Below are 55,044 nucleotides of genomic sequence, written 5' to 3'. Positions count from 1 at the left end.
ATAGGTGCCGCCGCCCTGCCGGCTGAGCAGCAACCCGCGCGCTACCAGTTTCTGGATGGCCTCGCGCAGCGAGGGTCGCGACACCCCGAACCGCTCGGCCAGCACCCGCTCGGCCGGGAGGCGCTCGCCAGGGCGCAGGGAGCCTTCGGCGATCAGCGCTTCCAGGTGCTTGACGATGTCGTCCGACAGACGACGTTGCTTGACTGGTTCGAACCCCATGAAAAACCTCGAAAAAGCCGTGGGCGGTGGCGGGCGTCCGCCAGGCAGGCGGTGCTGGCCGACGAAAGTCGCACATCAAGGGGTTTGACAGGCGCAAAGACCCCGCTTAACGTGCGTGAAGTCGCTCTTGTAAATTGGTCTTACCAATTTTTGCCACAGGCTGCGATCTTGTGCAACCCCGTCCTGCCGCCTCCCTACAAAAACAATCAAGGAGCACCCGATGGATACCTGGCAACAGCTCTACCTCCCCCTCGGCAGCCTGGGCCTTTCGGCCTTCGTCGCTGCCCTGCCTATCCTGTTCTTCTTCGTCGCCCTCGCCGGTCTGAGACTCAAGGGCCATGTGGCCGGCGCCATCACCCTGGCGATCGCCCTGCTCATCGCGCTGTTCGTCTATCGCATGCCGGTGGACAAGGCGCTGGCCTCGGCCGGCTATGGGTTCCTCTACGGCCTCTGGCCCATCGCCTGGATCATCGTCACGGCGGTGTTCCTCTACAAGCTGACGGTCAAGTGCGGCCAGTTCGACATCATCCGCAGCTCGGTGCTGTCGATCACCGACGATCAACGCCTGCAGGTACTGCTGATCGGCTTCTGCTTTGGCGCCTTCCTGGAGGGTGCGGCCGGCTTCGGCGCGCCGGTGGCCATCACCGCCGCTCTGCTGGTCGGCCTGGGCCACAATCCGCTGAAGGCGGCCGGGCTCTGCCTGATCGCCAACACCGCGCCGGTGGCCTTTGGCGCCCTGGGCATCCCGACCATCGTCGCCGGCCAGGTGACCGGCATCGACGCCTTCAAGATCGGGGCCATGACCGGTCGCCAGTTGCCCTTGCTGTCGCTGCTGGTGCCGCTGTGGCTGATGTTCATGATGGACGGCATGCGCGGCCTGCGGGAAACCTGGAAGCCGGCGCTGATCTGCGGTGGCACCTTCGCCGTGTTCCAGTACCTGACCTCCAACTTCATCGGTCCGGAGCTGCCCGACATCACCTCGTCGCTGGCCGCCATGATCGCCCTTACCGGCTACCTCAAGCTGCGCCAGCCGCAGCATGCCACCACGGGCGCCACTGCCGTGGTCAGTGGCGGCGGCGCCGCCATGCTAGGTGGCGGGGCAGGCTTCGGCAGCGGCGGCCGGCTGCCCCCGGAGCATTCCCTGGGTACCGTGATCAAGGCCTGGTCGCCGTTCCTGATCCTGACCGTGGTCGTCACCCTCTGGACCACCAAGGCCTTCAAGGCGCTGTTCACCACCGGCGGTGCCCTCTATGCCCTGGTGATCAACGTGCCGGTGCCCTACCTGGACAAGCTGGTGCTCAAGACGCTGCCGATCGTGGCCACCCCGACGCCCATGCCGGCAGTCTACAAGCTCGACCTGCTGTCGGCCTCGGGCACCGCCATCCTGATCTCCGCCCTGATCTCCATGGCCATCTTCCGCATCAAGCCGTCGACCGCCCTGGGCGTGTTCAAGGAAACCCTGGTGGAGTTGCGCAAGCCGATCCTGTCCATCGGACTGGTGCTGGCCTTCGCCTTCGTCGTCAACTACTCGGGCATGTCCACCACCCTGGCCCTGCTGCTGGCCGGTACCGGCGCGCTGTTCCCCTTCTTCTCGCCGCTGCTGGGCTGGCTGGGGGTGTTCCTGACCGGTTCGGATACCTCGTCCAACGCCCTGTTCGGCTCGCTGCAGGCGACGACCGCGCACCAGATCGGCGTTTCCGACACCCTGCTGGTGGCAGCCAACAGCTCCGGCGGCGTGACCGGCAAGATGATCTCGCCGCAATCCATCGCCGTGGCCTGCGCCGCCACCGGCATGGTGGGCAAGGAGTCGGACCTGTTCCGCTTCACCGTGCGCCACAGCATCGGCTTCGCCGTGCTGGTCGGGTTGATCACCCTGGCGCAGGCCTATGTGTTCACCGGCATGCTGGTGCACTGATCGCGCGGTTCCGGGCGGCGGCCCCGGTCGCCACCGGCTCTCTTTCAACCGGGCCAACCCGGAGTTAACCTATGAACGACCTCTTCCACAACGCCGCCCTCAACGCCACCCGCACCGCGCCGCCCCTGGCGCCGCCGCGGACTTATCCGCAGCAGAAGCCGACCCAGGTCTATCTCTTCGGCACCTGCGTGGTGGACCTCTTCTATCCGGAAGCCGGCATGGACAGCATCCGTCTGCTGGAGCGCGAAGGCATCCGCGTGCACTTTCCCCAGGCGCAGAGTTGCTGCGGCCAGCCCGCCTACACCTCGGGCTACACCGAGGAAGCCCGCGCCGTCGCCCGTACCCAGCTGGCACTGTTCGCCGAGCCCTGGCCGGTGGTGGTGCCCTCCGGCTCCTGCGCCGGCATGCTGCGCCATCACTATGCCGAGCTGTTCGCCGACGAACCCGAGACCCTGCGTCAGGTAAGGGACCTGGCCGAGCGCACCTACGAACTGGCGGAATTCCTGCTTCACGTCTGCCAGGTGGACTACCAGGATCGCGGCGCCCCGACCAAGGTGGCGCTGCACACCTCCTGCAGCGCCCGCCGCGAGATGCAGACCCACCTGCACGGCCGCGCCCTGCTCGGCCAGCTGCAGGCCGTGGAGCGCGTCGACCATGACCACGAGAGCGAATGCTGCGGTTTTGGCGGCACCTTCTCGGTACGGATGCCGGACATCTCCGGCGCCATGGTGGCGGACAAGACCCGTGCCCTGCAGGACAGCGGTGCGGCCCAGGTGCTCACCGCCGACTGCGGTTGCCTGATGAACATCAACGGCGCCCTGGAAAAGCAGCGCGCCGCCCTGCGTGGCGAACACCTGGCGAGCTTTCTCTGGCGCCGTATCGGAGGTGCAGCGTGAACGAGAGGCTGAAGATCCCCCTCACCGACGTCAGCGAGGCGCCCCCTTTCAAGACGCGGGCACGCCAGGCCCTGGGCGACGACCAGCTCAGACGCAACTTCCGCACGGCCATGGATTCGCTGATGACCAAGCGCCTGGCCAGCATGAGCGATGCCGACGAGCGCGAGCGCCTGCGCGAACTGGGCAATCGCACCCGCGCCCGGGCGCTGTCCAAGTTGCCGGAGCTGCTGGAACGACTGGAAGCCAACCTCACGCGCAACGGCGTCCAGGTGCACTGGGCCGAGACCACCGCCGAGGCCAACGCCATCGTCCAGCAGATCGCCGAGCGCCATGAAGCGCGGTTGCTGATCAAGGGCAAGTCCATGGTCAGCGAAGAGATGGACATGAACCATGTCCTCGGCGCCCAGGGCATCGACTGCCTGGAATCGGACATGGGTGAGTACATCATCCAGCTCGCCGGGGAGAAGCCGTCTCACATCATCATGCCGGCCATCCACCTCAACCGGCAGCAGGTGGGCACCCTCTTCCACGAGCACCTGGCCGAGCCCTATACCACCGACGTCGACGAACTCATCCAGACCGGCCGGCGGGTGCTGCGGCAGAAATTCTTCGAGGCCGACATCGGCATCTCCGGGGTCAACTTCGCGGTGGCCGAGACCGGCACCCTGCTGCTGGTGGAAAACGAGGGCAACGGGCGGATGTCCACCACGGTACCGCCGGTGCACATCGCCGTGACCGGCATCGAGAAAGTGGTGGAAAACCTGCGCGACGTGGTGCCACTACTGTCACTGCTGACCCGCTCGGCCCTGGGCCAGCCGATCACCACCTACGTCAACATGATCTCCGGTCCGCGCAAGGCCGAGGAACTGGACGGACCGCGGGAGGTGCACCTGGTGCTGCTGGACAATGGCCGCAGCCAGGCCTTCGCCGACAGCGAATTGCGCCAGACCCTCAACTGCATACGCTGCGGTGCCTGCATGAACCACTGCCCGGTCTACACCCGCATCGGCGGCCACGCCTATGGCGAGGTCTATCCCGGCCCCATCGGCGCCATCATCACCCCCCACCTGGTCGGCCTGGAGCGCGCACCCGATCATCCCAGCGCCTCCTCGCTGTGCGGTGCCTGCGGTGAAGTCTGTCCGGTCAAGATCCCCATTCCGGCGCTGTTGCGGCGCCTGCGCGAGGAAAACGTCAAGGCGCCCGATGCCAAGCCCCATCTGCTGCGCGGACAGGGCAGCAAGTTCTCCGCCCGTGAGCGCTGGACCTGGCATGCCTGGCAGCATCTCTACACCTCGCCGCTGCTCTATCGCGGCTTCAGCTACCTGGCCACCCGCTTCGGCCGCTTCACCCCGGGCCAACTCGGCCCCTGGACGGAGCACCACAGTGCGCCCAGGCCGGCAACGCGCTCGCTGCACGAACTGGCCCGCGACCACCTGGAGAAACGCCCATGAGCGCCCGCGACAACATCCTCGCCAAGCTGCGCGGCAGTCTGCAGGGTACCCGGCCGCTGGCGGACACCTTCGACGAAGCCCTGGTGACCGAACCCTGGCGCTATCCACCCGAAGAGCGCGTCGCTCGCCTGCGTACCCTGATGGAGACGGTGCATACCGAAACCCATCTGACCACCGCGGCGGACTGGCCGGCGCTGGTCGAGCGCGTCCTCGCCGAACGCGGTTTGGAGCTGTTGCTGATCGCTCCCGGCACGCCCCATGGCGCACGCCTGGTGGAGCGCTGGCAGGGCGACGGCTCACCGCGCTGGAAGGCCTATGATCGCCCCGTGGAAGAGTGGAAGGCCGAACTGTTCAACGACACTCCGGCCAGCCTCACCGGCACCCTCGGCGCCCTGGCCTCCACCGGCAGCCTGGTGCTGTGGCCGGATCGCCAGGAACCACGCCTGATGAGCCTGGTGCCCCCGCTGCACATCGCCCTGCTCAAGGCCAGCACCGTGGTGGACAACTTCTACGAGTTGCAGCAACAGCACCGCTGGCAGGACGGCATGCCGACCAACGCCCTGCTGATCTCCGGACCGTCCAAGACCGCCGACATCGAGCAGGTGCTGGCCTATGGCGCCCATGGGCCCAAGGATCTGGTGGTGCTGATCGTCGAGGACGAGTGAAGCATCCGGCCGGGGTGAGTCGGGATAGCCTGGCATTATCCTCGCGTGGAAAACGCTGCGCGGTTTTCCACCCTACGACGTCAGGCTAGGCGTAGGGTGGAAAACCGCGCAGCCTTGTCCACGAATTCGCCGATCTTCCGCGCGCAGCCGAGCCCGACAATCTCTGCCTCACTCCAGCTGCCCAACCCGCTGCAGATCCGGCCAGAACAACGCCGCCTGACCCAACCGCTGCCCGTCGACATCGACCAGATTCCACACCACCCCCGCATGGATCTCGAAGGCCTGACCTGCCTTGTCCACTCGCCAGCCTTCGTAGCCTGAGGCATAGCCCTTGCGCCCCACCGCTTCCATCAGGCGCTGTCGCTCGTCCCTGTCCTTGGGGGAGGCGCTGAACCTTGAAGGCATGCCAATGAATTCGTCGCGGGGATAGCCGAAACAGCTCAGCGCCTGCCTGTTGGCATAGCAGAACAGCGGATCGCTTTCGGTACCGTGCGCCAGCAGGGCATAGGGTGCCCGCTCATGCAGCCAGGCGGGAAGTTTGGGCTCAGGCAGTCCGGCGGGACGCGGCAGCGGCTCGCCGAGCCAGCGGCGGTAGGAGCCTTCCAGTAGCGGAAGCAGGCTGAGATCGGTGGCGGACAAAGCGGCAGCTCCTTGATGGTAGGCGCCATGCATTCAAGAGCAAGCCGGCGGGCTTGGGAAGCCCAGGGCCACCGCAGCAGGACGCGGCGGCAGCCAAGGGCGGCGCGATCTACTTCACCGCGGAGAGGTCGATGCGCACCACGCTTTCCGGCGCGGTGTTCATGTATTCCTTGTCGAAGGGCGTCTTCACCGTCGCGTACAGCGTCTGGCCATCCGGGCTCACCAGCAGGCTGTTGGGATTGGGCTTGAGGTCGTAGGCCTTCTTCTCGGCGTAGGTGGTGGCGTCGAGGATCAGCAGGCGGCCGGTCTCGCGCTGGGTGATGTACAGCTCGTTACGCTGGGTATTGAGCTTGATGGCCAGGGCGTCGCCCACCGGCAGGCGCTTGATCACCTTGCCGCTGCGGATATCGAAGACCAGCACGGTCTTGGCTTCGGAGTTGTCGGTGACGAACAGCTGGTGGTTGGCGCGATCCTCGGCCAGGTTCAGCAACAGGTACTTGCCACCATCGCCCGGGGTCCAGCGGTGCTCGATCTTGCGGGTGCGCGGATTGATCACCAGCACTTCGCCGCTGCCGTTGGCCGCATAGAGGCGCCCGGTGTCCTCGGAATACAGCAGGCCGGTCACCCACTTGCCGGCATTGGGAATGCGCGCCTTGAGGGTCAGGGTCTTGGCGTCCACCACCCAGATCACCCCCGGATCGCCGACGCCGCCGACGTACAGCATGCCGTCATGCAGGATGACCTGGCGCGGATTGACCGGATGGCCGTCCCGGCCCATCTCGTTGAATTTCAGCCGCTTCTCCACCTTGCCGGTGCGCAGGTCGATGCGGCTGAGGCCGCCGTCCAGGGAGTTGGTGACGAACAGCGTCTCGCCACTGGCATCGGTGGTCAGGGCGAAGTTCTTCAGATCGGTGTGGATCTGGCCGGTGATGGCCAGGGTGGCCGGATCCAGCTGATAGATCACCCCGCCGGTGACGCCCTTGGTCAACTGGGCGGTCGCCGCATAGACCGACTGCTTGGCCGGGCTGTAGGCCAGCTCGTAGACGCCGTAGCCCAGCTCGATGCGGTTGAGTTCGGCCGGCGCCTGGGGCACGGCAGGCTGCGCGGCGACGGGAGCCGGCGCGGGTGGCGGTGGCATCGGTGCCTCCGGGCGATTGGAACAGGCTGCGACTGCCAGGGACAGCAGCGCCATGGCGCCCAGCGTCGAGACCTTGTTGAAAGACACCGCCATTTGCTTCTCCTAGGGACGAGGTGCGAGGGATCGGAAGGACCCAGAATGATAAACGTTCGCACTATGCCCAAGGAGAACAGGTCAGACAAGACCGAAGCGTTTCAACCTCTTTCCTGCTGCGGGTCGCCATCCCCTGCCCCGCCGCTCTGGCCCAGGGCTTTCAGGCGACCCTGACGATCCAGGCGAAAGCGGGCGAAATCCTCGGCCAGGTGCAAGTCGCCGCCATAGTGGGCAGCGGCCTCCTCGCGTAACGCCTCGATGGACGGCGAACGCCCCGCCTCGGCCTGATAGCGCGGACTGAAATGAGTGAGCAACAAGGCCGGCAGTTCCTGCGCCTCGGCGAAACGAGCGATGCCAGCCGCGCTGCTGTGGCCCCAGCTCTGCCCGGTCTTGTCGATCTGCGCCTGGGCGTAGGTGGCTTCATGGACCAGCAGCTGAGCGTCCCGGCAGGCCTCCGTCAGCAAGGCGGGATCGTCATTGTCTCCCGCCACTACCAGCCGTCGCTCCCCATGGGCCGGCCGCAGGAAGTCGGCGCTGCGCAGCAGGCGGCCTTCGTGCAGCACATCCTCGCCCCCATGCAATCGCCCCCACAGCGGCCCGCGTGGCACCTGGGCCGCCGCCAGGGCCGCGGGATCCAATCGCTGCGGCCGGCGGGTCTCGCGGAAGCGAAAGGCGTGACTGGGCACCCGATGGGAAAGCGCGAAGGCGTCGATATCCCAAGCCCCGACGGAGACGCCAGTGAATTCTTCCAGTGCGTGGAAGCTTAGCTCGAAGGGCAGATGCAGGGCGGTCAGCGCCTGGGTGGCGGCGAGCCAGTCCCCTACCGCCTGAGGCGCGATCAGCACCAGCGGCTGGCTGCGTCCGGTCATGGCGGCGCTGGCCAGCAGCCCTGGCAGGCCATAGCAGTGGTCACCATGGACATGGGTGATGCAGATGGCGCGCAGATCCGCCGCCGACAGCGGGGTACGCAGCAGCTGGTGCTGGGTGGCCTCGCCGCAATCGACGAGAAACCAGCCCTTGCCCTGGTCCTCGATCAGGGCAAGGGCCGAGACGTTGCGCCGCCGGGTCGGCACCCCCGCCGAGGTGCCAAGAAACAAGAGGTCCATGGGGACTCCAGGCAAAAGGCCAGTCTAGCGCGGTCGACCCGCTGTCGCCGGGGCAACAGCGGCCAGGCAGTCCTGCTGCTGGCCAGGCAGCCCAGGCCCGGCGAACCCCGAGAAAGCGACCTTTCAGGCCCTGGCAGCGCTCTTGCAAAGCCTCTGGCGTCGACCTTCCAACCGCCGAGGATCACCATGAATCTGCCCGCTCGCCACCTGCCGCCCACCCCTTCGCACAGCCCCGACTACGAACAGCTGGCCGCTCGCTTTCGCCCGCTCTTTGCCCGGATCGCCGAAGGCGCCCTGGAGCGCGAACGCCATCGCAATCTGCCCTATGCACCCGTCGCCTGGCTCAAGGAGGCTGGCTTCGGCGCCGTGCGGGTGCCCGTGGAGTTCGGCGGCGCCGGCGCCAGCCTGCCGCAACTGGTCCGACTGCTGATCGAACTGGCGGCCGCCGACAGCAACCTGCCCCAGGCGCTACGCGGCCACTTCGCCTTCGTCGAGGATCGCCTCAACGCCCATGCCAGCACCTCCCAGCAGCTCTGGTTCGAGCGCTTCGTCGCCGGCGACCTGGTGGGTAACGCCTGGACCGAGATCGGCACCGTCAAGCTCGGCGAGGTCATCACCCGGGTCAGCCAGCAGGACGGCGAGTGGCGTCTCAACGGCACCAAGTACTACAGCACTGGTAGCCTGTTCGCCGACTGGATCGACGTCTACGCCCAGCGCGACGACACCGGCGGCGACGTCATCGCCGCCATCCGCACCGACCAGCCGGGGGTGCGCCAGTCCGACGACTGGGACGGCTTCGGCCAGCGCACCACCGCCAGTGGCACCTCGGTGTTCGAAGACGTGCGCGTGGCGCCCGAGAATCTCATCGACTTCGCCACCCGCTTCAAATACCAGACCGCCTTCTACCAGTTGGTGCTGCTGGCCGTGATCACCGGCAGCGGCCAGGCGGCCGTGCGCGAATTCGCTGCAGAAGTACGCGGGCGCACCCGGGTCTACAGCCATGGCAACGCCAGTGCGGCCAGTGCCGATCCCCAGGTGCAGCAGGTGGTGGGCAAGGCGTCCGCCTTCGTCTATGCCGCCGAAGCCGCGACCCTGGCAGCCGCCGTTTCGGCCCAGGTCGCCTTCGAGGCCCGCTATGCCGGGGATGCCGTCGCCGAGCACAACGCCAACGTGGCGGCGGAACTGGAATCGGCCCAGGCGCAATCGGCGGTCGCCGAGCTGGTGCTGCGGGCCACCAGTGACCTCTTCAATGCCCTCGGGGCCTCGGCGACCCGTGCCAGCAAGGGCCTGGATCGCCACTGGCGCAATGCCCGCACCGCCGCCTCGCACAATCCGCTGATCTACAAGGAACGCATCGTCGGCGCCTGGGAGATCGATGGCAGCGAGCCGCCCTTCGTCTGGCAGATCGGCGGCGGCAGCAAACAGGGCTGACAGCGGGTGACCGCCCAGATGCACAACGGCGCCCTGGGGTTGCCGTTGTGCTTTCAGGGGCTGGATCAGTTCGACAGCTGGCGGGCGAAACGCCCCACGGCGCCGACCACCCGCTGGGCGCCGTCCTGGATCTCCACGATCACCTGCCCGGCCTGCCCGGCCAGCTCCAGGCCCTGCTCGGCCTGGCGACGCCCGTTCTCGATCACCGTCACCGCTTCGCCGGCCAGTTGCTGGTTCTGCTGCACCACCCCGACGATCTCCTCGGTCGCCTTGCTGGTACGCGAGGCCAGTTGCCTGACCTCGTCGGCCACCACGGCGAAGCCGCGGCCCTGCTCGCCGGCCCGGGCCGCCTCGATGGCGGCGTTGAGCGCCAGCAGGTTGGTCTGTTCGGCGATGCCGCTGATGGTCTTGATGATGGTGCCGATCACCTGGGACTGGTTGTCCAGCGCCTCGATGCCCTTCACCGCCTCCTGCATCTGGATGGCCAGGGCCCGCATCACCTCCACCGTCTGCTGCGCCACCGCGGCACCCTTGCGGGCGGTGTCGTCGGTATGCCGGGAAGTTTCGAAGGCCACACTGGCCGCCTCGGACACCGCCTGTTCCTGCTGGACCTGATCGGTGATCACGGTGGCGAACTTGACCACCTTGTACAGGCGATCATGGGCGTCGATCACCGGGTTGTAGGAGGCCTCCAGCCAGACATCGCGGCCATGGGCATCCAGGCGCTTGAAGCGATCCACGACGAATTCGCCACGACGCAGGCGCGCCCAGAATTGCTGATAGGCCTCGGAGTTGGTCTCGGCCGGCTCGCAGAACAGCCGGTGGTGCTTGCCCTTGATCTGCGCCAGGGAATAGCCCATGGCCTGCAGGAATCTGTCGTTGGCGTCGAGCACCTCGCCGTCGAGGTTGAATTCGATGACCGCCGTGGAACGGCGCAGCGCCTTGAGCAGGCTTTCGTGCTCGCGCGAGGTTTCGATGGTTCTCGTCAGGTTGTTGCAGAACAGTCGGAAGCGCGTCACCTGGCCCTGGCTGTCGTGGAACGGGTGCAGGATGCCTCTCAGCCAGGCTTCCCGGCCGTCGCCGCGCAGGAGATGCAGGGCCCCGCTATAGGGCTCGCCGCGGCTCAGGCTCTGCTGCAGGCGACGGTTGTACTCCTGGTTCCGGACATGGGCCGGCACCAGATCCACGAGCGGACGACCCAGCAGATCCGCGGCACGCAGACCCATTTCCTGTTCGAAATTGGCGTTCACCGCGGTCACGCGACCCTGGCCGTCCAGCTCCAGGCCAATCATCTCAACGTCGAGCTCGGCCTTCAGGCGTTTGAAGGAATCGACCTGCTCGCGAAGACGCTGCAATTCTTGTTTTAGTCCTTTGTTGAACATGACATGCCCCTGAGCGGGAGATTGAGTTAAACCTGTATCGACCAGTACTAGTCAGGTCTTTAATCCCGGGTTAGACCCGGCGAGCTGATTTTCCAACCACCGGGAAAAAGCGCCGCGCCATTAACTAATAACAAAAAAATATTTCAAATCAGGGTTTGGCTCGCATTACGTTCTAACGCCTGCCAGCCTTCTCCACTGCACGAGTCCCCCATGCCCGATTCCCTGCTGGATCCCCTCACTCCCCTGCTGGAACGCTTCGCCGCCACCGCGGCGACGCGTGATAGGCAGGGCGGCACGCCCAAGACCGAGCGTGATGCCCTGCGCCAGAGCGGTCTCCTGGCCCTGAGCATTCCCGAGGAGCTAGGCGGCCTCGGCGCCTCCTGGGATCGGACGCTGGAGGCGGTGCGGCGGCTGGCCCGGGTCGACAGCTCCCTGGCCCATGTCTTCGGCTTCCACCATCTGCTGCTGGCCACCGCCCAGCTGTTCGGCCAGCCCACGCAATGGCGACCCTGGCTGGAGGGCACCGCGCACGATGCCCTGTTCTGGGGGAACGCGCTCAATCCCCTGGATCGCCGTACCCTCGCCCGCCGCCACGGTGATGCCTGGCAGGTGGATGGCCAGAAGAGCTTTTGCAGCGGTGCCCTGGACTCGGATCTGTTGCTGCTCTCGGCGCTGGAAAACGATGACAGCGGACGCCTGCTGATCGCCGTGGTGCCCACCGGCCGTGCCGGCATCCAGTTGTTCGACGACTGGGACAACAACGGCCAGCGCCAGACCGACAGCGGCAGCGCGCGCTTCGACGGCGTACGGGTCGAACAGCAGGAATGGCTGCTCGACCCCGGCCCGCTGAGCACGCCCTTCGCCTGCCTGCGGCCACTGCTGGCCCAGCTGGTCTTCGCCAACATCTTTCTCGGCCTGGCCGAGGGCGCCTTCGCCGAGGCCCGCCGCTACACCACCACCCAGGCGCGCCCCTGGTTCAAGTCACCGGCCGCCAGCGCCAACGAAGACCCCTACATCCTGCGCCACTACGGAGAGTTCTGGGTGGCCCTGGAGAGCAGCCGGCTGCTGGTGGAGCGCGCCAACGTCGCCTTCGCCCAGGCCTGGCAACAGGGCACGGCGCTTAGCGCAGCGGCACGGGGCGAACTGGCCATCGCCATCGCCACGGCCAAGGTCGTCACCAGTCGTCACGGCCTCGATCTCGCCAGCCGCCTGTTCGAGGTCGGCGGCGCCCGGGCCACCGCGGGTGCGCTGCGCCTGGATCGCTACTGGCGCAACCTGCGCACCCAGACCCTGCACGATCCGGTCGACTACAAGTTGCATGAGCTGGGCGACTGGGCCCTCAACGACACCCCGCCCGCCCCCAGCTTCTACTCTTGAGGAATCCGCGATGACCCTGCTGACCCTGACGCGCACGCCCGAGGTGCCCCGCTACCGCGCGACCGCCCAGGTGTTCGCCGATCCCAAATCGCGCGACCTGCTCGCCCACCTGGAAAAGATCGCGCCGAGCGACGCCAGTGTGCTGGTGATCGGCGAGACCGGTACCGGCAAGGAACTGATCGCCAGGCATATCCATGCGCTGAGCCACCGCCATGCCGGCCCCTTCGTAGCCGTCAATTGCGGCGCCTTTGCCGAGAGCCTGGTCGAGGCTGAGTTGTTCGGCCATGAGAAAGGCGCTTTTACCGGCGCCCTCGCCGCGCGCGCCGGCTGGTTCGAGGAGGCCAACGGCGGCATCTTGTTTCTCGACGAGATCGGCGATCTGCCGCTGTCGGTGCAGGTGAAGCTGCTGCGCGTCCTGCAGGAGCGCGAGGTGGTGCGGCTCGGCTCGCGCCGCAGCGTGCCGCTGAACGTGCGGATCATCGCCGCCACCAACGTCCCGCTGGAGCGGGCGGTGGCCGAAGGCTCCTTTCGCGAAGACCTCTGGTACCGCCTCAATGTGGTCAGCCTGCCGCTATTACCGCTGCGCCAGCGCCAGGGCGATATCCTGCCGCTGGCCCGGCACTTCCTCCACGCCTATGCCCAGGCGCCGGTCGCCCTGACACCGGCGGCGGAGCGACGCCTGCTGGAACATCCCTGGCCGGGCAATATCCGCGAACTGGAAAACACCCTGCAGCATGCTCTGCTGCTCAGGCCCCAGGGCCTGCTGGATGCGGGTGACCTGTCTTTCGTCCAGCGTCCCAGCCTGGTCCCGGGCGCGCCACGGCCAACCGAGTCGGCACCGGTCGACCGTCTGCTGACCGACGCCTTCGCCCAGCTGTTCGAAGAGCAGCCGGAGGCCCTGCACGAGCGTGTCGAAGATGCCCTGGTGCGCGCGGCCTACCGCTTCTGCCATCGTAACCAGGTCCACACCGCGCGCCTGCTGGGGCTGAGCCGTAACGTCACCCGTGCTCACCTGATCCGTATCGGCGAACTGGTGGTCAATCACCGTCGACCACTCGCGCCCCGGCCGGAACGCGAGGTGCGCTTCTCCATTTGAAGGGCGCTCTTCACGCCTGGGGTACCCGCCTGCCGAGGTGCCCCTTAAACTGGGGTTTTGCCCCCGCGAGGCCCCGCATGACCGCCCGTACCCTGCTGCACCGCCATCCCGCCCGGCGTGACGACATCGGTGACCTCCGGACCCGCCGCCCGCTGCCGGGCCCCGGCCTGCCGCATCTGGATCCCTTCCTGTTCCTCAATCACCACGGCCCCCAGGTCTATCCGCCGCACAATGCCGGCCTACCCTTCGGTCCTCATCCTCATCGCGGCTTCGAGACGGTGACCTTCATCCTTTCCGGTTCGCTGGCCCACCGCGACAGCGGCGGCCATGAAAGCGTCATCGAAGCCGGGGGCATCCAGTGGATGACCGCGGGCAGCGGCCTGGTGCATGCCGAGCTTTCGCCCGCCGCCTTCAAGCGCGACGGTGGCGACCTGGAGATCCTGCAGCTGTGGGTCAATCTCCCCGCACGCCTCAAGTTCACGCCACCGGCCTACCACGGCGTTTCCGCCGCGGACATGCCCCTGATCGAGGCGGATAGCGGCCGGGTACGCCTGCGCCTGGCATCAGGCAGCCATGAGGGCATCCAGGGCGCCGTGGCCACGCCGACGCCCATCACCCTGATGACCGTCGAGATCGCCCCCGGCGGCCGCGCCACCTTGCCCGCTCCCGCGGGTGCCACGGTGTTCTGCTATGGCGTACGCGGCACCCTGCAGATCGCTGGCCACGACGAAGCGCCGTGGCAGCTGTTCGAATTCGCCGATGACGGCGACCACATCGAGGTCGCCAGCCGCGGTGGCGCCGTGCTGCTCTATGGCCATGCGGTGCCCTTCGCCGAACCCATCGTCGCCCACGGCCCCTTCGTCATGAACAGTGCCGAGGAGATCCGTCAGGCGATCCGCGACTACCAGGCCGGTCTGTTCGGCGACGTGCCGGAGTGAGCCGGCCAGCCAGGCTAGAATTCGGCTTTTGCCTGGAGCATGGCGATGAGTGACGAATTGCGAATCGAGGATCAGGTCGTGGGCGACGGCAAGGCCGTGGTCAAGGGTGCGCTGATCACCACCCATTACGAAGGCTGGCTGGAGGACGGCACCCTGTTCGATTCCTCCCGCGCCAAGGGACGGGCCTTCCAGTGTGTCATCGGCACCGGCCGGGTGATCAAGGGCTGGGATCAGGGACTGATGGGCATGCGGGTGGGGGGCAAGCGGCGCCTGGAGGTACCGGCGGCCCTCGCCTATGGCGAACGCCAGGTTGGTGCGCTGATCAAGCCACATGCCAACCTGACCTTTGAAATCGAATTGCTGGAAGTCCTGACGCGGGACGATTGAGGGCTAGCCGACTTCAGTTCGGTGCCTTGGTATTCCGGCGCACCAGCTCGAGCTGGGCTTCGAGCACGCTTAGCCGGGCGAACTGCCGGGTGTAGATGACGAATTGCTCCTGAAAGCTCTGCCGGCTCCGGGCGAGGTCCTGTCGATGACTGCGGATCTGCTCTTCGAGAGTCTGCAGCCGCTCCTGGGTGGTTTGCGTCATGGCACCTACTCCTTGTGCTTGGGGTGTCAAATGGACTCTAACCGCGCCCTGACAAGTCGAGCTATAGCCGTTCGTCGTCCCTTAAACCACCGCCACAGAGCCGTTTCGCCTCGCGAATCTGTCATTGCTAGGCGTGAAAAGCGCGTCTTTCTTCACCGAGCGGTCAAGAAAAAAGGCGACGAACCTCGGGAGGTTCGCCGCCTTCAGGACAGGCGCAGCAAAAGCTAGCGCGGTCCTACTGCCGTGCAGCTGTTGCTGGCATCGACATACTTCTTCAGCGTCGGCCACTGCGGACGCTCTACGCCATTGACCGGCTCCACCGCCAGAGTGGAAGTCCCCCAGCCCGGACCTGCCGCCCAGTAGGTCAGCGGCATGCAGTTCTGCTGCAGATAGGCCAGCAGGTTGTCGGTGGCGGTCAGCCAGCGGCTGTCGCCTGCCGGTACGCCGAACTCGGCGATCATGCCCCGCTTGCCGTTGCGCTTGAGCCATTCGACGAAGGGCTTGACGCGATTGACCCCCACCTGCGGATCGAAGTTGTTCATGTTCTGCGCGGCATAGGTGCCACTGCCGTCCTCGTCGAGGTAGACGTTGGCCGCATAGATCAGGTTATTGGCCGGATCCTTCAAACTGAGCAAGGCGTTGCTCGCGCCCGGCCAGTTGGCCGCGCTACCCCAGGCATTGCCCTGGACGATCACCGGGTGGGTGCGGTCCATGGTACGCACCCCGTCGATGCCTGACTGCGCCGTCACCGGCCAGCTGCTATCGGCGCCATTGGGCTTGCCCATGATGTCATAGCCATAGAGTGCCGCATGGTTGCCCCACTGGTAGGCCAGGCGGTACATCAGATCCCAGTAGTTGAAATTGGTGACGGTACCTGTGCCGATCAGGGTGCCCTTGTAGCGGCCACCGTTGTCCAGCGCCAGGATCACCTTCATGTTGTACTTCCTGGCCAGCTCCAGCACCTGGGTGACCTGTTGGGTGTACGCCCCTTCCAGGCTACCGAAGAAGCGCGTCTGCAGACGTTCCCAGATTACCGGGAAGCGGATCAGTCGTACGCCCTTGGCGCTCCACTGCTGGAAGTTGGCCTCGCCCGGCATGATGTAATTGACGTTGAGTACCCCGGGCAGCGTCTGAGGTGCAAAGGCGGCACCCGAGAAGTTCAGCCCCACCAGATTGAGCTTGGCGCTGTTGGCGGGCGTACCGCTCGATCCCGTCGGCGTGGCCGTGGAACCGGCTGCCGGCGTGGTGGAACCGGAGGACCCCGAGCTGCCGGTACCGGTCGCAGGCTTCACCTCGACCACCGGTGCTGTCACCGCCGGAGTCCCACTGCCCGCGTTGCTGCCCGAGCTGGCGCTGCCGGTACTGCCCGTCGTGGTCCCGGGCACCGTCGCCGGCGTGCCGGAGGGGGTGGTACCGGTCTTCAGGGTCTTGGGATAGCCATAGGCATTGCCGTCGAGCTGCGGGCTCTCGATGAAGACGCTCATGTTGCTGCCGACGACCTGGGCATAGGTCACCTTGTAGCTCTTGCCATCGGCTGGCGTGAGCTGCGCGCCCACCTTGAAGGCACCCACGTTCGCGGCCGACGCCGGAATGGAGAAGCCGGCCGACTTGCGATAGACGCCGTGCAGCCAGTCTTCGTTGGTGAAATCGTTGATCGAGGTAGTCACCCCGGTCGTGGCCGAGCCGCCGGTATTGCCGGTGCCCGCAGGGGTACCGGTACCCGAGCTGCCACCGTTGCTCGAACCGCTATTGCCACTGCTGGAGCCACCGCTGCTGCCCGTGGAGCCGCTGGTGGCACCGGTACCGCTGGTCGGCGTGCTACTGGCGCCGCTGCCAATCGGGCCGATGGTGGTGCAGCTGCTGTCATCGATGTATTTCTTCAGGGTTGGCCACTGCGGCCGGTCGGCACCGTTGACGGGCTCCACCGACAGGAAGTAGTTGCCCCAGCCCGGACCTGCCGCCCAGTAGGTCGAAGGAATGCAGTTCTGCTTGAGATAGGCCAGCATCCGGTCCATCAGCGGCAGCCAGCGGGGATCGTTATCCGGCACGCCGAATTCGCCGATCATGCCCTTCTTGTTGTTCTTCTTCAGCCACTCGACGAAGGGGCGGACACGCTCTACGCCGTAGTCCTGGCTCAGCTTGCCGACATCGATGCCGGTGTAGTTGCCGCCGGCGCTTTCGTCGAAATAGGAATGCGCCTGGAAGATCAGGTTGTCGGACGGATCCTTGAGCGCCAGCAGGGAGTCGTTCCACTGCGGCCAGCGGGTCGCCTCCGACCAGCCATTGCCCTCGATCATGATGGGCTTGGTCTTGTCCACCGCGCGGACCCCGTTGATGCCGTACTGGGCGGCGATCGGCCACTGCGCCATGGAGTCGTGGGGCTCGTTCATGATGTCGTAGGCGTACAGCGATGGCTGACTGCTCCAGCGCTGGGCGATCCGGGTCATGATCTCCTGGTAGCGGTCATAGGGTACCGCCGCGCTGCCGATCACCGATCCGCGATAGAAGGTGTAGTTGTGCAGGTCGAGGATGATGCGCATGCCGTATTTCTGCGCATTGGCGAAGGTCTGGTCCACCAGCGCCGCATAGGTCGGGTCCAGCGGACCGCCCAGCACCGGTTGCAGGCGCTCCCAGATGATAGGGAAGCGGATCAGCTTGATCCCCTTGCCACTCCACTGCTTGAAGTAGGCTTCGACGGGAAAGATGTAGTGGGTACCGTTGACGCCCGGCAGTACCTGGCCAGCGAAACCGGCCCCGGACAGATTGAGACCGACCAGATTGACCTGCTCGGCCTTGGCACCGGTAGCCAGGGTCAGGGCGGCAACGAACGGCAGCACCCGGGCGGCCCTGCGGGAAAACTTCAGGAAGGATGGATTCATCATCACCAACTGCGCTAAATCGACAGCGCACTCCCTGAACACTGGCCGATATGAAGTGAGAGAAGCGTCGCGCAGTCATGGCTGACGCGACTTTGCCTCCAGGCATCTTGACCCATACAAGCCACATGCCAACTTCATGGCCAATGACTATGGCCATTACTTAGACATCATTTCGTTTAATGACAAGCAACTGATCAATAAGGAGTTTTTAAAACAACCGTTCATCGCCGCCGACAGATGAATCCTTTCACCTCACGGCGTGAGCACTTCAACCCCGGTCCTCCGTCAAATTTATTCCTTCAACTATCGGATAACCGCCCAAAAGTTCCCTAAGGTGCCAAAAAAAGTAAGTCATAAATTAATGAGAAACAAATCACATAATGATAGTCAAGGAACTGCCTATCTCTCGCTCGGGTCATCGCTATAACCCTTTCCGGAGCGCTCCATGACCTCCCTTACCCTTGCGACCTATAACGTCAATGGCATTCGTGCCCGGCTCCCCATCCTCCTGCAGTGGCTGGAGCGGGAGCAGCCCGACATCGTCTGCCTGCAGGAACTGAAGGCGAAGTCCGCCGACTTCCCGCAGGCGGAACTGGAAGCTGCAGGGTACGGTGCGCTGTGGGACGGTCAGCCTTCCTGGAACGGGGTCGCCATCCTGGCGCGTGACGACCAGCCACTGGAGATTCGCCGCGGCCTGCCGGGAATGGCCGACGATCCGCAACGCCGCTATCTGGAGGCCGCGGTGAAAGGCGTGGTGGTGGCCAGCCTCTATCTACCCAACGGCAATCCCTGGCCGGGCCCCAAGTTCGACTACAAGCTGACTTGGTTCGAGCGCTTCATCGATCATGCCCAGGGTCTGAGCGAAAGTGGCCATCCCGTGGTACTGGCGGGTGACTACAACGTGGTGCCAACCGATCGGGACATCTACGATCCCAAGTCCTGGCGCAAGGATGCCCTGCTGCAACCCGAGAGTCGTGCCTGTTTCGAACGCCTGCTGGGCCAGGGTTGGCTGGACGCCCTGCGGGCCTGCCATCCGGATGAGGCGATCTACACCTACTGGGATTACTTCCGTCAACGCTGGCAGCGCAATTCGGGTCTGCGCATCGACCATCTGCTGTTGAGTCCGATGCTGCAGGATTCCTTGCAGGACGCTGGGGTGCATCGCTGGGTACGCGACCTGGAAAAGACCAGCGACCACGCCCCCACCTGGATCCGCTTCACGGCGCCTCGCTGAGCGTTCAGGCGTCACGCAGCAAGTCGTTGGCATTGAGCAGTGCGAAGAGCACTTCCGGGCGCTGGTTGAGACCGCGACGCACGGCCGCCGGTATCGACTGATGCAGCTTGCGGCACAGTCCGGGTCGTGGCTGCAGCTCGATGAGCATGCCACGCGCGCTGCGCACCTCTCCCGGTCCCGCCCTGACGTCCAGACGAATGCCGAGCTGCTCCATCAGGCGCTGCTGTAGGCGTTGCAAATCAGCGACGCTGGCGACGTTTTCCAGTCGCTCCAGCAGCCGCTGCTCTTCCTGGCGATTGAGCAGTAGCGCCCGCGCGTCGGCCGCGGGATCCGCCAGCACGGCTTCACGCTCGCAGGTGCAGACGCCAGCGGGACAGGGCGCACGCAGGGAAGGCATCCGAATCCAACTCCTCTTCTTCAAGGCGACCGAGATGTTCCAGCCGCCTAATGTTGGCGATAGTGGCAGCTGTATCCAGTCTTTTGGCAGACCCTCGGACCAACGCCCGGATTCCTCGGCTTACCGCCGACAGACAACTTGATCATCTAAAAATAACCAAAAACTCTAAATGCATAGCGAAAGCTTATTTTTTGGCATAACCGTTCAAAGGATAGGATGGTGCTTTGACTGCCTATGACTTCACCATGCCCACACACTCGCCCGACCTCCTTATCGTTCCTGCGGATCAGCAAAGCGCCCTGACCATCCGCGCCAAGGCGCTGGCCTTCGCCGATCCGCGCTCCCGACAGTTGCTCGAACGACTGGATGAGCGGGCACCTCAGCCCAACCCCGTGGTGCTGGTGGGCGAATGGGGAACCGGACGTGAGCTACTGGCACGCCGGCTACACGAACGCAGCGGCAGGACCGGGCTGTTCAGCAGTCTGAATTGCGCCTCGCTCAGTCGCCGCCATGGGGCTGCCGAACTGTTCGGCTATGTTCCCCGAGCCTATGCCGGCACCTCTGGCAGTCGCGTGGGCTGGTTCGGTACCGCCCATGGAGGCAGCCTCTATCTCGACGAGATCGCCGACCTGCCTGGCGAGTTGCAGGAGGAGTTGGTGGAGGTGCTGCTGGATGGCAGCATCCTGCGCCTGGGCAGTAGCGTGCGCACGCCCGTGGACGTCCGCCTGATCGCCGGTTCCAGCGTGGACCTGGCACGGGTGGTCGAGGCTGGCAACTTCTCCGCGCGCCTCTGGGCGCTCCTCGCGCCGGGTCTGGTGCCCGTGCCGCCGCTACGCGAGCGCCCGGCCGACCTGCTGCCCCTGGCTCGGCATTTCCTCCAGCAGCATGCAGACCGCCTCGATCGCACCGCGCCCGAGTTGACCGCTCAGGACGAAACGGCGCTGCTCGCCTATCCCTGGCCGGGAAACGTCCGCGAACTTGAACAGGTTCTCCATACCGCCCTGCTGACTGCCTCGACGTCTGGGCTCCAGCTTGGCAAGCTGTTGCCTTCATCCTCCGCTACGCGCTGAACTCCGCCGACAGACGGCAGTCCTAGCCGCGTACGTCATTTTGCTCGAGTTCTACCATGACCTCCCTATCCAATCAGTCGATGCCCACTCCGCCATAGCCAGCGGCTGCCACCTTTCTCCGTGAAGGTGACCGGAACTCTCGATTTGTCGCCTCGCGCGGCAGGTTTTGGTTCGTGCAGGAAAAGCCCGTGGCTTTTCTGTAATCGACTACTTTGGATTACGCCTTCCGTGGAAGGCGTTCAGGCATGGTTTCATGAATATTGTGATCACTGGCCGTTCCGGCCAGGTTTCGCGCGCCTTGCAGCGCGAGTTCGGTAGCACCCATCACTTGACCGTCCTCGGACAAGCGGACCTGGACCTCGCCCAGACCGGGCAACTGCGGGCGGCTTTCGACCGACTGGAACCCGACCTCATTCTCAACGCCGCCGCCTATACCGCCGTGGATCGGGCTGAAGAGGACATCGAGCGCGCCGAGGCCATCAACGCCCGGGCGCCACAGATCCTGGCCGAGCTGGCGCGCGAACGGGATATTCCCTTCGTGCACTACTCATCCGATTACGTCTTCGACGGCAGCCGTCGCCAACCCTACACCGAGGCCTGCAGCCCGGCGCCCCTGAGCGTCTATGGCCGCTCCAAGCTGGCGGGCGAACAGGCGGTGCTGGCGGCCGGAGGTCGTGCGCTGGTGCTGCGCACCTCCTGGGTCTATTCCCACGACGGCCAGTGCTTCTTCAATACCATGCGCAAGCTGCTGGCCGAGCGCGATGAACTCCATGTAGTCGAGGATCAGCTCGGCGCCCCCACCTGGGCCCCCACCATCGCCACCGCTACCCGCCAGTTGGTCGAACGCCTGCTGGAGCAAGGCGATGTCGACGGCCTCTATCACCTGACCAATGCCGGCCAGACCTCCTGGTACGGCTTCGCCGCCGCCATCGCCGAGCGCCTGGCGCAACGCGGCGAGCTGCGCGCCCGTCTCTACCCCACTACCACCGAACACTACCCTACCCCGGCGACGCGACCGCTCTATTCCTGCCTGGACTGCCGCAAGGTCGAGGCGGTCCTGCCGACTGCCTTGCCGGACTGGCAGGCCGACTTCGACCGCTGCTGGGCGTTGTTCGAGCGCGACAGAAAGCTGAACTGAGCGTGCAGGACCCCGGCGAACGCTGTCCGCCGGGTCGCCCCAGGTCGAAGGTCAGGACGGGTCGCGGTCTCTCACTGGCGCTCCAGTTCGCCGCCCTGGTAGGTGGGCTCCGCCACGTCTTCGTTGGGCGCAGGATGGCCAGGCAGATTCGGTAGCGCCTTGGCTCTTTCCAGGTCGATGTCGGCGCCCTGGGCCACCCGGGTGCCGTAGTCCGGATCGCAATGCCAGAAGTGCCAGACCATCCGCAGCTGGATGTCCTCCGGACAGGCCTGCATATCCGCGACCAGATTGGCGATGAGATCGTCCCGCTCCCAGTCCTCGAAGCTGCGATAGCGCGCGCCGGTCTGCTGGTAGTCGGCGGCCGTCTTGCGGGATTGATAGCGTCCCAGATGCCCCTCGATCCACTGGCGATACTCGTGCTGCGGCCGTGGAGCTTCGCGCAGGCCGCCCTGGGAGCTGGGTTCGTAGTTCACGTGGGGATTGCTCCCGCTGCGATCCACCTGCAGCGCCATCTGGCCATCGCGCTGATTGGTCGCATAGGGGCATTTGGGGGCATTGATCGGCAACTGCAGATAGTTGGCGCCGACCCGATAGCGCTGGGTATCGGAATAGGACAGGGTCCGCCCCTGCAGCATCTTGTCGTCGGAAAAGTCGATGCCCTCCACCAGCACCCCCGTGCCGAAGGCCGCCTGCTCGGTTTCGGCGAAGACATTGGACGGATTGCGATCCAGCACCAGCCGGCCCACTGGCAGCAAGGGAAACTGGTCTTCAGGCCAGCGCTTGGTATCGTCCAGGGGATCGAAGGGCAATTCATCGTGTGCCTCATCGGTCATGATCTGCACGCACATCTCCCACTCGGGATGCTCGCCGCGCTCGATGGCATCGTAGAGATCGCGGCTGGCATGGCCCACGTCGTATTTCTGGATCTCGGCCGCCTGCTCGCTGGTGAGATTCTTGATGCCCTGCCTGGGCTCGAAGGAAAATTTGCACAGCACCGCCACGCCCTGGTCATTGACCAGCTTGTAGGTGTTCACACTGGAGCCCTGCATGTGTCGATAGTCCGCCGGGATGCCCCAGGGGCTCTTCACCCAGGTCACCATGTGCAGGGCTTCCGGGTGATGCTGGACGAAATCGTAGAAGCGCCAGGGCTCCTGGCGATTGGTGATGGGGTCGGGCTTGAACGCGTGGATCATGTCGGGAAACTTGATGGCGTCGCGAATGAAGAACACCTTCAGGTTGTTGCCCACCAGATCCCAGTTGCCGTCCTCGGTATAGAACTTGATCGCGAAGCCCCGTGGATCCCGCGCTGTCTCGGGAGATTCCTTGGCGCCGATGACGGTGGAAAATCTCAGGAAGACCGGCGTCTTCACCCCGGTAGTGGTCAGCACCTTGGCGCAGGTGTAACGGCTGGCGGGCGCGTCGCCGATGGTGCCATAGGCTTCGAACCAGCCATGGGCCGCGGTGCCCCGGGCATGCACCACGCGCTCGGGTACCCGTTCCCGATCGAAATGGGTGATCTTCTCGATGAACTGGTAGTTTTCCAGCGTGGCGGGTCCCCGCTCGCCCACGCTGCGCAGGCTCTGATTGTCCCGTACCGGATGACCCTGGCGGGTCGTGAGAGTGATCTTGTCGTCGCTCATGATGGTCTCCAGGCTAGTCACGTCGAACACAAAGATGACCGGGCCTAGCCGCGGCAGTTGTCCGCCATCAGACGAGCTGTCCTGAGACGAAACGGCGCCACCACCGTTTCCGCCGACCACCCAGGGCTCTAGCCGATACCTCCTGTCCGTTCAGCGGAAAAAATCGCTGATCGCGCTATCGACCCCATCCAGACTGCTCATCGTCAGTCGATAACCTTCACGGCGATACTCTCCAACAAGAACAGCAGCGGGAGCCCCCCATGCCAGAAGAATACGAAAGCGATCTCCGTCCCTATTCGAAATCGGCGCGGAAATCCGATTTCAATGAAATGGCCGCCGCCGTTGCCGCCGCCACCTCCGCCTGGGCCCTGGCCACCTTGGTCGCCGTCATCGCGGGCTATCACGGCAGTGGGCCGACCAATACCATCAACCTGTTGGTAATGGTCTCGGGTGGCCTGGGGTTCGTGGGACGACGCTGGCAACTGGGACGACGATAGCAATCCGGGACCTGCACAGGTCCCTGGCCCAGCGCTAACAATCTGTCTACTGATTCTCGCCAGGAGCGGAACTGGTTATCATCAGCGCCCTGAAATCATGGCAGGGATGCTCATGTCCTATCTGGTCTTGACCCGTCGTACCGACGAAATCATCAATCTATCCCTCAAGCCGGGAGCCGATGAAGAACGGCTGCTGGACCTGTTGTTCAATGGCGGAATCAATATCCACATTCTCAAGGTGCAGGGCGATCGCGTGCAGGTAGGCGTCCAGGCGCCTGCCGACATCAGCATCATGCGTCAGGAGCTGCTGCCCTTCTAGGTCGGCCGGTAACCGGCACGCGCTAACTGGACCAGGGCGAATTGCGATTGCGCACGTATTCGAAGCGCCCTTCCAGTCCCCGCCATTCCACACCCTGCCAAAGTTCGGGAGCCAGCGTCCCTTCGGCCTGCAGATCCGGACGATAATGGGCGAAGAACGGCTGGCCATCGCGCAGCACGATGACGTTGTGCCGCTCCTCGATCTGGGCGATGAGGTCCAGAACGGCTTCGGCCGAGCGTCCGCCACTCAGGCAATAGCAGCTGCCATATTGGTGAAGCATGCTTTCGAAGCGATAACGATAGAGGGTGCAGCGATCGGTTTCGAGATGAACGCTCTGTCCCTTGGCGTCCTGCAGGGCGTGATGAACGCAGCGGTCGCAATCCTCGAATTCCTGACGCGATTCCACCCACTCACCGAGAAACTGCTTCTTCCACCGCCACACCAGCAGCCCACGATCTTCAGGCCGTGAGTACACGCTGACCTTGTAGAACATCGCTCGACTCCTCTTATTGTTATGCGCCGAAGCCATCGTCCAACGGCCGCCGCCTACTGCTCGGCCATCGGAGATCGCACGCTCTATGGCGTACGTTTCCAGCATCGCTCCATTTGTCCGAGGCGTCCAGACATTCCCGGACGCTGTTCACTACCGCTCGACGGCGTGCGACTTCCATGGATATCGCTTGCGCGGGTTGCCGAATTAACCGCGGCTTCGTCCAAATTCGATACAAGATGCCAGCGGCCTTGCCCGACAGATAATTCGCGTCAGACCAGGGCAAACCATCGAGCCAGAGCCGAATACAAGACAGGTACAGCTTTTGCTACCGCTTATCAGACGATCCGATATCGCCTGCTTCCGGCTTCTGCAGCGGACTAGTATTCAGCCAACATCAGCGCCTGGATCGGCAGAAATGGCCGTCTCAACAAGGACTTGAAAGGCCCGGTCGGCGCCTGCCCGTCTTGCCCATGAGCAACGTGCGCAGACGACTTGAAGAGGCCTTGCCGCCCCGGCTGCGACCGAGACATAGCTATTTGAAGAAGCCCTTATCGACTCGAGGATCTTTTATGTCCGCCCTGGATAGCGGCTTCAATGAAGCGCTCCGCTATGCCATCAGCAACTGCCCTGCACGCACGACCGGGCAACTGGCAGCCATCGATTATGCCGAGAGGGTCATCCGTCAGGGGCCGGCCGCGCTCTCCCCGCTGGAGCGCAGGACCCTGACCCTTGAACTAGGCTTCTGGCTGGACCGTTACCAGCGCCTCCAGGAATTCTCTGGCCAACGCCTGGCAGATACGGACGCGAGCCCCTTGGTAGCCTCTGTTCCGGACAGGAACAAGGCTGGCTAGCCGAAATCCGGCCAATAAAAAACCCCGAGGTGCCTGGCACGCTCGGGGTTTTCGTATTTGGCGGAGAGATAGGGATTTGAACCCTAGGAGCCATTGCTGACTCAACGGATTTCGAATCCGTCCCGTTCGACCACTCCGGCATCTCTCCAACGCGGCGCATGATACCAGCCATGCGGGCAAAAGCGAACAAGCAATTGCAAAAAAAGCTCTGGTATCAGCGGCTTGCGTTTAGAACGGGACGCCCAGGCGCTGGGCGACCTCTTCGTAGGCCTCGATCACGCCGCCGAGACCCTGGCGGAAGCGATCCTTGTCCATCTTCTTGCGGGTTTCCTTGTCCCAGAGGCGGCTGCCGTCCGGGCTGAATTCGTCGCCCAGCACGACCTTGCCGTGGAACAGGCCGAACTCCAGCTTGAAGTCCACCAGCAGCAGGCCGGCGCCGTCGAACAGCTGCTTGAGGATATCGTTGATGCGGAAGGTCAGCGCCTTCATCTCGGCCAGTTGGTCGAGGGTAGCCCAGCCAAAGGCCTGGACGTGGCTTTCGTTGACCATCGGATCGTGCAGGGCATCGTTCTTCAGGAAGAGTTCGAAGGTCGGCGGCGTCAGCTCCAGGCCTTCTTCCACGCCCAGGCGGCGCACCAGGCTGCCGGCGGCGAAGTTGCGCACCACGCATTCCACCGGAATCATCTCGAGCTTCTTGACCAGGCATTCGTTGTCGCCCAGCAGTTGCTCGAACTGAGTGGGGATACCGGCGGCTTCGAGCTTCTGCATGACGAAGGCATTGAACTTGTTGTTCACCATGCCCTTGCGCTCGAGTTGCTCGATGCGCTCGCCATCGAAGGCAGAGGTGTCGTTGCGGAACAACAGGACCAGGCGATCGGGATCGTCGGTGGTGAATACCGACTTGGCCTTGCCACGGTAGAGTTCTGCGCGTTTTTCCATCTTGGACTCCGGTTCGAATGGCTTGCAGGCTGTGGACGAACGCAGGTGAGGCGACCGGTTCGGGACGAGTACAGCCGGGAAGCGCAGTTTACATAGGATCGTGGATCTTTTGGCCGTGCAGCAGCGCCCGGCCACGAAAGAAAACCTGGTCAGCGCCTCAGGCGATGGCCTGCCATTCCAGCCCCTGCTGCTGGTCGGCGATCTGCAGCCAGTCCGCGTCGCAGCCCAGTACATTGGTGAAGCAGGCGCGGGCGAGCCAGGGGTTGTTGTTCTTCTCGCTCAGGTGGGCGAGCACCAGGTGCTGCAGGCCCGGACAGGCCAGCTCCATCACCAGCTCGGCCGATTGCCGGTTGTTGAGATGCCCGCGCACCCCGCCGACCCGTGCCTTGAGGTGATAGGGATAGGGCCCTGCGGCGAGCATGTTGCTGTCGTGGTTGGCTTCGATCACCAGGGCATCCAGGCCACGATAATGCGCCAGCACGCCAGGGGTGGCCTCGCCGAGATCGGTGAGCACGCCCAGGCGCTTGCGGCCGTCGTCGAACACGAACTGGGTCGGCTCCAGGGCGTCGTGGGACACCTGCACCACCGTCACCTCCAGCGCACCCAGCACCAGCCGCTCGCCGTCCACCAGCAGCCCCTGCGCGGTTACCGGCTTGCGCAGCCCGTGCCCGGTACCGGCGCTGTAATAGACCGGAACGCCGTGCTTGCGCGCCAGGAGCTCGACGCCCTGCACGTGATCGGAATGTTCATGGGTGACCAAGACGGCGTCCAGCTGGGCAGGTACCACGCCCAGCCGGGCCAGGCGACGTTCGGCTTCCCGCAGGGAGAAGCCGCAGTCGATCAGCACATAGCTGTTATGGCTGTGCACCAGGGTCGAGTTGCCCCGACTGCCGCTGCCCAGGATTGCGAAGCGCATATTGCATGCTCGTCTGAAGCTTTTTCAGCACGCCTTCGGCGATGTCCTGGGGTGCTGCGGTGTTGATGGTCTTGTCCAGGGTGACCTGGACGGTATTGCCCACCGAGGTGAGGCGCACCTGGAAGCGCCGTGCCCGGGCATCTTCCTCTTCCTTGGTCTCGCCCTTGCCGAACAGGCGACCGAAGAAGCCCGGCTTGCGCTCTTCAGGCTTCTGCGCGCCTTCGGCGATGTTCACGTAGTACACGCCCAGGCTGCGATCCATGTCGTCGACGCGGATGTCGGCGCCTTCGATGGCGCGACCCACGCTGGACCAGGCGCGATTCAGATCGCTTTCCAGCACCAGCATGGGCACGCCGCTGCCGTCGACCTCGTAGGTGACGCGTTCGGGGGTATCGTAGCCACCGGCGGCCAGCAGCGAGACCGAGCCACTGCCCTGCTCGCTGCGGTCCAGGCCGGCCAGCACCTGATTCAGCAGGGCGTCATCGAGCGCCGAGCTGTTCTGGCTGCTGGACCAGGACGGCTCGCTGGAGCTGCCCTGGCTACGGGTCTGGGTCTGGATGAAGATCTCGCTGCTGCCCGACTGCACGCCCGGCTCGATGCGCAGGCGGGTGCGCAGCTCGTTGCCCGGTTGCAGGCGGCCGTTGGTACTCAGGCTGCGGGCCAGGGGCGTCGACAGCTCGGTGGGCGCCTGCCAGGCGGTGATGATCTCCCCGGTCTGCGGACGCTCTTCGGCAATGCGGAAGCCGTTGTCGGTCAGGTACTGACGGGCCACCGGCCAGACGGTGGCCGGGACCTTCTGGGCGGCCAGCCAGCGGGCATTGCCGCTGCGCTGCACGCTGAACTGTTCGTTGCCACTGCCCTGGACGGCCAGCGCCTGGGGTTTCGGCACTTCGAAGCCATAGGAGCGGTTCTGGGTATCGGCCACGTTGGCCGGGATCGGCAGCAGCGGATCCATCGGCTTGGCCTGGACATCCGTCGGCACCTGCATGGGGCCGGTCTCGCGGGATTCGAGATAGTCGTTGCCGCGATCACGGAAATAACCATGCTCGCCCCACACCCAGCTGCAGCCACTGGCGGTGGCCACGGCCAGACCCAGCGTCGTCAAACCCAGAACACGTTTCATCGACTGCTTCCTAATCACGCCAGCACTCCCGCCTGACGCAGGGCCTGACGTACCACTTCGTGGCAGCGCGAGCTGAGCCAGGTCAGCGGCAGGCGGATACCGGCGTCGATCATGCCCATTTCGTGCAGGGCCCACTTCACCGGGATCGGATTCGATTCGATGAACAGATTCTTGTGCAGCGGCATCAGCTGTTCGTTGAGCGCGCGTGCGGTGCCGGCATCGCCCCGCATGGCGGCGGCGCAGAGTTCGCTCATGGCGCGCGGCGCGACGTTGGCGGTCACCGAGATATTGCCCTTGCCGCCCAGCAGCATGAGTTCGGCGGCGGTGGCGTCATCGCCCGAGTAGACCAGGAAGTCCTTGCCGACGCGGGAGAGGATGTCGCGTGCGCGCGCCAGGTCGCCGGTGGCTTCCTTGATGCCGATGATGTTCGGCACCTTGGCCAGGCGCTCGACGGTCTCGGCCAGCATGTCGCAGGCGGTGCGGCCCGGCACGTTGTAGAGGATCTGCGGGATGGCGACGGTTTCGGCGATCATGCGGAAGTGCTGATAGAGCCCTTCCTGGGTCGGCTTGTTGTAGTAGGGCACGACCAGCAGGCAGGCGTCGGCGCCCGCGTCCTTGGCGGCGCGGGTCAGGTCGATGGCCTCACGGGTGGAATTGCCACCGGTGCCGGCGATCACCGGGATGCGCCCCTTGACCTGCTCGACCACATGACGGATCACGGCTACGTGCTCGTCGACGTCGACCGTGGCGGATTCACCCGAGGTGCCCACCGCGACGATGGCGTCGGTGCCTTCGGCGAGATGGAAGTCCACCAGCTTGGTCAGGTTGTCCCAGTCGATACGCCCCTGGGCGTCCATAGGGGTGACCAGCGCCACCATGCTCCCCGCAATCATGCAACCGCTCCTGCCGGAAAAAGAGAGCGGTAATGGTACTGACGCCTCTGCGCCAGCACAAGCAACGTGCCCCCAACGGGCATTCCCCCCGCGAGCGCTTTTCGCTACCCTTCCGCCTTTGCCAGTCTGTATCTCCCCCTGCCAGGAACCCTAATGTCCGCTACCCCCCCGATTCGCGAACAATTTCTCGTCATCAGTGCGCTGGGCGCCAATCCCATGGAGCTGACCAACGTGCTCTACCGCAGCTGCATGGACAACCGCTGCGCGGTGGTCAGCAGCCGGCTGAGCCGGCACGGGGAATACAGCGCGCTGATCCTGCAGGTCTCCGGCAACTGGGACGGCCTGGCGCGCCTCGAAGGCGGCCTCGCCGGTCTCGGCAAGCGCCACGGTTTCACCGTCGGCGTCACCCGCAGCGCCGCCCTGGAAAGTCGTCCCCAGGCCCTGCCGTACGTCGTCTATGTCAGCGCCGCCTATCGCCCGGACATCCTCAACGAACTCTGCCAGTTCTTCGCCGACCACAAGATCGAAGTGGAGAACCTGGTCTGCGACTCCTACCAGGCGCCCCAGACCGGCGGCACCATGCTCAACGCCACCATCACCGTGACCCTGCCCGCCGGCACCCAGATCAGCTGGCTGCGCGATCAGTTCCTGGATTTCGCCGACGCCCTCAATCTCGACGCCCTGATCGAGCCCTGGCGACCGCAGAGCAACTGACAGAACCCGCAAGGAGCTGCCCATGAGCGTGACCCTCGACCAACCGCTTCCGGACTTCCAGGCCCAGGCCACCAGCGGCCTCGAGGTCTCGCCCGCCAGCCTGCGCGGCCACCAGGCGGTGCTGTACTTCTATCCAAAGGACAACACCCCCGGCTGCACCACCCAGGGCCAGGGCTTTCGCGATCTGCACGAGCAGTTCCAGGCCGCCGACACCCTGATCCTGGGCGTCAGCCGTGACAGCCTGCGCACCCACGAGAATTTCCGCACCAAGCAGGGCTTTCCCTTCGAGCTGATCAGCGACAAGGACGAGACCCTCTGCCAGCTGTTCGATGTGATGCGGCAGAAGAAGCTGTATGGCAAGGACTACATCGGCGTGGATCGCAGCACCTTCCTCATCGACCGGGACGGTGTGGTACGCCAGATCTGGCGCGGCGTGAAGGTCCCCGGCCATGTCGCCGAGGTGCTGGCCGCCGCCCAGGCACTCAACCAGGCCTGATCAGGCCTTGCGCAGCCAGTAGCGGAAGGTCTCTCCGGCAACCTCTTCGCCCACCAGGGCATGTCCCGACAGCTTGGCGAAGGTGCGGAAGTCGCGTTGCGAGCCAGCATCGGTCGCCACCACGGCCAGTACCTCGCCCGAAGACAAGCGATTGAGTTCCAGCTTGGCCTTGAGCAGCGGCATGGGGCAGCTCAGGCCACTGGCGTCCAGCTGGGCGGTCACCGCACCGGTGTAGGGTTGGCTCAGATCGGCCATGGGATTCTCCATTGGGGGCTACGTCAGTGCCCGGGTTTGCTAGGCACCCAGACGGCGGGCCGCTAAAGTAGCCCTTTTGCGGCCACGAGTCTTGCCATGAACGTCCTGCGCCCCGTCCTGCTGTCCCTGGCGCTGCTCGCCATGCCCCATCTGGCGCAGGGGGCGAACGATCTGCCGTCGCTGGGCGATGCCAGCTCTTCGATCGTCTCGCCCGAGCAGGAGTTTCAGATGGGCCGCGCCTGGCTGAGCATGCTGCGCGGCCAGGTCCCCAGTCTCAACGATCCCCAGCTCAAGCAATTCGTCGAGCAGTCGGTCTATCGCCTGGCGGAAACCAGCGATCTGCAGGATCACCGCCTGGCCTTCATCCTGATCAAGGATCCGGAGATCAACGCCTTCGCCGCGCCCGGCGGCGTCATCGGCGTGAATGGCGGCCTCTTTCTCAAGGCGGAAAACGAATCCGAATACGCGGCGGTCATGGCCCACGAACTGGGTCACCTGATCCAGCGCCACTTCGCCCGCGGCGTGGAAAACCAGCAACGCATGCAACTGCCGCTGATGGCGGCGCTGCTCGCCGGCATCGTGGCCGCTGCCGCAGGCGGAGGCGATGCCGGGATCGCCGCGATCGCCTCGACCCAGGCGGCGGCCATCCAGAGCCAGTTGCGCTTCTCCCGCCTCAACGAGCAGGAGGCCGACCGCGTCGGCATCGTCAACCTGGAGCGCGCCGGCTACGATCCGCGGGCCATGCCGGAAATGTTCGGCCGCCTCGCCCGTCAGTACCGCTACGACCGCACCCCGCCGGAATTCCTGCTCACCCACCCGGTGACCGAGAGCCGCATCGCCGACACCCAGGCCCGCGCCGAGCGGCTGCCCAAGGGCGGCGTCGAGGACAGCATGCGCTTCCAGCTGATGAAGGTGCGCACCCAGATGTACTTCGAGGAGACCGCCGGCCTGCTGGTGAAGCGCTATCGGGCCCAGTTGCAGGAGGCGCCGGACAACGATCCGGTGCGCTATGGCCTGGCCATGGGATTGACCAAGCAGGGCCAGCTCAACGAGGCGCGCGACACCCTGGCGCCGCTACTGCGCAAGGCGCCGGACGACATCAGCTACAACCTCGCACAGGTCGATCTGGACATCACCGCCAACCGCCTGCCCGACGCCCAGAAACGCGTGCGGCGGCTGCTGGACCTCTATCCGGACGATCTGGCCGTGAGCCTCGCCCAGGTGGACATGCTCGGCCGCACCAAGCAAGCCAAGGCCGCCAGCCAGTTGCTCGACAAACTGATCAAGCAGCGGCCGATCGATCCGGACCTGTGGAATCAGGCGGCGGACGTTCGCGGCCAGGCCGGTGATCTGGTCGGGGTGCACCAGGCACGGGCCGAGTACTTCGCCCTGACCGGTGACTACAACCAGGCGATCCAGCAACTGGGCTTCGCCAAGCAGCGCGCCGCCAGCAACTATCAGCTGGCCGCGCGGATCGATGCTCGCCAGCAGGAGATGATCGCCCAGCGCAAGCTGAGCGAAGAGATCCTGCGCTAGGCGTTTCCCTTGGCCTGCAGCTGCAGGGCCTGGGTGAAGTCGAGCATGCGCTTGAGCGGCTTGACCGCCCGGGGGATGAGCGCCGGATCGACCAGCACCTCGCCGGAGCCGTCGAGCAGGCAGTTGAGGGTGCGCTCCAGGGTGTTCATCGCCATCCACGGGCAGTGGGCGCAGCTGCGGCAGGCGGCGCCGTTGCCGGCGGTGGGCGCTTCGATAAAGACCTTGTCCGGGCAGGCCTGCTGCATCTTGTAGAAGATGCCGCGATCAGTGGCGACGATGAACTGGCGATTGGGCAGCGTCTGGGCCGCCCTGATCATCTGGCTGGTGGAACCGACATGGTCGGCCAGTTCGATCACCGCCTCGGGCGACTCTGGATGCACCAGGATGGCCGCCTCCGGGTAGAGCCGCTTGAGGTCTTCCAGCTGGCTCGCCTTGAATTCCTCGTGGACGATGCAGGAGCCCTCCCACAGCAGCATGTCGGCGCCGGTCTCGCGCTGGATATAGCGACCCAGGTGGCGATCGGGGGCCCAGAGGATGGTCTCGTCGTTGTCCATCAGGTGCTCCACGATGTCCAGCGCGCAGCCGGAGGTGACCACCCAGTCCGCGCGGGCCTTCACCGCGGCCGAGGTGTTGGCGTAGACCACCACGGTGCGCTCGGGATGCTGGTCGCAGAAGGCGGAGAATTCGTCCACCGGGCAACCCAGGTCCAGGGAGCAGGTGGCCTCCAGGGTTGGCATCAGCACGCGCTTTTCCGGGTTGAGGATCTTGGCCGTCTCGCCCATGAACTTCACGCCAGCCACCACCACGGTGGACGCCGGGTGGCGATTACCGAAGCGGGCCATCTCCAGGGAGTCGGCGACGCAACCGCCGGTCTCCTCGGCCAGGGCCTGGATCAGCGGATCGGTGTAGTAATGGGCGAGGAGCACCGCGTTCTGCGTCTTGAGCTCGCGGGCGATGGCGGTCTTGTAGGCCGCGATCTCGTCCGGCCCGAGCGCCTTGGGCTGCTTGGCGGCCAGATGGGCCTGGACCAGGAGACGTTCGGAAATCTGCACCATGGCGGGTACCTGAAAACGGGGGTCGTCAAGGCCGCGCATCATAGCAGCATCCTCGGCGACTCCCTATGGGCGCCAGCGGCAGCCCCCGCGATGAGTGGCCATCTGCCGCTAATGTCTGGCAACACTTGGCTTTTCACTTCTGCGGCGGCCATGGGTCCGAGACAGGAACGCCCGGTGAGCGTCTCGCCTGGGCCCTCTGCTGGAGACCTATCGTGCCGCCCCGTTCGACCTCGCGTTCCCGGTCCCCCGATCAGGCTCTCGCCACCCTGCTGGATAAGCTACGCGCCCTGCAGGGTGCCCTGGAGCAGGCTGCCGCGGAGCCACGGCTGGATCGGCAGGCGCTCAATCCCGCCTACCGGGCCAGTGCCCAGAATCTGCTCGCCTATCTGGCGCTGCGCGCCGGCGATCTGCATGACCTGCAGTTGCAACTCTCCGCCCTGGGGCTGTCGTCCCTGGGGCGCTCCGAAGCCGCGGTGCTACCGACCGTGGCGACCCTCATCAACACCCTGGAACGCCTGCTCGGCGGCAGCCCGGCGGCGCGGCCGACGACCAAGGCGGTCAATCCCCTGGCAGATCACGCGCGAGCACTGTTCGGCACGCCCGCCTCCGCGCGGGAGGTACGCATCATGGTCACCTTGCCCAGCGAAGCCGCAGACGATTATGCGCTGGTACGCGACCTGCTGGCAGGACATATGGATTGCGCGCGCATCAACTGCGCCCACGACGAACCGGCCAGCTGGACGCGCATGATCGAACACGTGCGGCGGGCCAGCGCGGAGCTGGACCAGCCCTGCAAGGTATTCATGGACCTGCCGGGGCCCAAGCTGCGCACCGGGCCTATCGCCACGGGCGCGGCGGTAAAGAAGGTGAAGCCTGAGCGCGACGCCCAGGGCCGCGTCCAGCAGCCGGCGCGGATCTGGCTGACCGGCCGCCGCCGGCCGCGACCGGCACCCTCCCCGGCGGCTGCCAGCGTCCAGGTGGGCGAACGCTGGCTAGCTGGCCTGCAGGCGGGCGAGCGGATCCAGCTAAGGGACACGCGCCAGGCGCAGCGTCGCTGGACGGTCGTCGAGGTCGGAGATCGCGGCTGCTGGGCGGAGGCAACCAAGACCACCTACCTCACGCCCGGCCTGCGCCTGAGCGTCGAGCGCGATGGACGCGGGAGGCACAGCCGCATCGGCGACTTCGCCCCGCAGCCAGGCGCCCTGCGGCTGGCCGAGGACGATCTGCTGATCCTGACCGCCGACCAGACGCCCGGTCGGCCCGCCAGCCAGGACAGCGGCGGGCACCTGCTGACACCCGCCACCCTGGGCTGCACCCTGCCCCAGGTGTTCACCGACGTCCGTAGCGGCGAGCCGGTCTGGTTCGACGACGGCAAGATCGGCGGGCTGATCGAGCACGCCGATCAGGACGCGCTGGAGGTCCGCATCACCCAGGCGCCGGGCGGCGCCAAGCTCAAGGGGGACAAGGGCATCAACTTTCCCCAGAGCACCCTGCGGCTGGCAGCGCTGGGCGAACAGGACCTCACGGCCCTGGCCTTTGCCGCCGAGCATGCGGACGGCATCGAGATGTCCTTCGTCAATAGCGCGGATGATGTCCGCGCGCTGCTCGCGGAACTGGAGCGCCTGCGGGCCGAGCACCTGGGTGTGGTGCTGAAGATAGAAACGCGTCGGGGCTTCGACAACCTTCCCGCCCTGCTGCTGGCGGGCATGCAGCGCGGCGGATTCGGCGTGATGATCGCCCGCGGCGATCTGGCGGTGGAAGGCGGCTTCGAGCGTCTGGCGGCGCTGCAGGAAGACATCCTCTGCCTGTGCGAGGCGGCCCACGTGCCGGTGATCTGGGCGACCCAGGTGCTGGAGAATCTGGCCAAGAAGGGTTCGCCTTCGCGCGCCGAGATCACCGATGCCGCCACCGGGGTCCGCGCCGAGTGCGTGATGCTCAACAAGGGCCCGCACATCCTCAAGGCGGTCGCCACCCTGGATGAATTGCTGGTGCGGATGCAGGGCTACAACAGCAAGAAGCGCCAGCTGCTGCGCAAGCTGGAACTCGCCTCGCCCTGGGCGGACTGATCCGCCTGGGGCTGACCAGGCCTAGAGCACCTGCAGGCGACCCGCTTCCAGACGCACCCGAGCGCCATAGGGCCAGGCCTGGTTGTCCGGCCCATGGCCGCTGGGCAGGCCGCGATAGAGGGCGATGCCGCGCGGCGCCAGCCATTCGGCGAAGATCTCTTCCAGCGGCTGCTCGACGTTACGCGGCGGGCAGTCGGTGAAGGTGCCCAGGCAGACCGCGCCGATGCGGTGCTCGGTGAGGTTGCCGAGCAACTGGCAGAGGCTGCGCTCCAGTCGATAGTAGGGTTCGCCGACGTCTTCCAGCATGAGGATGGCGCCGTCGTGGGGGCGCAGGGCGGCGGCGGTCCCGACCACGCTGGCCAGGGTGGTCAGGTTACCGCCGATCAGTTCGCCGGCGGGCACCTGGACCGGACCGGCCAGGCGCTCCAGCTGCCAGGCCGGACGGCCGCCGGCGCACAGCTCCAGGACCGATTCCAGCGAGCGGGTCCGGGCCGCCTGGGTGGCCGGATCCTCGTCACGGCGGCCCCAGTCAAGGGCGCCAGGACCGTGGATAGCCGTGAGGCCGCGGCGGTGAAAGGCCTCCAGCAGCACCGTCAGGTCGGAATAGCCGATCAGGGGCCGGCCCTTGCTGCTGGACAGCCGCGACCAGTCCAGCCAGGGCAGCAACTGGGCGGAGCCGTAACCGCCGCGCAGGCACCAGACCGCATCCACGTCCGCCTGGCTGAAGGCCCAGTGCAGATCCGCGGCGCGCTCCTCGGCGGTACCGGCGAGATAGCGATGGCGCTTGAGCGCCTGCTCGCCCAGGACCGCTTCGATGCCGGCGGCCTGCAGCTGCCCGATCGCCGCCGTGACCAGCTCTTCCTTGACCGCACCCGCCGGACTGACCAGCGCCACACGCCGCACGGGATTCATTCCAGCACCTCCACCGGCATGCCGGCTTCGATGACGCCGCGCCCCAGGGGGATGACGTTCATGCCGAACAGCATGCGATTGTCCTGGAAGCGATATTCGCGCAAGGCAGTGAGCGGCTGCCGATCCGGGTCCTTTTCGCCGGTCACCGGATCCTGGGTGATGACGATGCAGCGCGAGCAGGGACAGGCGACGGCGAAGTCCACCGTGCCGATGCGCAGGCGCTTCCAGCCGTCTTCGGCGTATGCGGGCGTACCCTCCACCACCAGATTCGGTCGGAAGCGCAGCATTTCCAGCGGCTTGCCTACCCGTGCCACCAGATCGGCCAGGGAAGCCTCGCTGGTCAGCAGCAAGGGGAAGCCGTCGGCGAAATGCACCTTCTGCCCCGGCTCGGCGAAATCGGTGCTGATCTGGCGGGCATGGCGTTCGGCGATGTGCACCAGGCGGCAGCGGCGACCGAGGAAGTCGCTCAGCCAGGCATCGGCTTCGGCGGCCACCGGCGCCTGCAGGGTGTCGCGCCAGATGGTCACGCCCAGTTGCTCGCCGCCGGCATCCGGCACCGCCACCTCGAGCGGCGGCCGTCCCGGCGCGCTCAGGCGCAGGCGATCGGCGGCCAGCCAGCGCGCCTCGATGTGATTCATCTGCGCCAGCTGGCGCAGGGTCAGGAAGCGGCCGGTGTCGGCATCCACCACCATCCAGCGGCGATCACCCACCAGGCCCAGGGCATCCACCTCGGCCTGGGCGAGTGATTCCACGGCCGTCGACTTGACGGGATAACGATAGAGGGCACTGAGGTGCGACATGGGCGCGGCTTCCTGGCGGCGGACAAAGGCCGCCAGTGTAAGGGAGGCGCCGGAGCGGCGAAACCGCGAGGATCAGCCCTCGGCCAGCGCCAGGCGCCGGCGAACTTCCTCGACCAGCTGATCGGGCTGGAACTTGGAGAGGAAGGCGTTGCAGCCGACCTTCTTCACCATGGCTTCGTTGAAGCTGCCCGACAGCGAGGTGTGCAGCACCACATAGAGGTCGGCGAGGCGCGGATCCTGGCGGATCTCGGTGGTCAGGCGATAGCCGTCCATTTCCGGCATCTCGGCATCGGTCAGCACCATCAGCAGCTTCTCGGTCAGCACCACGCCTTCGTCGGCCCAGGCCTTGAGCTTGCGCAGGGCCTGCAGGCCGTCGGTGGCCACGTGGAATTTCAGATCCAGCTGCACCAGGGTGTCGCGCAACTGGCCGATGGCGGTGCTGGAGTCGTCCACCAGCAGCACCTCGCGACCGCGGGCCTTGGCCAGCAGCGGATCGGCCAGGCGCTCCTGGGAGACCTTGACGTTGTAGGGGGCGATCTCGGCCAGCACCTTTTCCACGTCGATCACTTCCACCAGGCGATCTTCGATACGCGTGATGGCGGTCAGGTAGTGCTGGCGTCCGGCGCCGCCGGGCGGGGCCTGGATGCTGTCCCAGTTGAGGTTGATGATGCGATCGACGCTACCGACCAGGAAGGCCTGCACCGAGCGGTTGTATTCGGTGACGATGATGGTGCTGTTCTCGTCGGGCGTGATGGGTCGCATGCCGATGGCGGCAGCCAGGTCGATCACCGGCAGGGTCTGGCCACGCAGGTGGACCACGCCGCAGATCATCGGATGGCGCTTGGGCATCTGGGTCAGGCGGGGCAGCTTGAGGACTTCCTGCACCTTGAACACGTTGATGGCGAACATCTGTCGGCTGGACAACTGGAACATGAGAATTTCCAGACGATTCTCGCCAACCAGCTGGGTGCGTTGATCGACGGTGTCGAGAATGCCGGCCATGGAAAGTCCACTCCAAAGATAAGTCAGGTCACAGGCTATCGGCGGCAGCGGTCGATTCTTGAGGCCTGGAAACAACGAAGCCGCCCAACAGGCGGCTTCGCTCGAACCCCGGTGGATCAGGCGCGTGGCAGGGTCACGCCACGCTGGCCCTGGTACTTGCCACCGCGATCCTTGTAGGAGACCTCGCAGGCCTCGTCGGACTGCAGGAACAGCATCTGGGCCACGCCCTCGTTGGCGTAGATCTTGGCCGGCAGGGTCGTGGTGTTGGAGAACTCCAGGGTCACGTGGCCTTCCCACTCGGGCTCCAGCGGGGTGACGTTGACGATGATGCCGCAGCGGGCATAGGTGCTCTTGCCCAGGCAGATGGTCAGGACGTCGCGCGGGATGCGGAAGTATTCCACGGTGCGGGCCAGCGCGAAGGAGTTCGGCGGAATGATGCAGACGTCGCTGACCACGTCGACGAAGCTCTTGTCATCGAAGTTCTTCGGGTCCACCACCGCGGAATGGATGTTGGTGAACACCTTGAATTCGTTGGCGCAGCGCACGTCGTAGCCGTAGCTGGACACCCCGTAGGAGATCACCCGGCTGTCGTCCGCGCCGCGCATCTGGCGCTCGACGAAGGGCTCGATCATGCCGTGCTCCTGGGCCATGCGGCGAATCCACTTGTCCGATTTGATGCTCATGGCAGGTCTAGCTCCGGGGCGAAAAAATTGACCGCGCATTCTAGTGGATAGACGCGCCGTCTCAAAGGCGAACGGACGAAATCAGTCGTCGCTGACGGTGATCGTGGGCATGCCGCCGCCGGCCTGACCGCCCTGGGCGATGCGGGCCCCGACCTTGCGCGCCAGTTCCTGGTAGATCAGCGCGATCTGGCTGTCGGGATCGGCGATGGCCGTGGGCCGCCCGGCGTCGGCCTGCTCGCGGATGGCCATGGCCAGCGGCAGCGAGGCCAAGAGATCCACGCCGTACTGCTCGGCCAGCCGGCTGCCGCCGCCTTCGCCGAACAGGTGCTCGGCATGGCCGCAGTTGGAGCAGATGTGCACCGCCATGTTCTCCACCACCCCGAGCACCGGGATGTTGACCTTCTGGAACATCTCCACGCCCTTCTTGGCATCCAGCAGGGCCAGGTCCTGGGGCGTGGTGACGATCACCGCCCCGGCCACCGGCACCTTCTGCGCCAGGGTCAGCTGGATGTCGCCGGTGCCCGGGGGCATGTCGATCACCAGGTAGTCGAGGTCATTCCAGGCAGTTTGCGTAATCAACTGAATCAGGGCGCCCGAGACCATGGGACCACGCCAAGCCACCGGGGTCTTGTCATTGGTGAGGAAGGCCATGGACATGACCTCCACGCCATGGGCCTGCAGCGGGATGAACCACTTCTCGTCGCGCACCTCGGGACGAGTGCCCTCGGCGAAACCGAACATGATGCCCTGGCTGGGACCATAGATGTCGGCGTCCAGCACACCGACCCGCGCGCCTTCGCGGGCCAGGGCCAGGGCCAGGTTGGCGGCGGTTGTGGACTTGCCCACTCCGCCCTTGCCCGAGGCCACGGCGATGATGTTCTTGACGTTGCCCATGGCCTCCAGCTGCGGCTGGGCCGCATGAGGCGCGATGGTGCAGTCGATCTGGATCTCGGCGGTCTCGACCCCGGGCACGTTCTCCAACGCGGTCTTGAGCACCTGGGCCAGGCCACCCTTGAACAGTCCGGCGGCATAGCCCAGCTCGAAGCGGGCGCGCACCCGGCCACCGTCCAGCGCGAGATCGCGCAGGGCGCCGGCGCTGAGCAGGTCCTGTTCGAGATAGGGATCGTGATACTGGCGCAGCGCGGCCTCGATGGCCTCGCGAGTCGGAGCGGTCATGCAGACTCCCGGAAACAGCGGATAGGAAAGAGAAGCTGCAGCCTATGCTACCCACTGTCCTTGCTAAAGCCTATCCACGCGGCGCTACACTCCCGGCTTTCCCCTCGCCCGTGGAGCCCTGCGTGAACGCCTCTTCCCTGCACATCAGTTCCACCTTCGACAGCGGCGCCGTCGAGGTGCTGTCCCTGGCCGACCACGCCGACATCCGCCTGCGCATCCGGCCGGACACCGCCTCGCCCTTCACCCAGTGGTTCCATTTCCGCCTCGAAGGCGCCCGTGGCCTGCCCTGCCAGCTGAGCTTCGACAATGCCGGCGAGTGCGCCTACCCCGAAGGTTGGCGCGACTATGGCGTGGTCGCCAGCTATTGCGGCCAGCAGTGGTTTCGCATCCCCAGCCGCTATGACGGCAAGACCCTGAGCTGGACCGTCACCCCGGAACACGACAGCCTGTTCTTCGCCTACTTCGAGCCCTATCCGGAGAGTCGCCACCTGGCCTTCATGGGCGAAGCGCAGCGACATCCCGCCGTCCGTCTGGAAACCGTCGGCCGCTCGCTGCTCGGGCGTTCGCTGGACCTGCTGCGCATCGGCACGCCGGGCGCCGGCAAGAAGAACATCTGGATCATCGCCCGCCAGCACCCCGGCGAGCCCATGGCCGAGTGGTTCGTCGAAGGCCTGGTGCGCCGGCTGCTGGGCCTTGGCGAACACCAGGGCGATCCGGTGGGCGGCAAGCTGCTGGAGCACGCGGTACTGCACGTCGTACCGAACATGAACCCCGACGGCTCGGCCCTGGGCAATCTGCGCACCAACGCCGCCGGCGCCAACCTCAACCGGGAATGGCTGGAGCCGGACGAAGGACGCAGTCCCGAGGTGCTGGCGGTACGCCGCGCCATCGCCGCGAGCGGCTGCGACCTCTTCCTCGACATCCACGGCGACGAGGCCCTGCCCTACGTCTTCGTCGACGGCTGCAATGGCCTGCCCACCTTCGGCGAGCGCGAGGAAGCCGAGCAGCTGGCCTTCCTGCAGCGCTTCCAGCGCGCCAGTCCGGATTTCCAGACCCAGTACGGCTATCCGCGCGGTCATTTCGGCAGCGAGACCCTGAAGCTCGCCACCAAGTACGTCGGTCACACCCATGGCTGCCTGGCCCTGACCCTGGAGCTGCCGTTCAAGGACAACGCCAACGATCCCCGTCCGGACGTCGGCTGGAACGGCGCCCGCAGCGCCGCCCTAGGCGCGGCCATGGTCAGTGCCCTGCACTGGCAGCTGGCGGATATCTGAATCCGGACAGGCCCCCGCCCATCCCCACGGATGAAACCGACCGGCCATTTCGCTATGATGGTCGGTCACCTTATCAGCGTCGCGATCCAGCCAAGACCATGACCGAGCCCCGCAAGATTCTCGTCACCAGCGCCCTGCCCTATGCCAACGGTTCCATCCACCTCGGCCACATGGTCGAGTACATCCAGACCGACATCTGGGCCCGCTTCCAGCGGCTGCGCGGCAACCAGTGCATCTATGTCTGCGCCGACGACGCCCACGGCTCGGCCATCATGCTGCGCGCCGAGCGCGAAGGTATCACCCCCGAACAACTGATCGACAACGTCAAGCGCGAGCACAGCGCCGACTTCGCCGACTTCGGCGTCGCCTTCGACAACTTCCACTCCACCCATGCGGAAGAGAATCGCGAGCTGTCGCGCGCCATCTACCTGAAGCTGCGCGGAAACGGCCACATCGCCACCCGTCCGGTCACCCAGTACTTCGACCCGGACAAGCAGATGTTCCTGGCCGACCGCTTCATCAAGGGCACCTGTCCCAAGTGCGGCAGCGCCGACCAGTATGGCGACAACTGCGAGAAGTGCGGCGCCACCTATGCGCCCACCGAGCTGAAGGATCCCAAGTCGGCCATCTCCGGCGCAACCCCGGTGCTGCGCGAATCCGAGCACTTCTTCTTCAAGCTTCCCGACTTCGCCGAGATGCTCAAGGGCTGGACCCGCAGTGGCGCCCTGCAGGAATCGGTCGCCAACAAGATCGCCGAGTGGCTGGATGCCGGCCTGCAGGAATGGGACATCTCGCGGGATGCGCCCTACTTCGGCTTCGAGATCCCCGATGCGCCCGGCAAGTACTTCTATGTCTGGCTGGACGCGCCCATCGGCTACATGGCCAGCTTCAAGAATCTCTGCGACCGCCGCGACGACCTGGATTTCGACGCCTTCTGGAACAAGGACAGCACCGCTGAGCTGTACCACTTCATCGGCAAGGACATCGTCAACTTCCATGCGCTGTTCTGGCCGGCGATGCTCGAGGGCGCCGGCTATCGCAAGCCGACCGCGCTGAACGTCCACGGCTTCCTCACCGTCGATGGCCAGAAGATGTCCAAGTCCCGCGGCACCTTCATCAAGGCACGCACCTACCTGGATCACCTGAATCCCGAGTACCTGCGCTACTACTTCGCCGCCAAGCTCTCGCGCCATGTCGAGGACATCGACCTGAACCTCGAGGACTTCGTGCAGAAGGTCAACTCCGATCTGGTGGGCAAGGTGGTCAACATCGCCAGCCGCTGCGCCGGTTTCATCCACAAGGGCAATGCCGGCCTGCTGGTGGACTCCCAGGCCGCGCCCGAGCTGGAAGCCGCCTTCCGCGCCGCCGCGCCGAGCATCGCCGAGGCCTACGAGACCCGCGACTTTGGCCGCGCCATGCGCGAGATCATGGCCCTGGCCGACCGCGCCAACGCCTGGATCGCGGAGCAGGCGCCCTGGAGCCTGGCCAAGCAGGACGGCAAGGCCGACGACGTCCAGGCCATCTGCGCCCAGGGCATCGAGCTGTTCCGCCAGCTGGCGATCCTGCTCAAGCCGGTACTGCCCAACCTGGTCGCTGCCGCCGAGCGCTTCCTCAATGTCGCGCCCCTGAAATGGGCCGACCTCGACACGCGCCTGGCCAACCATCAGCTCAACGCCTTCCAGCCGCTGCTCACCCGCATCGAACCCGCCAAGGTGCAGACCATGATCGACGCTTCCAAGGAAGACCTGGCCGCCCAGGCCACAGCCCAGCCCGCCGGCAATGGCGAATTGACCAAGGCCCCGCTGGCCGAGACCATCGACTTCGATACCTTTTCCAAGGTCGATCTGCGCATCGCCCTGATCGAGAAAGCCGAATTCGTCGAAGGCGCCGACAAGCTGCTGCGCCTGACCCTGGACATCGGCGATGCCAAGCGCAACGTCTTCTCCGGCATCAAGAGCGCCTACCCCGAGCCGAGCCAGCTCGAAGGCCGCCTGACCCTGTACGTCGCCAACCTGGCGCCGCGCAAGATGAAGTTCGGCGTCTCCGAAGGCATGGTCCTGGCCGCCGGCACTGGCGGCAGCGAGATCCACCTGCTCAGCCCCGACAGCGGCGCCAAGCCCGGCCAGCGGGTGATGTGACAGCGACGGCGCCCCAGGGCGCCGTTCTTCTCCCAGCCTCGACCCTGATCATGAACGCTCACGTCACCCTCATCACCGCCATCGACGCCCTGCTGCCCCAGACCCAGTGCGGCAAGTGCGGCCACCCCGGTTGCCAGCCCTATGCGGTGGGCATCGCCGCGGGCGAGGCGCACAACAAGTGTCCGCCGGGCGGCACCGTGACCATCGTCGAACTGTCCGCGCTGCTCCAGCGGCCCACGCTGCCGCTGGATTCGCCCTATCCGGTGACGCCCAGCCAGCGCGCGGTGATCCGCGAAGCCGAGTGCATCGGCTGCACCAAGTGCATCCAGGCCTGCCCCACCGATGCCATCCTGGGCGCGGCCAAGCTGATGCACACGGTCATCGAAAGCGAATGCAGCGGTTGCGAGCTGTGCCTGGCGCCCTGTCCGGTGGACTGCATCGATCTGCTGCCGGTCCCGGCGCCGGTCGATCGCCAGGCGGAACGTCAGCGTGCGCAGTACTACCGGCGCCGCTTCGACGCCCGCCAGGCGCGCCTGCAGCGCGACCGCGAGCGGCTGGAGGCCGAGCGTCAGCGCCGTCAGCCGCTCCCGGCAGCCACTACGGCGGCAGCGCCGCCGGCCACCGCGGAATCTGCGCTCAAACCCTTGAAGATCGCCGCCGCCATGGCCCGGGTTGCCCTGCAGAAGGCCGAACGGCAACTGGTCCAGTACGGTACGCCAGCCCTGGAGGCCCAGGTGCGGCAACTGCGCGAGGCCACCGAGCAAGCGCAGACGGCGCTGGACAGGGCGCAGCAGGGGCCCGCCAGCGTCAGTACGTCGACCCAGGCGACGCAGCTGGCCGCCGGCCCCGCCGCCCTCAAACAGGCGCGGATCACTGCCACCCTGGCACGCGCCCAGCTGACCAAGGCCGAGCGGGCCTTTGGTACCGAGCCCACCCCCGCGCAGAGCGCCCAGCTGGAAACCCTGCGCAGCGCCGCCCAGCAGGCGGCTCACCGCCTCGCGGCCCTGGAAGAGCGAACCAATCCATGAACGCCGCCAAACGGCTGGAAATCTTTCGCCGCCTGCACGAGGACAATCCCGATCCCAAGACGGAACTGGCGTACGCCTCGCCGTTCGAGCTGCTGATCGCGGTGATCCTCTCGGCCCAGGCCACCGACGTCAGCGTCAACAAGGCCACCGCCCGCCTCTATCCGGTGGCCAACACGCCCCAGGCCATCCTGGACCTGGGCGTGGCGGGGCTGTCGGAGTACATCAAGACCATCGGGCTCTACAACAGCAAGGCCAAGAACGTCATCGAGACCTGTCGCCTGTTGCTGGAGCGCCATGGCGGCGCGGTGCCCCAGACCCGTGAGGAACTGGAGGCCCTGCCCGGCGTGGGGCGCAAGACCGCCAACGTGGTGCTCAACACCGCCTTCCGTCAGCTCGCCATGGCGGTGGACACCCACATCTTCCGGGTCAGCAACAGAACCAACTTGGCACCAGGCAAGAACGTGGTGGAAGTCGAGCTCAAGCTGCTCAAGGTGGTGCCAAAGGATTTCCTGCTGGATGCCCACCACTGGCTGATCCTGCACGGCCGCTATGTCTGCCAGGCGCGCAAGCCCCGCTGCGGCAGCTGCCGCATCGAGGATCTCTGCGAATACAAGGCAAAAACCTCTGACGATTGAAAAAGGGCGCATAAAAGCCCTTTCGCGATTGAAAAAATCTTTTTTACCGGCCCCTGCTTTGTCGCTATAAGGTGCGCGAAAAGGTCCGCAGCCCCGTCGATGACTGGCGTGTGACCCTGTCCAGCCTTGCAGGAGTTACCCATGGCCGAAGACAAAAGCGACATCGATGTAGACGAAGATTTCGAGACCGATGGCGAGACGCCCGAAACCGTCGAGCCCATCGTCATCAGCAAGACCAATCTGACCAAGCGGCGACTGATCGACGACATGCTCGAAGAGCGTCGCCTGAAGCGGCAGATCTCCGAGTACGACTTTGATCTGTAGACCATGAAAAACCCCAGCCGAGGCTGGGGTTTCGCATTGCAGGGCGACCCTTACAGCAGGGTGCGGCCCTTGCCGGCGGCGATGCGCATGCGCAGGGCGTTGAGCTTGATGAAGCCCGCCGCGTCGGCCTGGTTGTAGGCGCCGCCGTCTTCTTCAAAGGTGGCGATGTTGGCATCGAACAGCGACTCGTCGGACTTACGGCCGACGACGATGACGTTGCCCTTGTACAGCTTCAGGCGTACCACGCCGTTCACGCTGGCCTGGGAGGCGTCGATCATCTTCTGCAGCATCAGCCGCTCGGGGCTCCACCAGTAGCCGGTGTAGATCAGGCTGGCGTATTTGGGCATCAGCTCGTCCTTGAGGTGAGCCACCTCGCGGTCGAGGGTGATGGACTCGATGGCGCGGTGGGCCTTGAGCATGATGGTGCCACCGGGCGTCTCGTAGCAGCCACGGGACTTCATGCCGACGTAGCGGTTCTCGACGATGTCCAGGCGACCGATGCCGTTCTCGCCGCCGATGCGGTTCAGTTCGGCCAGCACGGTGGCCGGGCTCAGCTCCTGGCCGTCGATCGCAACGATGTCACCGTTGCGATAGGTCAGCTCCAGGTAGGTCGGGGTGTCCGGCGCGGCTTCCGGGGACTTGGTCCAGCGCCACATGTCTTCTTCGTGCTCGGTCCAGGTGTCTTCCAGCACGCCGCCCTCGTAGGAGATGTGCAGCAGGTTGGCGTCCATGGAGTACGGCGACTTCTTCTTGCCGTGGCGCTCGATCGGGATCTGGTGCTTTTCGGCGTAGTCCATCAGCTTCTCGCGGGACAGCAGGTCCCACTCGCGCCAGGGCGCGATCACCTTGACGCCCGGCTTGAGCGCATAGGCGCCCAACTCGAAACGCACCTGGTCGTTGCCCTTGCCGGTGGCACCATGGGAGATGGCATCGGCGCCGGTCTCGTTGGCGATCTCGATCAGGCGCTTGGCGATGAGCGGACGGGCGATGGAGGTGCCCAGCAGGTACTCGCCTTCGTAGACGGTGTTGGCACGGAACATCGGGTAGACGAAGTCGCGGACGAATTCTTCGCGCAGGTCGTCGATGTAGATTTCCTTGACGCCCATGGCCTTGGCCTTGGCGCGCGCTGGTTCGACTTCCTCGCCCTGGCCGAGGTCAGCGGTGAAGGTCACCACTTCGCAGTTATAGGTATCCTGCAGCCACTTGAGGATCACCGAGGTGTCCAGGCCGCCGGAATACGCCAGGACTACCTTCTTCACATCCGCCATGCCGTTCGCTCCCGTGTGTTGCGTTGAGTCGGAAAGCGGCAATTCTACTGGTCGCCTCGCTGCTTTTACAGGGGCGCGACGCACTCTGACGCCTGGGCGACATGCGGTCGGGGCGGATCAGCCCTTGGGCTTGGCCGGCGGTGCCGGGGTGGGCGCCGGCGGTTCGGCCGGATTGGCCGCGGTGCTGGTGGTTGGCGCAGGCGCTGGTTCGCTGCTTGCCGGCACCCGCGAGAACACCAGGGTCACCCGGCGATTGAGCGCGCGATTGGCCTTGCTGCTGTTGGACGCCACGGGATACTGCTCGCCAAAGAAGCGCAGTTCGATCTGCTCCGCGGCGAAGCCCTTGCTCTTGAGGTATTCCATCACGGCGATGGCGCGCAACCGCGACTCCTGGCGGTTGTCCAGACGCGTGCCCTGGTTGTCGCTGTAGCCGGAGACGATGACGTGATTGACCGTCGGATCGGCCTTCAGGTACTCGTCGATGAGATCGAGCTTGGCCTTGGCGATGTCGTCCAGGGTATCGCCACCGCCCGGGAAGCCGACCTGGGAATGGCGGATCTGCTCGAAGTTGACCGCCAGCAACTTCTGGGTGCAGGCCTGGAACTGCTGATAGGCCGGCTCGAAGCGCACGGGCAGCAGCCGTACCTCAACCCGATCATCCAGGGTACCCGGCCGACTGACCTGCGGCATGCGCCCTTCCATCAACCCCGCCAGCAGGCGCTGAGCCTGCTGCGCGCTGGTCATCAGGGCCTGCTCGCCCTCGACGACCTTGACCGAGCCGAGGCTGATATCGCCCAGCCCCGGCTTCCAGGGCACCGCCGCCGCCTTCAGGCTGGCACTGCCTGCGGGCAACCACTGGCCATTGGGCCGCAATTCGAACACCGTGGACTCGCCCGCGCGGCGCAGGAAGCCGCCACTGCCGAAGCGCGGAATGGGCTGCAGCAGGCGACAGGCGAAGATGTCGCCCTCGACCTTCCATTCCACGCTCTCGAGCCGACTCTGGAAGGTCATCCCCCAGGCCGGCACGGCAAGCAGCAGAAAGGAAAGGAAGAGGTAACGCGGGCGCACGTCGGACTCCGGAAAGAAAAAGTACCTGGGCTTCTTATCGGTCGAAGGCGCGGAAAACTTGAGCGCGGTCCCGCCGCACGGGTGCCGGCCACCCCCTTTTCCGGTAGCATTTCCCCACTTTCCCGCATCCTGGAATCCCGCATGACCGACCGGATCACCCTTGCCCGTCCCGATGACTGGCACATTCACCTGCGCGACGGCGCCGCCCTGCAGCAGACCGTCGCCGACGCTGCTCGGGAATTCGGTCGCGCCATCGTCATGCCCAACCTGGTGCCACCGGTGCGCAATACCGAGCAGGCGGCCGCCTACCGCGAGCGTATCCTGGCCGCGCGCCCGACCGGCAGCCGCTTCGAACCGCTGATGGTGCTCTATCTCACCGATCGCACCAGCCCGGAAGAGGTACGCAGCGCCAAGGCCAGCGGCTTCGTGCACGCCGCCAAGCTCTATCCGGCCGGCGCCACCACCAATTCCGATTCCGGCGTGACCTCGCTGGACAACCTCTTTCCCACCCTGGAAGCCATGGCCGAGATCGGCCTGCCGCTGTTGGTGCACGGCGAGGTCACCCATGCCGAGGTGGATGTCTTCGACCGCGAGAAGCAATTCATCGACGAGCACCTGGTGCGTATCGTCCAGCGCTTCCCGACGCTGAAGGTGGTGTTCGAGCACATCACCACCGGCGACGCGGCGGCGTTCGTGCGCGAGGCCCCGGCCAACGTCGGTGCCACCATCACCGTCCACCACCTGCTGTACAACCGTAACCACATGCTGGTGGGCGGGATCCGGCCACACTTCTATTGCCTGCCGATCCTCAAGCGCAACACCCACCAGAGCGCCCTGCTGGACGCCGCCACCAGCGGCGATCCCAAGTTCTTCCTCGGCACCGATTCGGCACCCCATGCCCGCCACGCCAAGGAGGCGGCCTGCGGCTGCGCCGGCTGCTACACCGCCTACGGCGCCCTGGAGCTCTATGCCGAGGCCTTCGAGAGCCGCAATGCCCTCGACCGCCTGGAAGGCTTCGCCAGCCATTTCGGCGCCGATTTCTACGGTCTGCCGCGCAATACCGAGACCGTCACCCTGGTTCGCGAGGACTGGCAGGCCCCCGCCTCCCTGCCCTTCGGTGACCACGAGGTGATTCCGCTGCGCGCCGGCGAAACGCTGCGCTGGCGTCTGGAGGTGGGCGCATGAGCATGGACGAGACCTTCAGCGACGAACTGGACGCCAGCCAGCCGATGTCCGACTCGCGCATCCCCATGGCGCGCCGCTTCCGCGGCTACCTGCCGGTGGTGGTGGATGTCGAGACCGGTGGCTTCAACGCCGCCACCGACGCCCTGCTGGAAATCGCCGCCACCACGGTGGCCATGGACGAGGACGGGGTGCTCTATCCGGACCACACCTACTTCTTCCGCGTCGAACCCTTCGCCGGTGCCAATATCGAGCCGGCAGCGCTGGAGTTCACCGGCATCAAGCTCGACCATCCGCTACGCATGGCGGTGGGCGAAGAGCACGCGCTCGGCGAGATCTTCAAGGGCGTGCGCAAGTCGCTCAAGGCTAACGGCTGCAAGAGAGCCATCCTGGTCGGCCACAACAGCAGCTTCGACCTGGGCTTTCTCAATGCCGCGGTGCTGCGCTGCGGCCTGAAGCGCAATCCCTTCCACCCCTTCTCCAGCTTCGATACCGCCACCCTCGCCGGCCTGGCCTATGGCCAGACGGTGCTGGCCAAGGCCTGCCAGGCCGCCGGCATCGAATTCGATAACCGTGAAGCCCACTCGGCCCGCTACGACACCGAGAAAACCGCCGAGCTGTTCTGCGGCATCGTCAATCGCTGGCGGGAAATGGGCGGCTGGGTCGATCTCGACTGACCGTCCGTCGCCCACCCTGCCGTTAATGAGATTTTGCCGCCTACAACTTTGACAATCATTCTCATTGTCATTAGCTTTGGCGGCACTTCCACTCAGACAGCAGGCGATCCATGTACGTGTGTCTTTGCCGTGGCGTGACCGACAAGCAGATTCGTGAAGCCATCTACGACGGCTGCTGCAGTTATCGGGAAGTTCGGGAAAGCACCGGTTGCGCCACCCAGTGCGGCAAGTGCGCCTGCCTCGCCAAACAGGTGGTAAAGGAAACCCTCGGTGAGCTGCACGGCGCCCAGCAGCTCGCCTATGCGCTGGACGTCCCGCGCGCCTGAGCGATGCCCCTGCAAAAAAAGCCGGACCTTGGGTCCGGCTTTTTTATTGTCTAATCAAACGCTTACGGAATGGATGGAAAAGCTTTCGATTACCGTTCGATTTTCGTCGATTTTTCAACAACTTAAGCTTTTGACAAAGGGCCCTCCCACGCTCAGACTGCCGGCAATCCCACCCCATTCGCAGGTCCGGCCATGAAAGGCGATATCACCGTCATCCAGCATTTGAACAAGATCCTCGGCAACGAACTGGTGGCCATCAACCAGTATTTCCTGCACTCGCGGATGTACAACGACTGGGGTATCCGCAAGCTGGGTCATCACGAGTACAAGGAATCCATCGACGAGATGAAGCACGCCGATCGCCTGATCGAGCGCATCCTGTTCCTGGAAGGCCTGCCCAACCTGCAGGACCTGGGCAAGCTGATGATCGGCGAGAACACCCAGGAGATGATCCAGTGCGACCTGCGCCTGGAAATCAGCGCCGTGGCCGACCTGCGTGAAGCCATCACCTACTGCGAGAGCGTGCGGGACTACGTGAGTCGCGACATGCTCAAGAGCATCCTCGAATCCGAGGAAGAGCATATCGACTGGCTGGAGACACAGCTGAGCCTGATCGCCAGCGTCGGGATCGAGAACTACATCCAGTCGCAGATGCACGACGACGATTGATCAGGCAGCCGCCCATGAAAAAGCCCGCAGCGTGCGGGCTTTTTCATGGGCCAGGGACTCAGGCGTCCTTGGCTTCCACGGCTTGCTTGATCAGGGTCTGCAACTCGCCCTTCTCATAGAGCTCGGCCAGGATGTCGCTGCCGCCGACCAGCTCACCGCCGACCCACAGCTGGGGGAAGGTCGGCCAGTTGGCGTACTTGGGCAGGTTGGCGCGGATCTCCGGATTCTGCAGGATGTCGACATAGGCGAATTTTTCGCCACAGGCCATCAGCACCTGAGCGGCGCGGGAAGAGAAGCCGCACTGAGGCGCGTTCGGCGAACCCTTCATGTAGAGCAGCACAGGATTGTTGGCGATCTGGTCTTTGATGGTATCGATGATTTCCACGATGCACCTCGCTAATACGGTGGGACGATTGTACCGGAAAGGCCGGCGGAACGCCGGGATTTCCGCGACGTCCAGCCCATGACAGGCGCGGCTCGACCTGCAAATCGACCACGCTCCGGCACCACCGTTCGCCACCGTGACCACGATCCGGAGCGCCGCCGAGCAAACTTTGCAGGCGCGGCCGTGGTCAGGTTAAGGGTAGGCGCCGCTCGGTGCGCCTGATCCAAGACCCCAGGAGAACTCCATGAGCCTGTTCAGCACCATCCTATCCAAGCTCGGCATCGGTGAAGCCCACGCGGACACCCCCGCCGCCGCGCCCACTACCGGTGCCACCGAGACCACCACGCCCGCCGGTAGCAACGCCCCCGCAGGCGCTGGCAGTCACCTGAGCCAGGTGGACGTCGCTGCCAAGTTGGACGGTCTGGCCGCCCAGAAAGGCGAGCAGCTCAACTGGAAGACCTCCATCGTCGACCTGCTCAAGCTCCTCGACCTGGACAGCAGCCTGACCGCACGCCAGGAACTGGCCAAGGAATTGAACTGCCCGGCCGACAAGCTGGGCGACTCCGCCCAGATGAACATGTGGCTGCACAAGGCCGTCCTGCAGAAGCTGGCCGACAACGGCGGCAACGTTCCCGCCGACCTGCTGTAAGGCTACCGCCCGCCGATCCGTCTCAGGCCAGCCGCTCTGCATGAAGGGCCTGGCCTGCGATGGTGGTAAAATGCGACATGAACTTATACCATTTCGCCTTTGGTCTTTCCGCCGTTCGAAACGGCATGCTCTCAGGTTCGCCGCGCCCTCCATGGACGGCCGTTACCGGGACGGGACGCTAGGGTAACGAAATGACGGTTCGCCACTTTCTCTCTTTCATGGACTGTTCCCCTGAGGAACTCCGGCAACTCATCGCACGCGGCATCGAACTCAAGGCCCTGCGCAACCGGGGTGTGCTGCACGAACCCCTGCGCAATCGCGTCCTGGGCATGATCTTCGAAAAGGCCTCGACCCGTACCCGCCTTTCCTTCGAGGCCGGCATGATCCAGCTCGGTGGCCAGGCGATCTTCCTCTCTTCCCGTGATACCCAGCTCGGTCGCGGCGAACCTGTCCCGGACAGCGCTCGGGTCATGTCGAGCATGCTCGACGGCGTGATGATCCGTACCTATGCCCACGAGATGCTCACCACCTTCGCCGCTCATTCCCAGGTGCCGGTGATCAATGGCCTGTCGGATGACTTGCACCCCTGCCAGCTGCTGGCGGACATGCAGACCTTCTTCGAACACCGTGGCGATATCCGTGGCAAGACCGTGGCCTGGATCGGCGACGGCAACAACATGTGCAACAGCTACATCGAGGCGGCCGAACAGCTCGACTTCAGCCTGCGCATCGCTTGCCCGGAAGGCTATGAACCCAATCCACGCTTTCTCGAACGCGCCGGCAACCGCGTGCAGCTGACCCGGGATCCACGCGAGGCGGTAGCCCAGGCACACCTGGTCAGTACCGACGTTTGGACCTCCATGGGCCAGGAAGAGGAAACCCGGCTGCGCCTGGCGGCCTTCAAGCCCTACCAGGTCACCGCCGAACTGCTGGATGGTGCCGCACCCGACGTGCTGTTCATGCACTGCCTGCCGGCGCACCGCGGGGAAGAGATCAGCCACACCCTGCTGGACGATCCGCGCGCCGTGGTCTGGGACGAAGCCGAAAATCGACTGCATGCCCAGAAGGCGCTGCTCGAATTCCTCATCAAGCCACCGCTGCACGCCTGAATCCCGCAGAGGCCTCGGCTGCGCCAGGCCGTCGAGGCCTTTCCGCTACAGCAACAGCTGTCCACGCAGGACCGTCACCGCCCGTCCAGCGATACTGACCCGGTCACCCTCGAGGCGACACCTGAGCTGGCCGCCCCGAGCCGAAAGCTGCTGCGCAGTGAGCATTCGCTTGGCCAGCCGTCGCGACCAGTAGGGAATCAGGCTGCAATGCGCCGAGCCGGTGACGGGGTCTTCATCCACACCCACCGCGGGGGCGAAGAAACGCGAAACGAAGTCCACCTCCTGCCCCCGCGCGGTCACGATGACGCCTTGCCAGGGAAGCCGGGCTATAGCCGCCAGATCCGGCTTGCAGTCACGCACCGCCTGCTCCGACTCCAGCAATACCAGCAGCTTGTCCGCCGCCAGGGCATCCACCGGCGAGACTCGCAGGGCGCGCTCAAGCTCGGGAGTCACCCCCTGCTCCGTGGGTACCAGCGCCGGGAAATCCAGCGCCAGCAGCCCATCGGCTTCGCGAAACACGCGCAGGACGCCCGACTGGCTGATGAACTCCAGACGGTCGCCCACTTCGCCGTAGACCTCGAACAGGATGTGCGCTGCAGCCAGGGTGGCATGACCGCACAGGGGCACCTCGGTCCGCGGGGTAAACCAGCGGATGCGCCAGGTGTCCCCTTCCCACACCACGAAGGCGGTTTCCGAAAGATTGTGCTCGGTGGCGATCCGCTGCAGCAGCTCGTCGGCAGGCCAGCTGTCCAGGCGGTAGACCGCGGCGGGATTGCCACGGAAGGGCTGATCGGTGAAGGCATCGACCTGATGAAATTCTAGGGGCATGCGCGCTACCTGAGCAGAGGAAGAGAAACAGCAAGCATCGACGTCACGTGGGCACCCAGCCTCTGATGATCCCTAGCAGCGACGGCTATACCTTGAGACCTGCCAACGGGCCGGTTGTCGCCAGAAGTCCTATGACCAAAATAGCAGGCGGCGTCGCATCGGCAATGAATTGTCGAACGTCGTCACTGTTTTTGCGCTCAGGAGCTTTGACAGTTTTCATATTTGAAATTAGATTTTCGGTTGCGAACAAATGGCTCACCGGCCACCTATAAATACAACAACCACGAGGCTCCTCCATGAGTACTCTTCTCGCTCCAACGCTACGCGGTCAATGCATCGCCGAATTCCTCGGCACAGCCCTCCTCATCTTTTTCGGTACCGGTTGCGTGGCGGCCGCGAAGGTCGGTGGTGCCACCCTCGGCCTGTGGGAAATCAGTATCATCTGGGGCGTCGGCGTGAGCATGGCGGTCTACCTGTCCGCCGGGGTCTCCGGTGCGCATCTCAGCCCGGCCGTCACCATCGCGCTCTGGCTGTTCGGTGGCTTCGAAAGGCGCAAGGTCCCGGCCTACATCCTGGCCCAGGTGGCCGGCGCCTTCTGCGGCGCGGCACTGGTCTACGGCCTCTACAGCAGCCTGTTTTTCGATTATGAACAGGCCCACAACATGGTCCGCGGCAGCCAGGCGAGCCTGGAGCTGGCCGGTGTCTTCTCTACTTATCCCCACCCGTCCCTGTCGGTTGGCCAGGCCTTCCTGGTCGAAGCCGTCATCACCGCCATCCTGCTGGCCATGATCATGGCCCTCACCGACGACGGCAACGGTCTGCCCCGTGGTCCGCTCGCGCCCCTGCTGATCGGCCTGCTGATCGCCGTGATCGGTGGCTCCATGGGCCCACTGACCGGCTTCGCCATGAACCCGGCCCGGGATTTCGGACCCAAGCTGATGACCTTCTTTGCCGGCTGGGGCGAGATCGCCTTCACCGGTGGCCGCGACATCCCCTACTTCCTGGTGCCCATCTTCGGCCCCATCGTCGGTGCCTGCCTGGGCGCCGCCGGTTACAAGGCGCTGATCTGCCGCCATCTGCCCGGCTTGGCTTCGGGTGCCTGCGACGTCCCGGCCAAGGCCGAGGACAGTGCCCGCACCGAAGTGACCTCCGCCTCCAAAGCGTCCTGATCGCCGCGAATCACAACAAGGAACAAGACCATGACCGACCAGAACAAGCAGTACATCGTCGCGCTCGACCAGGGCACCACCAGTTCGCGCGCCATCGTGCTGGACCGTAACGCCAATGTGGTGACCATCGCCCAGCGCGAATTCGCGCAGATCTATCCGCAGGCCGGCTGGGTCGAGCACGATCCCATGGAGATCTGGGCCACCCAGAGCGCGGTGTTCGTCGAGGCGCTGGCTCAGGCCAGCATCAGCAACGAGCAGATCGCCGCCATCGGCATCACCAACCAGCGCGAAACCGC

At 65.3% G+C, this 55,044-nt stretch carries 56 protein-coding genes, 1 tRNA gene and 2 pseudogenes (2 of these 59 cut by a window edge); 32 read left to right on the top strand and 27 right to left on the bottom strand.

Annotation, left to right across the window (positions count from 1 at the left end):
* Positions 1-219: the start of an FCD domain-containing protein gene (locus tag RCF34_RS10765; RefSeq protein WP_308708140.1), read on the bottom strand. Its footprint begins 549 nt before the window's first position; 219 of the gene's 768 nt are visible here — the first part of the coding sequence; its start codon is at positions 217-219; its stop codon lies off the left edge, out of view.
* A 220-nt stretch (positions 220-439) separates the two neighbouring features.
* Here RCF34_RS10765 and RCF34_RS10760 point away from each other — a divergent pair, with 220 nt between their 5' ends.
* From RCF34_RS10760 to RCF34_RS10745, 4 genes are all read left to right on the top strand, one after another.
* On the top strand, positions 440-2,134 hold the full coding sequence (locus RCF34_RS10760) for a lactate permease LctP family transporter (RefSeq protein WP_308708139.1): 1,695 nt from the start codon (positions 440-442) through the stop codon (positions 2,132-2,134).
* A gap of 71 nt (positions 2,135-2,205) precedes the next feature.
* Entirely contained in the window at positions 2,206-3,030 is an 825-nt protein-coding gene (locus RCF34_RS10755) for a (Fe-S)-binding protein (RefSeq protein ID WP_308708138.1), read from the top strand.
* Positions 3,027-4,481 carry a LutB/LldF family L-lactate oxidation iron-sulfur protein gene (locus tag RCF34_RS10750; RefSeq protein ID WP_308708137.1) on the top strand — a complete coding sequence of 485 codons (1,455 nt, stop codon included), beginning with the start codon at positions 3,027-3,029 and terminating at the stop codon, positions 4,479-4,481. Before RCF34_RS10755 ends, RCF34_RS10750 begins: the two co-directional genes overlap by 4 nt.
* Positions 4,478-5,146, top strand: coding sequence for a lactate utilization protein C (locus tag RCF34_RS10745; RefSeq protein ID WP_308708136.1), 669 nt, complete (start codon positions 4,478-4,480; stop codon positions 5,144-5,146). Before RCF34_RS10750 ends, RCF34_RS10745 begins: the two co-directional genes overlap by 4 nt.
* A gap of 168 nt (positions 5,147-5,314) precedes the next feature.
* Here the strand turns inward: RCF34_RS10745 and RCF34_RS10740 are convergent, their stop codons facing one another.
* The 3 genes from RCF34_RS10740 to RCF34_RS10730 form a co-directional block, all read right to left on the bottom strand.
* Positions 5,315-5,785 carry an MEKHLA domain-containing protein gene (locus RCF34_RS10740; RefSeq protein ID WP_308708135.1) on the bottom strand — a complete coding sequence of 157 codons (471 nt, stop codon included), beginning with the start codon at positions 5,783-5,785 and terminating at the stop codon, positions 5,315-5,317.
* A 109-nt stretch (positions 5,786-5,894) separates the two neighbouring features.
* Entirely contained in the window at positions 5,895-7,016 is a 1,122-nt protein-coding gene (locus RCF34_RS10735; protein ID WP_308708134.1) for a YncE family protein, read from the bottom strand.
* A gap of 101 nt (positions 7,017-7,117) precedes the next feature.
* Positions 7,118-8,122 carry a ribonuclease Z gene (locus RCF34_RS10730; protein ID WP_308708133.1) on the bottom strand — a complete coding sequence of 335 codons (1,005 nt, stop codon included), beginning with the start codon at positions 8,120-8,122 and terminating at the stop codon, positions 7,118-7,120.
* 186 nt (positions 8,123-8,308) lie between these two features.
* On the opposite strand from RCF34_RS10730, the gene RCF34_RS10725 reads away from it, so the two are divergent.
* Complete coding sequence (locus RCF34_RS10725) at positions 8,309-9,553, top strand: acyl-CoA dehydrogenase family protein (protein ID WP_308708132.1); 1,245 nt, start codon at positions 8,309-8,311, stop codon at positions 9,551-9,553.
* A gap of 65 nt (positions 9,554-9,618) precedes the next feature.
* Here the strand turns inward: RCF34_RS10725 and RCF34_RS22990 are convergent.
* Both RCF34_RS22990 and RCF34_RS22985 read right to left on the bottom strand, forming a co-directional pair.
* Positions 9,619-10,002 (bottom strand): annotated as a pseudogene (locus tag RCF34_RS22990) (methyl-accepting chemotaxis protein); the annotation flags it as partial.
* Between the two features lie 156 nt (positions 10,003-10,158).
* Positions 10,159-10,845: pseudogene (locus RCF34_RS22985) on the bottom strand (PAS domain-containing protein); the annotation flags it as partial.
* A 300-nt stretch (positions 10,846-11,145) separates the two neighbouring features.
* Here RCF34_RS22985 and RCF34_RS10715 point away from each other — a divergent pair.
* The 4 genes from RCF34_RS10715 (at position 11,146) to RCF34_RS10700 (ending at position 14,733) form a co-directional block, all read left to right on the top strand.
* A complete protein-coding gene (locus RCF34_RS10715; RefSeq protein WP_308708130.1) occupies positions 11,146-12,312 on the top strand; it encodes an acyl-CoA dehydrogenase family protein in 1,167 nt (388 codons plus the stop codon).
* Positions 12,313-12,322: 10 nt separating this feature from the next.
* Positions 12,323-13,408 (top strand): sigma-54 dependent transcriptional regulator, encoded by a 1,086-nt coding sequence (locus RCF34_RS10710; protein ID WP_308708129.1) that lies wholly within the window; start codon positions 12,323-12,325, stop codon positions 13,406-13,408.
* Positions 13,409-13,485: 77 nt separating this feature from the next.
* Entirely contained in the window at positions 13,486-14,346 is an 861-nt protein-coding gene (locus RCF34_RS10705) for a pirin family protein (protein ID WP_308708128.1), read from the top strand.
* A gap of 45 nt (positions 14,347-14,391) precedes the next feature.
* Positions 14,392-14,733, top strand: coding sequence for an FKBP-type peptidyl-prolyl cis-trans isomerase (locus tag RCF34_RS10700; protein ID WP_308708127.1), 342 nt, complete (start codon positions 14,392-14,394; stop codon positions 14,731-14,733).
* Positions 14,734-14,746: 13 nt separating this feature from the next.
* Here RCF34_RS10700 and RCF34_RS10695 read toward each other — a convergent pair whose 3' ends face one another.
* The gene (locus RCF34_RS10695; protein ID WP_308708126.1) at positions 14,747-14,935 is read right to left on the bottom strand and encodes a hypothetical protein; all 189 of its coding nucleotides are present in this window, start codon (positions 14,933-14,935) and stop codon (positions 14,747-14,749) included.
* A 224-nt stretch (positions 14,936-15,159) separates the two neighbouring features.
* The gene (locus tag RCF34_RS10690) at positions 15,160-17,817 is read right to left on the bottom strand and encodes a cellulase family glycosylhydrolase (RefSeq protein ID WP_308708125.1); all 2,658 of its coding nucleotides are present in this window, start codon (positions 17,815-17,817) and stop codon (positions 15,160-15,162) included.
* 442 nt (positions 17,818-18,259) lie between these two features.
* Between RCF34_RS10690 and xth the strand changes: the two genes are divergently transcribed.
* Positions 18,260-19,048: an exodeoxyribonuclease III gene (gene xth, locus RCF34_RS10685; RefSeq protein ID WP_308708124.1), complete on the top strand. Its 789-nt coding sequence runs from the start codon at positions 18,260-18,262 to the stop codon at positions 19,046-19,048.
* A gap of 4 nt (positions 19,049-19,052) precedes the next feature.
* Here the strand turns inward: xth and RCF34_RS10680 are convergent, their stop codons facing one another.
* Positions 19,053-19,445 carry a hypothetical protein gene (locus RCF34_RS10680; protein ID WP_308708123.1) on the bottom strand — a complete coding sequence of 131 codons (393 nt, stop codon included), beginning with the start codon at positions 19,443-19,445 and terminating at the stop codon, positions 19,053-19,055.
* A gap of 224 nt (positions 19,446-19,669) precedes the next feature.
* On the opposite strand from RCF34_RS10680, the gene RCF34_RS10675 reads away from it, so the two are divergent.
* Positions 19,670-20,515: a sigma 54-interacting transcriptional regulator gene (locus tag RCF34_RS10675; protein WP_308708122.1), complete on the top strand. Its 846-nt coding sequence runs from the start codon at positions 19,670-19,672 to the stop codon at positions 20,513-20,515.
* Between the two features lie 253 nt (positions 20,516-20,768).
* A complete protein-coding gene (rfbD, locus tag RCF34_RS10670) occupies positions 20,769-21,653 on the top strand; it encodes a dTDP-4-dehydrorhamnose reductase (RefSeq protein WP_308708121.1) in 885 nt (294 codons plus the stop codon).
* Between the two features lie 71 nt (positions 21,654-21,724).
* Here the strand turns inward: rfbD and RCF34_RS10665 are convergent, their stop codons facing one another.
* A complete protein-coding gene (locus tag RCF34_RS10665) occupies positions 21,725-23,293 on the bottom strand; it encodes a catalase (RefSeq protein ID WP_308708120.1) in 1,569 nt (522 codons plus the stop codon).
* A gap of 260 nt (positions 23,294-23,553) precedes the next feature.
* Here RCF34_RS10665 and RCF34_RS10660 point away from each other — a divergent pair, with 260 nt between their 5' ends.
* Positions 23,554-23,790 (top strand): hypothetical protein, encoded by a 237-nt coding sequence (locus RCF34_RS10660; protein ID WP_308708119.1) that lies wholly within the window; start codon positions 23,554-23,556, stop codon positions 23,788-23,790.
* A gap of 112 nt (positions 23,791-23,902) precedes the next feature.
* Positions 23,903-24,109, top strand: a complete 207-nt coding sequence (locus RCF34_RS10655) for a carbon storage regulator (protein WP_308708118.1) — start codon at positions 23,903-23,905, stop codon at positions 24,107-24,109.
* Positions 24,110-24,131: 22 nt separating this feature from the next.
* Here the strand turns inward: RCF34_RS10655 and RCF34_RS10650 are convergent, their stop codons facing one another.
* On the bottom strand, positions 24,132-24,602 hold the full coding sequence (locus RCF34_RS10650; RefSeq protein ID WP_308708117.1) for a hypothetical protein: 471 nt from the start codon (positions 24,600-24,602) through the stop codon (positions 24,132-24,134).
* A 569-nt stretch (positions 24,603-25,171) separates the two neighbouring features.
* Here RCF34_RS10650 and RCF34_RS10645 point away from each other — a divergent pair.
* Positions 25,172-25,453: a hypothetical protein gene (locus tag RCF34_RS10645; protein ID WP_308708116.1), complete on the top strand. Its 282-nt coding sequence runs from the start codon at positions 25,172-25,174 to the stop codon at positions 25,451-25,453.
* Between the two features lie 58 nt (positions 25,454-25,511).
* Here the strand turns inward: RCF34_RS10645 and RCF34_RS10640 are convergent.
* From RCF34_RS10640 to dapA, 5 genes are all read right to left on the bottom strand, one after another.
* Positions 25,512-25,601, bottom strand: a tRNA-Ser gene (locus tag RCF34_RS10640).
* A gap of 80 nt (positions 25,602-25,681) precedes the next feature.
* Positions 25,682-26,392 (bottom strand): phosphoribosylaminoimidazolesuccinocarboxamide synthase, encoded by a 711-nt coding sequence (purC, locus tag RCF34_RS10635; protein ID WP_308708115.1) that lies wholly within the window; start codon positions 26,390-26,392, stop codon positions 25,682-25,684.
* A gap of 157 nt (positions 26,393-26,549) precedes the next feature.
* Positions 26,550-27,308 carry an MBL fold metallo-hydrolase gene (locus tag RCF34_RS10630; protein ID WP_308708114.1) on the bottom strand — a complete coding sequence of 253 codons (759 nt, stop codon included), beginning with the start codon at positions 27,306-27,308 and terminating at the stop codon, positions 26,550-26,552.
* Positions 27,247-28,431, bottom strand: coding sequence for an outer membrane protein assembly factor BamC (gene bamC, locus RCF34_RS10625; protein ID WP_308708113.1), 1,185 nt, complete (start codon positions 28,429-28,431; stop codon positions 27,247-27,249). Before bamC ends, RCF34_RS10630 begins: the two co-directional genes overlap by 62 nt.
* Before the next feature lie 14 nt (positions 28,432-28,445).
* The gene (gene dapA / locus RCF34_RS10620) at positions 28,446-29,324 is read right to left on the bottom strand and encodes a 4-hydroxy-tetrahydrodipicolinate synthase (RefSeq protein ID WP_308708112.1); all 879 of its coding nucleotides are present in this window, start codon (positions 29,322-29,324) and stop codon (positions 28,446-28,448) included.
* Positions 29,325-29,477: 153 nt separating this feature from the next.
* On the opposite strand from dapA, the gene RCF34_RS10615 reads away from it, so the two are divergent.
* Together RCF34_RS10615 and RCF34_RS10610 are read left to right on the top strand one after the other, a co-directional pair.
* Complete coding sequence (locus RCF34_RS10615) at positions 29,478-30,038, top strand: glycine cleavage system protein R (RefSeq protein ID WP_308708111.1); 561 nt, start codon at positions 29,478-29,480, stop codon at positions 30,036-30,038.
* 22 nt (positions 30,039-30,060) lie between these two features.
* Positions 30,061-30,534 carry a peroxiredoxin gene (locus RCF34_RS10610; protein WP_308708110.1) on the top strand — a complete coding sequence of 158 codons (474 nt, stop codon included), beginning with the start codon at positions 30,061-30,063 and terminating at the stop codon, positions 30,532-30,534.
* On the opposite strand, the gene RCF34_RS10605 is transcribed toward RCF34_RS10610, so the two are convergent.
* Entirely contained in the window at positions 30,535-30,789 is a 255-nt protein-coding gene (locus tag RCF34_RS10605) for a sulfurtransferase TusA family protein (protein ID WP_007162768.1), read from the bottom strand. It lies immediately after the preceding gene.
* Between the two features lie 96 nt (positions 30,790-30,885).
* On the opposite strand from RCF34_RS10605, the gene RCF34_RS10600 reads away from it, so the two are divergent.
* Positions 30,886-32,325 (top strand): M48 family metalloprotease, encoded by a 1,440-nt coding sequence (locus tag RCF34_RS10600; protein WP_308708109.1) that lies wholly within the window; start codon positions 30,886-30,888, stop codon positions 32,323-32,325.
* On the opposite strand, the gene nadA is transcribed toward RCF34_RS10600, so the two are convergent.
* The gene (gene nadA / locus RCF34_RS10595; RefSeq protein ID WP_308708108.1) at positions 32,322-33,380 is read right to left on the bottom strand and encodes a quinolinate synthase NadA; all 1,059 of its coding nucleotides are present in this window, start codon (positions 33,378-33,380) and stop codon (positions 32,322-32,324) included. The genes RCF34_RS10600 and nadA overlap by 4 nt on opposite strands.
* 212 nt (positions 33,381-33,592) lie before the next feature.
* Here nadA and RCF34_RS10590 point away from each other — a divergent pair, with 212 nt between their 5' ends.
* The gene (locus RCF34_RS10590) at positions 33,593-35,446 is read left to right on the top strand and encodes a pyruvate kinase (RefSeq protein WP_308708107.1); all 1,854 of its coding nucleotides are present in this window, start codon (positions 33,593-33,595) and stop codon (positions 35,444-35,446) included.
* A 21-nt stretch (positions 35,447-35,467) separates the two neighbouring features.
* Here the strand turns inward: RCF34_RS10590 and RCF34_RS10585 are convergent, their stop codons facing one another.
* From RCF34_RS10585 to apbC, 5 genes are all read right to left on the bottom strand, one after another.
* On the bottom strand, positions 35,468-36,358 hold the full coding sequence (locus RCF34_RS10585) for an LD-carboxypeptidase (protein WP_308708106.1): 891 nt from the start codon (positions 36,356-36,358) through the stop codon (positions 35,468-35,470).
* Positions 36,355-37,158 carry an MOSC domain-containing protein gene (locus RCF34_RS10580; RefSeq protein ID WP_308708105.1) on the bottom strand — a complete coding sequence of 268 codons (804 nt, stop codon included), beginning with the start codon at positions 37,156-37,158 and terminating at the stop codon, positions 36,355-36,357. Before RCF34_RS10580 ends, RCF34_RS10585 begins: the two co-directional genes overlap by 4 nt.
* 72 nt (positions 37,159-37,230) lie before the next feature.
* Positions 37,231-38,160, bottom strand: coding sequence for a chemotaxis protein CheV (locus RCF34_RS10575; RefSeq protein WP_007162762.1), 930 nt, complete (start codon positions 38,158-38,160; stop codon positions 37,231-37,233).
* Between the two features lie 116 nt (positions 38,161-38,276).
* Entirely contained in the window at positions 38,277-38,843 is a 567-nt protein-coding gene (gene dcd, locus RCF34_RS10570; protein WP_007162761.1) for a dCTP deaminase, read from the bottom strand.
* Positions 38,844-38,924: 81 nt separating this feature from the next.
* The gene (apbC, locus tag RCF34_RS10565; protein WP_308708104.1) at positions 38,925-40,019 is read right to left on the bottom strand and encodes an iron-sulfur cluster carrier protein ApbC; all 1,095 of its coding nucleotides are present in this window, start codon (positions 40,017-40,019) and stop codon (positions 38,925-38,927) included.
* A gap of 122 nt (positions 40,020-40,141) precedes the next feature.
* Here apbC and RCF34_RS10560 point away from each other — a divergent pair, with 122 nt between their 5' ends.
* The 5 genes from RCF34_RS10560 (at position 40,142) to RCF34_RS10540 (ending at position 45,418) form a co-directional block, all read left to right on the top strand.
* Positions 40,142-41,293 carry a M14-type cytosolic carboxypeptidase gene (locus tag RCF34_RS10560; RefSeq protein ID WP_308708103.1) on the top strand — a complete coding sequence of 384 codons (1,152 nt, stop codon included), beginning with the start codon at positions 40,142-40,144 and terminating at the stop codon, positions 41,291-41,293.
* A 98-nt stretch (positions 41,294-41,391) separates the two neighbouring features.
* Positions 41,392-43,431, top strand: a complete 2,040-nt coding sequence (metG, locus tag RCF34_RS10555; RefSeq protein ID WP_308708102.1) for a methionine--tRNA ligase — start codon at positions 41,392-41,394, stop codon at positions 43,429-43,431.
* Complete coding sequence (locus RCF34_RS10550) at positions 43,428-44,459, top strand: RnfABCDGE type electron transport complex subunit B (RefSeq protein WP_308708101.1); 1,032 nt, start codon at positions 43,428-43,430, stop codon at positions 44,457-44,459. Before metG ends, RCF34_RS10550 begins: the two co-directional genes overlap by 4 nt.
* Positions 44,456-45,094, top strand: a complete 639-nt coding sequence (nth, locus tag RCF34_RS10545) for an endonuclease III (protein WP_308708100.1) — start codon at positions 44,456-44,458, stop codon at positions 45,092-45,094. Before RCF34_RS10550 ends, nth begins: the two co-directional genes overlap by 4 nt.
* Before the next feature lie 141 nt (positions 45,095-45,235).
* Positions 45,236-45,418 carry a PA3496 family putative envelope integrity protein gene (locus tag RCF34_RS10540; protein ID WP_064307213.1) on the top strand — a complete coding sequence of 61 codons (183 nt, stop codon included), beginning with the start codon at positions 45,236-45,238 and terminating at the stop codon, positions 45,416-45,418.
* Between the two features lie 50 nt (positions 45,419-45,468).
* Here RCF34_RS10540 and RCF34_RS10535 read toward each other — a convergent pair whose 3' ends face one another.
* Positions 45,469-46,686, bottom strand: a complete 1,218-nt coding sequence (locus RCF34_RS10535) for an argininosuccinate synthase (protein WP_133859418.1) — start codon at positions 46,684-46,686, stop codon at positions 45,469-45,471.
* A 117-nt stretch (positions 46,687-46,803) separates the two neighbouring features.
* Positions 46,804-47,754 carry an OmpA family protein gene (locus RCF34_RS10530; protein WP_308708099.1) on the bottom strand — a complete coding sequence of 317 codons (951 nt, stop codon included), beginning with the start codon at positions 47,752-47,754 and terminating at the stop codon, positions 46,804-46,806.
* Between the two features lie 141 nt (positions 47,755-47,895).
* Between RCF34_RS10530 and pyrC the strand changes: the two genes are divergently transcribed.
* From pyrC to bfr, 4 genes are all read left to right on the top strand, one after another.
* Positions 47,896-48,939 (top strand): dihydroorotase, encoded by a 1,044-nt coding sequence (gene pyrC, locus RCF34_RS10525; protein WP_308708098.1) that lies wholly within the window; start codon positions 47,896-47,898, stop codon positions 48,937-48,939.
* Between the two features lie 2 nt (positions 48,940-48,941).
* Positions 48,942-49,613, top strand: coding sequence for a ribonuclease T (gene rnt, locus RCF34_RS10520; protein WP_308708269.1), 672 nt, complete (start codon positions 48,942-48,944; stop codon positions 49,611-49,613).
* Between the two features lie 110 nt (positions 49,614-49,723).
* Positions 49,724-49,939, top strand: coding sequence for a bacterioferritin-associated ferredoxin (locus tag RCF34_RS10515; RefSeq protein WP_183630476.1), 216 nt, complete (start codon positions 49,724-49,726; stop codon positions 49,937-49,939).
* Between the two features lie 192 nt (positions 49,940-50,131).
* On the top strand, positions 50,132-50,608 hold the full coding sequence (gene bfr / locus RCF34_RS10510) for a bacterioferritin (RefSeq protein ID WP_017640309.1): 477 nt from the start codon (positions 50,132-50,134) through the stop codon (positions 50,606-50,608).
* A gap of 58 nt (positions 50,609-50,666) precedes the next feature.
* Here bfr and grxD read toward each other — a convergent pair whose 3' ends face one another.
* On the bottom strand, positions 50,667-50,993 hold the full coding sequence (grxD, locus tag RCF34_RS10505) for a Grx4 family monothiol glutaredoxin (RefSeq protein ID WP_308708097.1): 327 nt from the start codon (positions 50,991-50,993) through the stop codon (positions 50,667-50,669).
* 244 nt (positions 50,994-51,237) lie between these two features.
* Here grxD and RCF34_RS10500 point away from each other — a divergent pair, with 244 nt between their 5' ends.
* Together RCF34_RS10500 and argF are read left to right on the top strand one after the other, a co-directional pair.
* Positions 51,238-51,642 (top strand): DUF3597 domain-containing protein, encoded by a 405-nt coding sequence (locus tag RCF34_RS10500; RefSeq protein ID WP_308708096.1) that lies wholly within the window; start codon positions 51,238-51,240, stop codon positions 51,640-51,642.
* A gap of 191 nt (positions 51,643-51,833) precedes the next feature.
* Positions 51,834-52,751: an ornithine carbamoyltransferase gene (gene argF, locus RCF34_RS10495; RefSeq protein ID WP_308708095.1), complete on the top strand. Its 918-nt coding sequence runs from the start codon at positions 51,834-51,836 to the stop codon at positions 52,749-52,751.
* Between the two features lie 45 nt (positions 52,752-52,796).
* Here argF and RCF34_RS10490 read toward each other — a convergent pair whose 3' ends face one another.
* Positions 52,797-53,579, bottom strand: coding sequence for a PhzF family phenazine biosynthesis protein (locus tag RCF34_RS10490; protein WP_308708094.1), 783 nt, complete (start codon positions 53,577-53,579; stop codon positions 52,797-52,799).
* Positions 53,580-53,875: 296 nt separating this feature from the next.
* On the opposite strand from RCF34_RS10490, the gene RCF34_RS10485 reads away from it, so the two are divergent.
* On the top strand, positions 53,876-54,748 hold the full coding sequence (locus tag RCF34_RS10485) for an MIP/aquaporin family protein (RefSeq protein WP_308708093.1): 873 nt from the start codon (positions 53,876-53,878) through the stop codon (positions 54,746-54,748).
* 30 nt (positions 54,749-54,778) lie between these two features.
* Positions 54,779-55,044, top strand: the beginning of a protein-coding gene (glpK, locus tag RCF34_RS10480; RefSeq protein ID WP_308708092.1) for a glycerol kinase GlpK. Its footprint extends 1,243 nt past the window's final position; only the first 266 of its 1,509 coding nucleotides appear in the window; its start codon is at positions 54,779-54,781; the stop codon falls past the right edge of the window.

It is taken from the genome of Pseudomonas sp. 102515, assembly GCF_031085165.1.
In the GTDB taxonomy this organism is placed as follows: domain Bacteria; phylum Pseudomonadota; class Gammaproteobacteria; order Pseudomonadales; family Pseudomonadaceae; genus Chryseomonas.
The sequence above is the reverse complement of the archived record's forward strand: the minus strand, read 5'-3'. Positions and strand labels throughout refer to the sequence as shown.

What these genes read in the sequence shown, in the direction of transcription:
- RCF34_RS10580 (WP_308708105.1), bottom strand. Translation starts at nt 37,158, where the DNA reads ATGTCGCACCTCAGTGCCCTCTATCGTTATCCCGTCAAGTCGACGGCC.
- dcd (WP_007162761.1), bottom strand. Translation starts at nt 38,843, where the DNA reads ATGAGCATCAAATCGGACAAGTGGATTCGCCGCATGGCCCAGGAGCAC.
- RCF34_RS10610 (WP_308708110.1), top strand. Translation starts at nt 30,061, where the DNA reads ATGAGCGTGACCCTCGACCAACCGCTTCCGGACTTCCAGGCCCAGGCC.
- RCF34_RS10680 (WP_308708123.1), bottom strand. Translation starts at nt 19,445, where the DNA reads ATGCCTTCCCTGCGTGCGCCCTGTCCCGCTGGCGTCTGCACCTGCGAG.
- RCF34_RS10485 (WP_308708093.1), top strand. Translation starts at nt 53,876, where the DNA reads ATGAGTACTCTTCTCGCTCCAACGCTACGCGGTCAATGCATCGCCGAA.
- RCF34_RS10645 (WP_308708116.1), top strand. Translation starts at nt 25,172, where the DNA reads ATGTCCGCCCTGGATAGCGGCTTCAATGAAGCGCTCCGCTATGCCATC.
- apbC (WP_308708104.1), bottom strand. Translation starts at nt 40,019, where the DNA reads ATGACCGCTCCGACTCGCGAGGCCATCGAGGCCGCGCTGCGCCAGTAT.
- RCF34_RS10575 (WP_007162762.1), bottom strand. Translation starts at nt 38,160, where the DNA reads ATGGCCGGCATTCTCGACACCGTCGATCAACGCACCCAGCTGGTTGGC.
- RCF34_RS10695 (WP_308708126.1), bottom strand. Translation starts at nt 14,935, where the DNA reads ATGACGCAAACCACCCAGGAGCGGCTGCAGACTCTCGAAGAGCAGATC.
- RCF34_RS10710 (WP_308708129.1), top strand. Translation starts at nt 12,323, where the DNA reads ATGACCCTGCTGACCCTGACGCGCACGCCCGAGGTGCCCCGCTACCGC.
- RCF34_RS10700 (WP_308708127.1), top strand. Translation starts at nt 14,392, where the DNA reads ATGAGTGACGAATTGCGAATCGAGGATCAGGTCGTGGGCGACGGCAAG.
- RCF34_RS10630 (WP_308708114.1), bottom strand. Translation starts at nt 27,308, where the DNA reads ATGCGCTTCGCAATCCTGGGCAGCGGCAGTCGGGGCAACTCGACCCTG.
- bfr (WP_017640309.1), top strand. Translation starts at nt 50,132, where the DNA reads ATGAAAGGCGATATCACCGTCATCCAGCATTTGAACAAGATCCTCGGC.
- RCF34_RS10535 (WP_133859418.1), bottom strand. Translation starts at nt 46,686, where the DNA reads ATGGCGGATGTGAAGAAGGTAGTCCTGGCGTATTCCGGCGGCCTGGAC.
- RCF34_RS10600 (WP_308708109.1), top strand. Translation starts at nt 30,886, where the DNA reads ATGAACGTCCTGCGCCCCGTCCTGCTGTCCCTGGCGCTGCTCGCCATG.
- purC (WP_308708115.1), bottom strand. Translation starts at nt 26,392, where the DNA reads ATGGAAAAACGCGCAGAACTCTACCGTGGCAAGGCCAAGTCGGTATTC.
- rfbD (WP_308708121.1), top strand. Translation starts at nt 20,769, where the DNA reads ATGAATATTGTGATCACTGGCCGTTCCGGCCAGGTTTCGCGCGCCTTG.
- RCF34_RS10715 (WP_308708130.1), top strand. Translation starts at nt 11,146, where the DNA reads ATGCCCGATTCCCTGCTGGATCCCCTCACTCCCCTGCTGGAACGCTTC.
- RCF34_RS10500 (WP_308708096.1), top strand. Translation starts at nt 51,238, where the DNA reads ATGAGCCTGTTCAGCACCATCCTATCCAAGCTCGGCATCGGTGAAGCC.
- rnt (WP_308708269.1), top strand. Translation starts at nt 48,942, where the DNA reads ATGGACGAGACCTTCAGCGACGAACTGGACGCCAGCCAGCCGATGTCC.
- RCF34_RS10650 (WP_308708117.1), bottom strand. Translation starts at nt 24,602, where the DNA reads ATGTTCTACAAGGTCAGCGTGTACTCACGGCCTGAAGATCGTGGGCTG.
- RCF34_RS10705 (WP_308708128.1), top strand. Translation starts at nt 13,486, where the DNA reads ATGACCGCCCGTACCCTGCTGCACCGCCATCCCGCCCGGCGTGACGAC.
- bamC (WP_308708113.1), bottom strand. Translation starts at nt 28,431, where the DNA reads ATGAAACGTGTTCTGGGTTTGACGACGCTGGGTCTGGCCGTGGCCACC.
- RCF34_RS10690 (WP_308708125.1), bottom strand. Translation starts at nt 17,817, where the DNA reads ATGATGAATCCATCCTTCCTGAAGTTTTCCCGCAGGGCCGCCCGGGTG.
- dapA (WP_308708112.1), bottom strand. Translation starts at nt 29,324, where the DNA reads ATGATTGCGGGGAGCATGGTGGCGCTGGTCACCCCTATGGACGCCCAG.
- RCF34_RS10760 (WP_308708139.1), top strand. Translation starts at nt 440, where the DNA reads ATGGATACCTGGCAACAGCTCTACCTCCCCCTCGGCAGCCTGGGCCTT.
- RCF34_RS10735 (WP_308708134.1), bottom strand. Translation starts at nt 7,016, where the DNA reads ATGGCGGTGTCTTTCAACAAGGTCTCGACGCTGGGCGCCATGGCGCTG.
- RCF34_RS10755 (WP_308708138.1), top strand. Translation starts at nt 2,206, where the DNA reads ATGAACGACCTCTTCCACAACGCCGCCCTCAACGCCACCCGCACCGCG.
- RCF34_RS10725 (WP_308708132.1), top strand. Translation starts at nt 8,309, where the DNA reads ATGAATCTGCCCGCTCGCCACCTGCCGCCCACCCCTTCGCACAGCCCC.
- RCF34_RS10655 (WP_308708118.1), top strand. Translation starts at nt 23,903, where the DNA reads ATGTCCTATCTGGTCTTGACCCGTCGTACCGACGAAATCATCAATCTA.
- RCF34_RS10490 (WP_308708094.1), bottom strand. Translation starts at nt 53,579, where the DNA reads ATGCCCCTAGAATTTCATCAGGTCGATGCCTTCACCGATCAGCCCTTC.
- pyrC (WP_308708098.1), top strand. Translation starts at nt 47,896, where the DNA reads ATGACCGACCGGATCACCCTTGCCCGTCCCGATGACTGGCACATTCAC.
- xth (WP_308708124.1), top strand. Translation starts at nt 18,260, where the DNA reads ATGACCTCCCTTACCCTTGCGACCTATAACGTCAATGGCATTCGTGCC.
- nadA (WP_308708108.1), bottom strand. Translation starts at nt 33,380, where the DNA reads ATGGTGCAGATTTCCGAACGTCTCCTGGTCCAGGCCCATCTGGCCGCC.
- RCF34_RS10540 (WP_064307213.1), top strand. Translation starts at nt 45,236, where the DNA reads ATGGCCGAAGACAAAAGCGACATCGATGTAGACGAAGATTTCGAGACC.
- RCF34_RS10660 (WP_308708119.1), top strand. Translation starts at nt 23,554, where the DNA reads ATGCCAGAAGAATACGAAAGCGATCTCCGTCCCTATTCGAAATCGGCG.
- RCF34_RS10745 (WP_308708136.1), top strand. Translation starts at nt 4,478, where the DNA reads ATGAGCGCCCGCGACAACATCCTCGCCAAGCTGCGCGGCAGTCTGCAG.
- RCF34_RS10515 (WP_183630476.1), top strand. Translation starts at nt 49,724, where the DNA reads ATGTACGTGTGTCTTTGCCGTGGCGTGACCGACAAGCAGATTCGTGAA.
- RCF34_RS10585 (WP_308708106.1), bottom strand. Translation starts at nt 36,358, where the DNA reads ATGAATCCCGTGCGGCGTGTGGCGCTGGTCAGTCCGGCGGGTGCGGTC.
- RCF34_RS10730 (WP_308708133.1), bottom strand. Translation starts at nt 8,122, where the DNA reads ATGGACCTCTTGTTTCTTGGCACCTCGGCGGGGGTGCCGACCCGGCGG.
- argF (WP_308708095.1), top strand. Translation starts at nt 51,834, where the DNA reads ATGACGGTTCGCCACTTTCTCTCTTTCATGGACTGTTCCCCTGAGGAA.
- RCF34_RS10665 (WP_308708120.1), bottom strand. Translation starts at nt 23,293, where the DNA reads ATGAGCGACGACAAGATCACTCTCACGACCCGCCAGGGTCATCCGGTA.
- RCF34_RS10615 (WP_308708111.1), top strand. Translation starts at nt 29,478, where the DNA reads ATGTCCGCTACCCCCCCGATTCGCGAACAATTTCTCGTCATCAGTGCG.
- nth (WP_308708100.1), top strand. Translation starts at nt 44,456, where the DNA reads ATGAACGCCGCCAAACGGCTGGAAATCTTTCGCCGCCTGCACGAGGAC.
- RCF34_RS10605 (WP_007162768.1), bottom strand. Translation starts at nt 30,789, where the DNA reads ATGGCCGATCTGAGCCAACCCTACACCGGTGCGGTGACCGCCCAGCTG.
- metG (WP_308708102.1), top strand. Translation starts at nt 41,392, where the DNA reads ATGACCGAGCCCCGCAAGATTCTCGTCACCAGCGCCCTGCCCTATGCC.